Genomic DNA, 55,287 nt, shown 5'->3' with positions numbered 1-55,287 from the left:
GCCGGGGGCACGCTTTCCTCCGACGGGCTTTCGGTGACGGTGCAGCGGACCTTCCTCACGGCACGGTCCACCGAGTTCGACGCACTGCTGGTCGCCGGCGGCAAGCAGCCCGCGGCCGATGCTTCCGCAGGGCGGGACGCCAAGGCCGGGGAGCCGGTCGACGGGCTGGATCCGCGCGTGGCGCTGATGTTGTCCGAGGCTTACCGCCACGCCAAGGCTATTGCGGCCTGGGGCTCCGGTTCGGCCGTCCTGGAGGCGGCCGGCATCCCGCAGGGGGCCGCAGGGGTAGTTGGCGGTAACGATGCTGCCTCGGTAACCACCGAAATTTCCGGGCTCATCGCCGCCCACCGCGCCTGGGGCCGTTTCCCGGCAGCGGGCGCCGCTGCGGAAAAGGGAAACTGACCCGGGCCTGTTGCCTGTTGGCCTGCCGGTCTGCGGCTGGGGGTCTGCGTCCACGCGATGCGGGCCCCCAGCCGTTTGACGGGGCGGGAATCGGCCGTTTCGCAATTCCTACTTCCGGGTAGTGTGGACCCAGAATGTTCACCCTGACCATCAACCAGACGGACAGCCGTCGCGACGGCGACCAGGTGCCGCAGCTGCTTAAGGCGCTGCGGCACATTCCCGCGCGCCTGGATTTTGACAGGTCGGTCGAGGACGAAGTCCAGGGGATCGTCGACTGCCCACACCAGGCCGTGGACGCCGCGCTGATCGCACTGCGGAGCGGGCACTGGTACGTGGGAATCGGAGCAGGGCCCGTGAACGAGCCGCTGCCCAACCAGATCAAGGACGCGTCCGGGCACGGCCTGGTCTATGCCCGCCGGGCCGTGGACCGGCTCCGCAGCAGCAAGGAGCGGGTGCCGGTTGCGGTGGAGGGTCCGCTGGCCGACGTTGCCCACGACGCCGAGGCAGTCCTGCGGCTGCTGGGCCACATCGTGCGGGACCGGTCGGGCGCGGAATGGCGCGTGCTGGACCTGCTGACCCCCGGGGTCCGCGGACAGCAGAAGGCAGTGGCGCAGGAACTGGGCATCACCACCCAGGCCGTGAGCAAAGCGGTGGCACGGGCACAGTGGAATGAGGAACACGCCGCCCGGCCCGCTGCCGCGAGACTGCTGGGGCTGATCCTCGCGGTGGGCTGACTGCCGGCAGGTTGACCGCCTGAGCCGGGTCCCGCCGTCGTCAATTACTGCCGGGGCTGTTTCTGGCCCTTAGCTCCCGGTGGTGGCCAGGACCGGCTCGCCGTTGAAGTACTCCAGCTTCCAGCCATCGATCGCGTGGTGGTGCGCCAGGTTGAGGGCAGCATTGTCCACGCTGGCCAGGGTCTGGCCGATGGCGCGGCTGAGGCTGACGCGCAGCAGGGTGCCGTGGGTGACCACCAGGAGCCGCTGCCCGCGGAACTCCTCCGCCAGGCCTTCGAGCGCCGCAAGCCCGCGGTCGGCGGCCTCGTCTTCGCTTTCCGCACCCTTGAACCCGCCTGGCACGCGCAGCGCCTCCAACTCGGGGCCGGCCTGCATCCCTTCGGCCGGGCCGAAGCTGCGCTCGGTCAGCTCCGGGACGCGCCGGACCACTGTGAGCCCGAGTCCTTCGGCGATCAGGTCCGCGGTCTCAGCAGCACGGCTCAGCGGGGAGGAGACGATTGCGTCCCATTCGTACGGCGCCAGGATGCCGACGGCGTCACGCGCCTGGCCGCGCCCCACGTCGTTCAGGGGGATGTCGGTTGATCCCTGCAGCCGGCGCTCGGCATTCCAGTCGGTCTGGCCATGGCGGACGAGGGCGAACGTCGTAAGGGTCATGCCTCTATTCTGCCTTGGCTCCAGGCCCGCACCGGAATCGCGGCAGCGGACGGTGCCTTCAGCGCCCTAAAGGAGGCTGCGCAGCACGTGGGCGGCGCCGTCGTCGTGCACTGAGTGGGTGACCTCGTCCGCTGCGGCGACCACTTCCGCCGGGGCCTGCCCCATGGCGACGCCGCGGCCGGCCCAGGTGAGCATTTCGATGTCGTTCCGGCCGTCCCCCACCGCAACCGTCAGGTGTTCTTCAAAGCCGAGGCGGAGCCTGAGGTTTTCCAGGGCGCTGGCCTTGGTCACACCCGCAGCGGCTATGTCCAGCCACGCAGTCCAGCCCACGGAGTAGGTCACCCCCGCGAGGCCCACGTGGTTGATGGCCTCGTTGAACTCCTCGGGCGTGTTTTCGGTGCTGAACACCACCACGCGGACGGCTGTTGCCTCCAGCATGGTGTGGAAGTCAACGCCCACCGCCTCCACGCCGAAGCTGGCATCCTGGAACCGCTCGGTGGAGAGGAAGTTGCCGTCTGCGTCCTCCAGCGCATACTTGGCGGACGGAAGCCGTTCGCGGAGGGCACGCAGCGCCGGCGCGGGATCAAAGGTGGCTTTGTGGATGACCTCGTAGCCGTTTTCCAGTTCCGGGTGGAGCCGAAGGGTCACGCCGCCGTTGCAGCAGACGGCGTACCCGCGCTCGATGCCAATTTTCTCGATGATGGGAAGCGTGGCGTTCAGGGAGCGGCCGGTGGCGATCATCACCTCGTGCCCGGCGGCCACGACGGCCTGCGCGGCTTCCCGTACGCCAGGGGACATATGCCCGTCGTGGTTGACCAGGGTCCCGTCCACGTCCAGGGCGACCATGAACTTCCGGTCGACACCGGCAAAGCCGATGTTGTTCTGGTTGTAGTCTCGATTGTTGTCTCGCCGGTCATCGTTGCCGGCGACTGAGGTTTCAGTCAGCGTTGTCATCCACATAGTGAACCAGACCTAACTGACACGCGCTAGGACGCGGACCACAGGTTTATTGAACTGTTGGTTAACACGGCGGTTTCCACATTCGATGCGCTTGCCGGCGCGTTCGTTCACCCCGGCTCTGAGCGATCCTGTCCGTGAGGAGGGCACTTGGTTCCTCGAATCCCAACCTTGTTCGCACATCCGCGCCTTCAGCGTTCTGATTGGCGAACAAGGCTCTGATTCCGGCGGCGGGACGCTACGAGCGCGGACGCAGGCCTGCGGCGAGGAGCTTGTGACGCAGCTTGTTTGGGTCCGTCAGGTCTGCCCACCGCCACCGGACGAAACCATGGCCGAGTGCACGGATCCGGTCTTCGCGGAGCTTCTCCCGGTAAACAGCCTCCTCTGCGGTGATCCCGTCCCGCCGGGCCAACTCCACGTACTTCCCTTTGCCGTCGAACTCACCCACCACGCCTTGCCGGGGCCACCAGAAGTCACTCCTGCCGATGAAGCCGGTACCATCCCTGAAGACCTGCTGAAGGACCGGTTGCTCAAAGCCGAGGAATTCAAAGACGGCACGGCTGTAGGACTCCCCAACAGACTCCGGCTGCGGGCTGGCAAGGCTGGCCGCCCGCTCCGCGCGGCACCGGGCAGCTGCGGAAGGAAGGGCGGCTATGCCGGCGGCAATTTCCGGCACGGACAGGAGGCTGACACCCTGCTCCAGCTCGCCATCTGCGAGTAGTCTGCGGGCGGCCCCGTCTGCGAGCACCAAGGCCTGGCTAAGCTCCGCTGAGCCCAGTACGTCCACGGTGGTCTGGATGAGCCCTGAACAGAGGAACTCGCCAAAGGGCACGGCATTGAACCCGGTCATGAGGCGGTACCGAAGCGGATAGGAACGTGTGCGGCGTACGTTCCCGGCGGAATCGTCCCCGCCCAGTACCAACAGCGGCGAGTTTCGGATGCCGCTGCGGCCGGGAAGCGTGGTGGCCAGTTCCACGCAGGGCGGCGTTCCAAGCGTTGGCAACCCACTGGCCACTGCTGCCGTAAGCCCGCACAGAACTGCACCTTTGACTGATCTGGCAACTGCCGTCGTCGTCCATTCGAAGCGCCGGGAGGGCAGTGCACGAAGCCAGTCTTCGGTGGGAACGTAGAAACCCCGGCGAATCCGCACCAGTTGCCCCGCTTTAAAGGCACGGTGCACGTGGTCCGTGCCGGCGCCCGTGCGGAGAATGGCGGCAGTATCAATCAGTCCCGGCGGTACATCCATGCCATCATGATGCGCGACAGCGGAAGCAGGGATGGGGGGCCAGCGCCTGCATGTGGACAATCACGAGCCGGACCTCAGCTGGTCCGCGGATCAGAACCACGTAGGTTCGGATCCGCGAACAAGCTTATGAGTGGACCGCTAGAGGACCGGGAGGACCTCGAGGCCGCCCAGGTACTTCTGCAGGGCCTTCGGTACGTTCACGGAGCCGTCCGCGTTCTGGTGGTGCTCCAGCAGCGCCACGATCCAGCGGGTGGTGGCGAGGGTGCCGTTCAGCGTGGCCACGGCGCGGGTGCCCTTGGAGACGCCCTCCGCGTTCACCACACGCTCACGGATGTTCAGGCGGCGGGCCTGGAACGTGGTGCAGTTGGAGGTGGAGGTCAGCTCGCGGTAGGCGTTCTGCGTGGGGACCCAGGCTTCACAGTCGTACTTGCGGGCCGCGGAGGTGCCGAGGTCGCCGGCCGCGGTGTCGATGACCCGGTACGGCAGCTCGCACTTGGCCAGCATTTCCTCTTCCCAGGCCAGGAGTCGCTGGTGCTCGGCGGCGGCCTCTTCAACGGTGGTGTAGATGAACATCTCCACCTTGTTGAACTGGTGCACGCGGATGATGCCGCGGGTGTCCTTGCCGTGGGATCCGGCCTCACGGCGGTAGCAGGAGCTCTGGCCCGCGTAGCGGATGGGGCCGGCGGAGAAGTCGAGGATCTCGTCGGCGTGGTATCCGGCCAGTGCCACCTCTGAGGTGCCCACAAGGTAAAGGTCGTCTTCGGCAAGACGGTAGATCTCGGCGTCGTGCTTTACATCGAAACCGGTGCCCTGCATGGTCTCGGGGCGCACCAGGGTGGGGGTGATCATGGGGACGAAGCCGGCCTCGATGGCCTGGTCCATGGCCATCTGCAGCAGTGCCATCTCCAGCCGGGCACCCACGCCGCGCAGGAAGTAGAAGCGCGCGCCGGAAACCTTGGCGCCGCGTTCCATGTCGATGGCACCGATCAGCTCGCCGATCTCCAGGTGGTCCTTCGGCTCGAAGTCAGGGAATTCGCGCGGGGTGCCAACGGTCTTGACCACCACGTAGTCGTCCTCACCGCCTTCAGGAACGCCGTCCTCCACCAGGTTGGGGATGGTGCGCAGCAGTTCTTCCTGCTTGGTCTGGGCGGCATCGGCCTCTGCGGAGGCCGCCTTGACCGAATTGGCCAGTTCCTTGACCTCGGCCAGCAGGGCCTGCTTCTCCTCTCCCTTCGCCTTCGCCACCTTCTTGCCGAACACGTTCTGCTCCGCGCGGAGGTTCTCGAAGCGGAGCAGGGCGGCACGGCGGGCGGAATCCGCGGAGATGATCGCGTCCACCACTGATTCGTCCGCGCCGCGGGCGCGCTGGCTGGCACGGAACTTGTCCGGGTTTTCGCTGAGGTCTTTTACGTCGATCACCAGACAAGGGTATCCAATTCACTGCACGACGGCGGGCGTGCGGCTCCGTGCCGCGGCCCGCCGTGCGCCGGGCTACTGTTGAAGCACCATGAGCGACTGGATTCTCTACGTGCTGATTGCGGTGGCGCTTGCCTTCGCCACGTCCAGCTGGTGGGGGGTGCGCCGCCTCAAGGCGCTGCATGTGCGCAGTACGGTGGCCGGTGATTCCTACGACTCTGGGCTGGCGCAGCAGCGGGTGGCCGTAATCCTGAATCCCATTAAGACGCGGGCCGACGAAGCAAGGGGAATGATCCACAGGGCCTGCCTGGCCGCCGGCTGGGAGGAACCGGTCTTTTTCGAGACGACGGCCGAGGACCCGGGCTTTTCGCAGATGCAGGCTGCGTTGGCGGGAAAGCCCGACGTCGTCCTGGTGGGCGGTGGCGACGGCACCGTCCGCGTGGTGGCGGAGGCCCTCGCGCACACCGGCATTGCCATGGGCCTGATTCCGCTGGGCACGGGAAACCTGCTGGCCCGGAACGTGGATCTGGATGTGAACGACCTCCACAGCAGTGTCCAGACCGCGCTTTTCGGCCGCCAGCGGTACATCGACACCGCCCGGATGGCCATCGAGAACTCCCGCACCGGCCACTACTCGGAGCACGTCTTCCTGGTGATCGCCGGAATAGGCATGGACGCCGAAGTCCTGGCCGACACCAATGCGGGGCTGAAGAAAGCCGTGGGCTGGCTCGCCTACACCGAGGCGGGCGTGCGCCACCTTCCGGGCCGGCGGAAAAAGGTCTCCATCGCCCTGGATGGCAGTCCGGAGCAGGTCCGGAACATCCGGAGCGTGCTTTTCGCCAACTGTGGACTGGTCCCCGGCGGCATTGATTTCATACCGCAGGCCATGATCGACGACGGCATGCTCGACGTCGTGGTCATGAGTCCCCGCAGCGCGCTGGGCTGGCTGCTGATGTACGTGAAGATCATGTTCAAGCACAGCGGAAAGCTGCCCATCATGACCGTCTACCGGTCAGTCAAGGTGGTCATCAAGTGCCCCGAACCCATGCCCACGCAGCTCGACGGCGACACGTCGGGGGAAGCGACGCAGCTCACGGTCCAGGTGGAGCCCCGGTCACTCCTGGTCCGGGTCAAAGGACAGGTACAGGACAGCGGTCCCGTGCATGGAAGTGCACACGCCGCACGGTAGCGGACGGCTGAAGGGGTGCCGCGATGCGGCTCTGACTCAGTAGTCGGCGCCGTCAGGCCCCAGACTTCTTCTCTGCCTCAGCGGCAGCTTTCGCGTCCGCATGGGCTTGTTTGGCAGCAGCATGGGCTTCGGACTGCTCGCGGATCATCGCCTGCTCCTCTTCGAAGCGCAGGCGGTCAGCACGGTCGGCGTCGTCCCCGTCCCAGTCCTGGTTATCTCCCGTGGGCTTGGGATTGACGATCATCCCCTGGCCGTCGTTGTCAGTGCTGCTGGTCATGACCCGCTCCCTTCGTCAGGGGCCATACCCCGTGTGGATCAGGCAAGCATACGCATTGTCCACAGCCCGCGGAAGTACTTCTGAAGGCATTTGCCTACGCTTTGGGCGAAGCCCCGGAACCGCTTTCACCTGCGACGGATTCCGCGGCAAGTATGGATTGCACCCACGTCCGGGCCGCTGCGAAAGCTTCGTCAGAGGTGTGTGCGGGGACCAGCGTGGCCTGCCGGTCGGCCCTGGCATACGAGCCCAGGAAGCGGGTGCCCGGACTGATGCGGTGCAGCCCCGCCAGCGCGTCAGCGACCCTGGCTTCGCCGGCGTGGCCGTCGGCATCAATACTGAAGAAGTAGTGGCCCAGGTACTGGCCTGTGGGGCGGGATTCAATCCTGCTGAGGTTGACGCCGCGGCTGGCGAACTGGTCCAGGATCTCCATGAGGGCGCCGGGGCGGTCCTCCGGAAGCGGGACCACGACGGTGGTCTTGTCCGCGCCGGTGCGCCCCGGCAGCGCGCCAGGCCGACTGACCAGGATGAAGCGCGTCACCGCACCGGGGTTGTCCCCGATATTCTCCGCCAGGACCGACAACCCTGGATGTTCCCGGGCCACCAGCGGTGCGCAGATCGCCGCGTCGTAGTGGCCATCCCCATCCAGCAATCCCAGGGCCGCGGCGGCAGTTGAGGAGCCGGGAACATATTCCGCTCCCGTTATATTCTGGTCCATCCACAGCCTGCACTGGGCCCACGCGTGACCGTGGGTGGATACGCGCTGCACATCCTCCAGCCGCACCCCGGGCCGGGTCACCAGGACGAAGCTGATGGGAACCAGGACCTCGCGGATGATCCGCAGTTCCTGGCCGGTGGCGATGGCATCCAGCGTGGCGGTGACGCCGCCCTCCACCGAGTTTTCGATGGGGACCATGGCGGCGTCTGCCGAGCCGTCGCGCACCTTGTCAAGGGCAGCGTTGACGTTCGACGCCGGCAACCGGACAGCCTGGGCGGCGTCAGGCACCTGCAGCAGGGCAGCCTCGGTGAAGGTGCCTTCCGGGCCCAGGAAGGCGTAGGTGCGGGACGTGCCGGCCACTAAAGGACCAGGGGCTTGAGTCCGTTGTCCGAGACGAGGGGCTTGCCGGATTCCAACCACTGGTCCATTCCGCCGGACACATTAATGGCGGTGTACCCCTGGCCGGTAAGCCATTGGGCGACGCGGAAAGAGCGGCCCCCCGTGCGGCAAATGACGTAGACATCCTCGTCGGGATCCAGTTCGCCCAGACGGGAAGGAATCTGGTCCATGGGAATGTGGACAGCGCCTTCAGCGTGGCCGGCAACCCACTCGTAATCCTCCCGGACGTCCAGGATCACGGCGTCAGCGGGGACGTCATGGACGGGGACGGTATCGAAATCGCTCATCGGAGTCCTGTCTTGGCGGAGCTGGCGGATCAAAGTCAGGTTAAAGCCTAGCCCTTCCACCCCACTCCGCCCGGATCACAACGGAAAAGCTGCGGGTTAGGCTGGTGAAGGCCCAGGAGGTTTCCATGTCCCAGCAGCTGACAGCCCTTCCCGCGCCACCGGTATGTCCAGGCCGGAGCGCCGGGCCGCAGCCGAGGGGATGCCACTGGGGGTGCCACCGTGACTGAACTCCATGAACTCCCGGCGCTGGCCCTGCGGGACCTCCTTCGCAGTGGAGCGGTGTCATCCGCTGACGTCACTTCCCACTTCCTGGACCGGATCGGGCGGCAAAACCCCCTTTTGGGCGCCTTTGTTACGGTGACGGCGGACCAGGCCATGGAGCAGGCCCGGGCGGCGGATGCCCTGCGCTCCCGTTCGGAGGTCGACGACCTTCCCCTGATGCATGGCATACCGGTTGCGTTCAAGGACCTCACGGACGTGGCGGGGGTGGTGACCACGCACGGCAGTGCCGCCCTGGATCACAAACCAGCCCCCGTCGACGCTCCCCTCGTGGCCCTGTTCAAGGATGCCGGCGCGATTTCGCTGGGCAAGACGCAGGTGCCCGAATTCGGACTGACGGCCTACAGCGAGAACCGCATTGCGCCGCCGTCGCGCAATCCCTATGCACCCAGCAGGAGTTCGGGTGGGTCCTCCGGCGGCAGTGCAGCCGCTGTGGCAGCAGGGCTGCTGCCTTTCGCTCCCGGAACCGACGGCGGCGGATCAGTCCGCATACCCGCCGCCGCCTGTGGCCTGGTGGGACTCAAGCCCGGTCGGGGGTTGGTGGCCGCCGGGGAAAGTGCCGGGGACCCTGCACGGCTGGTGGCGCCGGGCCCCCTTGCGCGGAGCTCGGAGGACGCGGCACTGATGATGGACGTCCTGGCACCCGGGAATCAATACCTTTCGGCAGTTAAGCAGGAGCCACCGCGGCTCCGGATCGGCGTCACGCTGGACAGCCCGTGGTCCAGCACGTTTCCATTCACGCCGGACCGGGAGGCCCTGGACGCGCTCCAGGCCGGCGAAACCCTCCTGGAACAGGCCGGCCATACCCTTGGTGACGCCGGCATCCGCTACGACAACCGCTACCCGGACGCCTTCACCACCGCGTGGACCGCCGGAGTGGGCGCTGCCCGCATCAGCCCGTCCCGGGAACCGCTGCTGGCGCCCCTGACCCGGACCTTCCGCCGGCGCGCCCAGCAGCGCAGCCCGGCGAAGCTCGCGGAGGCGCTGGCATTCCTGCGGCAGTTCCAGCACGACACCCTGGCGCAGTACGGGCAGTGGGACCTGATGCTGATGCCGGCGCTGGCACAGACGCCACGGCCTGTGGGTTGGTTCACCGGCACCGCGCACGGCGGTGACCGCTGGCCGTCGGCCCAGTGGCCGGGGGATGCGGACGGCGACTACCGGAAGCAGTGCGAATACGCGCCGTGGTCCTCAATGGTGAATGTGTGCGGACTGCCGGCCATCACCATCTCTGTGCACTGGACCGGCGGTCTTCCCGGGAATGGACTTCCCATGGGAATCCAGCTGGTGGGTCCCGTGGGATCGGAAGCCCTCCTCCTCCAGGTGGCGAACCAGTTGGGGTACTAGGCCAGTTGGGCGCTTTGCTGTTGACCTTAACCTAACGGCGGCTTAACCCAGCCGTAACCTGGGCTATCCAGACTGGTATAGCGCCATTCCGTTTCCTCCACCCACCAATGCTCCACGAGGAGTTGTCCCGCATGAATGCTGAACCCAGCGCAACCGGCGCCGAAACTGACGCGGCGGCCCCCGATGGCCGGCCAGACCTGAGCAACACCAACGTCAGGGAGGACCTCGCCATGGCCGGCCGCTGCGCCCTGGTCCACCTGCCCACCGGCAGGACGTGCCTGCTCCCCCTCCGCCATCAGGGGGCCTGCGAGTTCCACCGTCCGCAGGAGGCACAGGACATAGTGGCCAGCAGCAGCTGACGGGCGCCGGCGCCCTGCTGCCTCATGCACGTGCCCCCGTTGCCCCGCTCTCGACTCCAGTGCCGGGCAGGAGGACGATTAAAGGGCAGTCACCAAAAAGGAGGTCTGTGATGTGCTACGCATCGAATAAGGACTTCGGGTGGGGCGCAAAGAAAGAAACCAAGCGCCAGCCTGAAGCGGAACCGGAAATCCCTGCGGAAACTCCCGGGAAGCCAGCCAAGGCACAGGAATTCACGTTCTGGGCCTTCCCCAACTGGCGCAGGACGCCTGCGCCGCGCACCCCCTCCGCCGAAAAGAGCAGGGAGAGGGTCTGACGCCCGGGCAAAACCAACCCGGGCCGGAGTCACTGGAGGGGTCCCCGCGCTGGGACCCCTCCAGCACCACGGCCCCCTGCAACCCTCCGCCGAAATGCAGCCGCTGCGGCGCCTCGTCGTTCAGGCCGTTGTGCTGCGGTGACCCTGGCGTCTATGGTTGAACCATAAGCATGCTTAGCATTCTGGGAAGAGGACACTATGAGCGCAGGACAGGGCACGCCTACACCTGACAGGCAGCCGGAGTCAGAACACGCCACGGCACAGCCCCTCCCCCCGGAAACTCCGGCGGAACGTCCTGTGGGCCACGGCAACGCACCCTCTTACCGGGCGGATGTACCGGAAACGACGGGCGCCAGGGGTCCAGCCACCACGGCAGGGGCCGGCCCCGAACGAAAAGTCACCCGCGCCGGCGTCATCTGGGCCGCAGTGGTGGCCGTCCTGGTGCTCCTGATCCTGCTGATCGTCTTCATCCTGCAGAACCAGGAGCTGGTCCTGGTGAAGTTCCTGGGCTTTGAGGGGTCCGTCCCGCTGGGCATGGCGCTGTTCATTGCCGCCGTGACCGGCGGCGTGCTGGTAGCCGTGGCGGGCGGCGCGCGCATCCTGCAGCTACGTTCCAACGCCCACCGGGACAGGGTCCGGCAACGCAGGTAGCCGCCGTCGACCTCAGAAGGCGCCCAGGCTAGCGAACTTCCGCGCGCGGGCGGCGACGAGGTCAGGTACCGGAATATTGGCCACCGAACCCAGTTCGTACTCGATGGCCCGCGCCATCCGGGTGCAGAACTCGCGCGGCTCCAGTGAAGCGTCCCCCCGTTCATCCACGATGTGGTCCACCAGGCCGCTGGCATAGAGTGCGGCGACGTCAACACCCTGCGCCTGGGCCATGGCGGGCGCGAACGCGGTGGTGCGGTGCACGATGGCGCTGGCGCCCTCCGGAGGCAGGGGCGAGAGCCAGCTGTGCTGGGCGGCGATGGTCCGGTCTGCGGGCAGCAAAGCCAGCGCCCCTCCCCCGGCGCCCTGGCCAAGCAGCACGGAGACCGACGGGGATTCGAGCCCGATCAGTTCGTACAGCGAGCGCGCAATTTCCCCGGCAAGGCCGCCCTCCTCCGCTTCCTGCGAGAGGGCAGCACCGGCAGTATCAATGACCGTGAGCAGTGGCAGCCGCAGCTCCTCCGCCAGCTTCATGCCGCGGCGGGCCTCCCGCAGCGATCCCGGACCCATGCCGGCGGCGTCCTTCCGCAGCGGGCGCGCATGCCCCAGCACGATGCACGGCTGGGCGCCAAAGCGGGCCAGTGCCAGCAGCAGTCCCGGGTCCTTTTCCCCCTGCCCGGTTCCGTTGAGGGGCAACGCGTCCGTGGCGCCGATCCTCAGCAGCTGGCGCAGGTCCGGCCGCCGCTGCCGCCGCGAAATCCCAATCGAGGTCCAGGCGTCAGCAGTTGACGGCCTGATGTCCAGGGTCTCCGGCGGGGCGGGCACAGACGCCGGCGCGCTTCCGCCCCCGGCACTCCCGTTCGCGGCCAGGATGTCCAGCGCACGGCCCACCAGATCGGCCAGGTCGCCGGGTTCCACCACGCCGTCGATCAGGCCCTTGCTGAACAGGTTCTCCGCCACCTGCACGTTCTCCGGGAACGCTTCGCCGTACAGCGCCTCGTACACGCGCGGGCCCAGGAAGCCCAGGAGCGCGCCCGGCTCGGCGACGTTGATGTGGCCCAAAGACCCCCAGGATGCCATCACGCCGCCTGTGGTGGGGTGCCGCAGGTAGACAAGGTAGGGAAGGCCGGCTTGCCGGTGTGCGCGGACTGCGCCGGTGATTTTCACCATGGACAGGAACGCGAGCGTCCCCTCCTGCATCCGGGTGCCGCCGGACGCAGGACCCGCCAGCAGCGGGAGCCCTTCAGCAGTGGCGCGTTCGACGGCGGCAACAATCCTTTGCGCCGCCGCGTGGCCTATCGAGCCGGCAAGGAAGGAGAATTCACTGACGATCAACGCCACCCTGTGGCCCCGGATCAGTCCGGCGCCGGTAATGACGGACTCGTCGGCGCCGCTGCGTTCGCGCGCCCTGGCCAAATCGCCGGCGTACTCCCCGGACAGCGCCGGCTGTTGGGGCTCGGTGTCCCAGGAGACAAAGGAACCCGGGTCCACCACGGTTTCCAGGAGCTCGGTGGCGTTCATGTGCCGCACCTTTTCTGCCGTCGCCAAGCTATTTCACCCCGGAAGCCGCAGCGGCGCCGGCCGTCGTGAGCCCCAGCCACTCCCGGATCGACTGCCCGTCCTCATTGAGCAGCGGCGGCGCGTCGTGTTCGGTCAGGGTGGTTTCCGCGGCATCACCCGGCGTGAAGAACCGCAGCGGCGGCCCGGGCAGGCTGACCTTTCCAAGCAGCGGATGCTGCACATCCACCACGAGCCCCTGGGACGCCACCTGCTCCCAGGCGTACACCTCGTCCAGCGAGCGCACCTTGCCTGCGGGGATCCCGGCGTCGTTCAGCTTTTGCAGCAGTTCCACCGCGCCGTACTCCGAGAAGGCGCGTTCGACGGCGGCAATCACCTCCACGCGGTTCCGCACCCTTTCGGCGTTGCTGGCGAAGCCCGGGGCATCCGGATCCAGGCCAAAGGCCGCGGCAAAGGACTGCCACAGCTTCTCGCTGCCGACGCTGATCTGCACGCTGCCGTCCTTGCAGTTGAACAGGCCGTAGGGGGCAATGGAGGGGTGGTGGTTGCCCTGGGCCTGCGGAACTTCACCGGCAACGGTGGTCCTGGTGCCCTGGAAGGCGTGGACTCCGATCAGGGACGCCAGCAGCGAGGTGCGCACCACCTTGCCCTGCCCGGTCCGGTTCCGCTCAACGAGGGCCGCCAGGACGCCAAACGCCCCGTTCATGCCGGAGAGCAGGTCGGCGATGGGAACGCCCACGCGCTGTGGATCATCCGGTCCGGATCCGGTCAGGGACATCAGCCCGGCCTCACCCTGGAGGATCTGGTCGTAGCCGCTGCGCTGGGATTCGGGACCGTCGTGGCCAAAGCCGGTAATGGACAGGATCACCAGGCGCGGGTTAATGCCGTGCATCGCCGCGGTGGAGAAGCCCAGCCGGTCCATGACCCCGGGCCGGAAGTTTTCGATCACCACATCCGCCCGCTCCAGGAGCCCGCGGAGCACCGCCTGGCCGTCTTCGCTCTTCAGGTCCAGGCTGATGGATTCCTTGTTGCGGTTGCAGGACATGAAGTAGGTGGACTGCAGGTCGTCTTCGGGCCCCACGAAGGGCGGGCCCCACCCCCGGGTGTCATCGCCCGTACCGGGGTTCTCCACCTTGATGACGCGGGCCCCGAGGTCCGCCAGCATCATGCCGGCGTGCGGTCCGGCCAGCGCCCGACTGAGGTCGACGACGATGTGCCCGGCCAGCGGGCCTTGGGAAGTTTCGGCGGTGCTCATGTGCTGGGTTTCCTTTCGTAAGTACGGCGGCGGATGCAGTGCCGGCTAGAGCCAGCCGGGGACCACCAGCGTCAGCCAGGCCAGGATGGGACCTGCCACGATGACCACCCCGCTGTACCCGAGGATCCGCTTGTAGAACTTGTCCTTGTCCACACCCTCCGGCGCGTTGGCCAGCACCAGGGCGCCGTTGGTGGAGAAGGGCGAGACGTCAACGATCGTGGCTGACACTGCCAGGGCACAGATGACGCCGACGGCGCCGATCTCGCCGGTGGAGAGGAACGGGACGGCGAGCGGGATGAGGGCCGCCAGGATGGCGGTGGAGGAGGCAAAGGCGGACACCACGGCGCCGATGAAGCAGATGATCAGGGCTGCCAGCAGCGGCATCCCCATGCCGGCCACCCCGCTGGAGACGAATTTGATGGTGCCGGCTTCCTCGAGCACGCCGACGAAGGTCAGCATTCCGCAGATGAGCAGCACGGTGGACCAGCTGATCTTGTTGATGGCGCCCTTCTGCGCGGCGGGTGAGACAAGGGCCAGCACGATGGCGATGGTGATGGACACGAAGCCGACGTCCATCTTGAAGCCGAGGGCCACGACGGCCAGCACGATCAGGCCGGCGATGGTGACCAGCTGCGGGATCCGGTCCTTGCGTTCCTTGGTGGCGGCGATGCCGTCACCCGCAGGGTCACGGGGTCCGTACATGCCCGAGCCGAAGCCCTTGAAGGGGACGTCACCGCCGGCTGCCTTGGCGCCGACGCTGACGGACATGCGGGCTTCTGCCGCCTGCTCCACGAAATGCCCCACCTTGGAGGACAGGAGGTTCCTGCCGCCCAGGACCACGAAGAGCACCACGGCGATGACCAGGTTGAAGATGAAGCTGGACAGGAACAGCGCGGTGGGGCTGAAGGCAAGGTCCGTCTTGGCCAGGATGCCGTTCACGGTGACGCCGTACACCGCGATCGGTGAGAAGCCGCCGGCCTGTGCGCCATGGATCACCATCATGCCCATCAGGAGCGGGCTGATCTTGTACTTGCCGGCAAAGCTCAGGGCGATGGGGGCAATGATGGCGACGGCGGCGGGAGACAGTGCGCCCACGGCCGTGATCACGGCGGTGATGGCGAACATAACCCAGGGGATGAGGGCAACGCGGCTGCCCACGAGCTTGACGGCTCCCCGGACCAGGAGGTCGATGGTGCCGTTGTTCTGGGCGATGGCGAACAGGTAGGTGACGCCGACGATGGTGAGGAAGAGGCCGCCGGGGAAGTTGGCCAGGATTTCGTTGGTGGACATGCCCAGCACGACGGCACCCAGCAGGAAGGCGCCCACGAAGGCGAGGGCGCCCATGTTGAGGGGCAGGACGGTGGCGAGCAGGAACATCGCCGCGAGGATGATGATGGACAGGACAGGAGCGGACATCGTTGGTCCTCCATTTGGGGGAGCTTAAGGGAGCGAAAGTGTGACATGAGTTACTGGCTCACTGGACTAGCCTCTTAGACAGTGAGTCAATCTGTCAATAGACGAAGGCGGTATTCTGTACGGGTAGACCCAAGGGAGGGCTTTGTGGAGAAGACGGCACGGCTGGGCCTGGAACGCGTCACGCGGCCACGACTGTACGAGCAGCTGGTGGAACAGATCCTTGCCTATATCGAGTCAGCCCAGCTGAAGCCCGGCGACCTGCTGCCGGCCGAGCGCGACCTTGCCGAGCGGTTGGGCGTCTCCCGCGCCACTCTCGCCCAGGCACTTGTGGCCCTTGAGGTCCTTGGCGTCATTGACGTGCAGCACGGCACCGGAGCCGTCCTGGCCCGGAGGCCCAGCGTCGCCTCGGTGGTCAAGGGCCTGCGTGAACACCAGAGCCGGCTGCCGGAAATCGTGGAAGCCCGCAGCACCCTGGAGGTGAAGCTTGCCGCCCTTGCCGCGGAACGCCGGACGGAGCAGGATCTCGCCGCGATCGACAACGCCCTGGACGTCATGGCGCAGGAAATCAGTGACGGCGACCGCGGCACCCACGGTGATGAGCTGTTCCACCAGGCGATCACCGGCGCAGCGCATTCCTCTGTCCTTGCACAACTGATGGCCTTCATCGCGGAGATGATCCTGGAAACAAGGATGGAATCCCTGGGCCAGCCGGGAAGGCCGGAACAGTCGCTGGCTTCGCACCGGAAGATCGCGGATGCCGTGCGTGCGCAGGACGCGGCGGCAGCGGCAGACGCCATGCTGGCGCACATCGAGCTTGTCTCCGACGTGGAATTGCTCCGCTAGCAGCCGCACGCACCGGGCATCCCGCGGCGACACGCCCGACTGTCTGGCTTCCCGGACAGGTGCGCCTTATTGGCGGTGTTTCCGCGGCGTGAAAACCGAGGTGATGGACCTTACGTTTTCATCACTGAGGAGTTTGGCCATGGCCGGAGGCAGTACCGCCGTAGAGGCACGATCGATCGACATGATTCCGCCGGGCGAGCGCCACGGCCACCCGGGGGGCCAGTTCACCCTGTGGTTCGGCGCCAACGCGCAGATCACCGCCATCGTGGATGGCGCCCTTGCCGTGGTATTCGGGGCGGATGCCTTCTGGGCCATCGTGGGCCTGCTGGTGGGCAACGTGCTGGGCGGCGCCGTCATGGCCCTCCACTCTGCCCAGGGCCCCAAACTGGGGCTGCCCCAAATGATTTCCAGCCGCGCCCAGTTCGGCGTCTACGGAGCTGTGATCCCGCTGGCGCTGGTCATCCTGATGTACGTGGGGTTCGCCTCCACAGGCACCGTCCTCTCGGGGCAGGCCATCAACCTCATGCTGGGAGTGGACGCTCCCGCCGTCGGAATCCTCATCTTCGGTGCCGCCACTGCGCTGCTGGCCATCCTGGGCTACAAGTACATCCATGCGCTGGGCCGCATTGCCACAGTGCTGGGACTGGCCGGGTTCCTGTACCTGACAGTCGCCGTCGTCACCAAGTTCGATGTCACCCAGGTGATGATGGTCAGGGGCTTCGAATGGCCCACCTTCCTGACCGCCATCGCCCTTGGTGCAGGCTGGCAGCTGACTTTCGGCCCATACGTGGCCGACTACTCCCGGTACCTCCCGGCCCACACCTCGGAGCGCAAAACGTTCTGGTACACCTTCGCCGGCTCGGTGGGCGGCGCGCAGTGGGCCATGACCCTGGGTGCCCTGGCCGGCGGGCTGTCCGCAGCCAAGCTCGGCGGGGACTTCCTGAAGAACCAGGTGGGGTACATGGGAGACCTTGCCGGCGGGGGCGTGATCGCCATCTTCATCTACCTGATGATCGTCACGGGCAAGCTGACCGTGACCTGCCTCAACGCCTACGGCGCCTTCATGTGCGGCGTCACCATCAGCACCGCGGTCAACCGCCGGGACACCGTCTCGAAAGCCGTGCGGATCGCGTTCATCGTGGCCGTCATCGGCGCCAGCGTCCTCATCGCACTGTTCGCCAGCAAGGACTTCCTGAACCTGTTCAAGAACTTCGTGCTCCTGCTGCTCATGGTGTTCACGCCCTGGTCCGTGATCAACCTCGTGGACTACTACAAGATCTCGCGCGACCGGCTGGACATTCCGGCCCTCTACAACCCGGACGGACGTTACGGCCGCTGGAACGCCGCCGCACTGGTCTCCTATGGAGCCGGCGTCGTCATTCAGATCCCGTTCCTGGCGCAGTCGCTGTACACCGGCCCGGTCACCAAGCTGCTGGGCGGCGCGGACATCTCCTGGCTCGTGGGGATCGTTGCCACCCTGGCCATCTACTACCCTTGGGCCAAGGCAACCAACCGCGCCCCGGCGGAGTCCATCTACCCCGACCGGCCGCTCGGGGTGCCGGCTGCCGCGGCCGTGGAGGCATAAGCACGCTGTGCCGGAAGGCACGACGGCGGGTCCTGGCGCGGGTACCGCGTTCCAGCAAGTGCACGGCCGCCGCCGCGGTCCGGACCAGGCCGGCAGGGCTAGAAGGTGCCGGTGTTTGACCCGGCGGTGGCGGCGACCGCCACGCCGATGATGAACAGCAGCCAGAGCGCCCCGTACCCCAGCAGGCAGAGGTAGCCCAGCACCAGGCCGGTAATCGACATCCCCTTGCCCGAGGGTTCGCGGCGCAGTGCCAGGTGGCCGGTGATGATGGCGGCGAACTGGGGAAGCAACAGCCAGCCCATGATGACTGAGGCGATGCCGCAGACCATGCTGGCGATGCTCAGGGTCTTCGGTTCCACAGTTCCGCCGTAGTAGGACGGCTGCCCGAAATACTGGGTGTTGCCGTACTGGGGCTGGCCGTACTGATTTTGGCCGTACTGGGGCTGGCCGTGCTGCTGGGGCGGCTGGTACCCGGGCCACGGCGAACCGTTGGGATGGTTTCCGGGACGCTGGTAATCGGGCCCCTGGTAATCAGGCCCTTGGGATGGCTGGCTGGTCATGATTTCTCCCCTGCGAATCTGGCTACAGCCTACTTCAGTGCAGGATCAGGCGGACGGCCAGGATCACCATCAGGACGCCGATGGACGCGTCGATCCACCGCCAGGTGCGGGCGCTTGCCAGCACTCCGGCCAGCGCCCGCGCCCCGTACCCCAGGACGGAAAACCACAGGACGCTTCCGGCCACGGCGCCGGCGGAAAAAGTCCAGCGCAGGTCAGGACCCTGCTGGTTGGCAAGGCTGCCCAGCAGCACCACGGTGTCCAGGTAGACGTGCGGGTTGAGGAATGTCAGGGCCGCCGTGGTTGCGATGACCGAATTCCTGGACCTGGGCGCCTGCTCCGCCAGCGCGGCAGGCCTGGCCGCAGCCATAAAGGACCGCACTGCGAACCACAGCAGGTAGGCGGCTCCCGCCCAGCGCAGGACTTCCAGCACTCCCGGGAACCGGGTGACCAGCGCCCCGATACCCGCCGTACCGGCCACGATCAGCAGGGCGTCACCGGCCATGCAGACAGCCACCACTGCCCCGATGTGCTCCCGGCGGATGCCCTGGCGCAGCACAAAGGCGTTCTGGGCGCCGATCGCAACTATCAGCGCCAGCCCGGTCAGCATTCCCGTAATTCCTGCGGCCCACATACCAATGACCGTAGGATCCCCTCTCGGTGAAGGCAAATAACGGATCCTTCGTTCTCATTAGAATGTCTTCATGAACCTTGAGCATCTGAGAGCCCTCGTCGCGGTCATGGACGAAGGAACCTTTGAAGCCGCAGCAGACCTGCTCCGGATCACGCCGTCCGCGGTGAGCCAGCGGATCAAGGCGCTGGAAGCGTCCGTGGGCCAGGTCCTGGTACGCCGCCGGGTGCCCTGTACCGCCACGGACGCCGGTGCGCTGCTGCTGCGGATGGCGCGGCAGGTGCAGGTACTGGAGGCGGAAACGTCAGCAGCACTGGGAGCAGGGTCGCCGGCGCGGGCCCATCTGCCGGTGGCCGTGAACGCTGATTCGCTGGCCACGTGGTTCATTCCGGTCCTGCACCAGGCCGCAGGCTGGGAGGACTCTGCCCTGGACCTCCATGTGGAGGACCAGGGCTACAGCAGCCAGCTGCTCCGCGACGGAGCGGTCATGGGCGCAGTGACGTCCGACCCCGTCCCGGTGAGCGGGTGCCGCGTGGAGCTGCTGGGATCCATGCGCTACATCCCGGTGGCCACCCCGGCGCTGCGCCGTCGCTATTCCGCCTCCGGCATGGTGGACTGGGCGGCCATGCCGGTGCTGAAATTCAACACGAAGGACACGCTCCAGCAGCAGCTGCTGACCGCGAAGAGCGTGCCTGGACTTCCACCCACGCATACGGTGCCTTCTTCCCAGGGGTTCCTGGCAGCCGTCAAGGCCGGCCTGGGCTGGGGAATGATCCCGGAGCTTCAGCTCACCGGCGAGCTGGCCGACGGTGTCCTGGTCCGGCTGGAGGAGGACGCCCACCAGGATGTGGCCCTCTACTGGCAAGCCTGGGCCCTGGATTCAGACCGGCTCGCACGGCTGGGCGCAGCTGTCCGGACGGCTGCCGGAACCCTGCTGCAGCCCGGAGGCGGCCGGGAAGCTAACGGGCCAAGTAGGGCAGGATATAGACGGCGAAAATGACGAAGGCAGCCAGCAGCGCCAGCTTTCCTCCGCTGGTACTGCCGTGCTGCTGCGCTTTGGTGTTCCGGCCGTGGCGCCCCGCACCGGGCGGTCGCGCTGACCGCTTTTTTGCTGGCAGCCCAGCCGCCCCACTGGCCCGCTGGCCTGCTGGTGTTTCCCGTGGCGGCAGCGCCCGGCCGGCGGGGTGCCGCGCTGCACTGCGGGCCCTGGCGGACTCGTCGCCGGAGCCGGCAGTGCTTCCCGGGAGTACCGCGGGCCCCGTTGGGGGCAGCGCACCCGCCGGGCGCACCACCGTTCCCGGGCGCACGTTGCGCAGGGCCGTGATGCCCGGCTCCTGCTCATGCGTAAGCTGCCGGCCCAGCTCCTCATACAGGCCCACGACTGCCTGCTGGTCGAGGACGGCAGGCAACGCCTCGATGGCCCCGACAACCCGTTGGGAACCCGCCACGGCGACGTCCGAGGCCGTCACTCCGAAAAGGTCCGGCTGCGCAGCCATGCAAATGAGCGGACGCACCAGCCTGCGGTGCGGCGGAGCCAGCACCGAGGCGACAGCAGCACACTGGGCCAGGGCACCCTCCACCGCTTGGGTCCGCGCGTAACGGCCCTGCCACAGCACCCCGGAAGCCACCCGCACTTCACCGGTCCAGTTCTTCGAATCCACCACCACCACGCCGCCCGGGCCCACCAGGACATGGTCCAGGTTTGCCTTGGGCCTGCCCGGCCAATGGACATCGTGGAGGACGTACCAGCCGCGGGGAACCAGCTCGCTGAGCTTGTCGGCCACCATCCGCTCCCCCACCGCGCCGGCGTCCCATGCCTTGGTGGAATGTTCGGCCTGGTCCAGCCGCCGCTTCAGCCGTGCAACGCGCTCGGCAGCAAGCCTGGACTGTTCCGCTGCCCCGTCTCCTGCCCCCATTGGACGTCCCCGTTTCCTTGCCGGACAGGACGACGCCGGCAGCCCGCCGTCGTCCGTTCCTTTCGCGTGTTTTCGTGGAATTTTCTTGAAATTAGCAGGGCACGGAAGGGCCGGTATATAGGTACTTTTGCGGGCGTGTACTCAGGTTGACTACTTGGTTTGCGTCCGTCACGTCAGGTCACAGCGTCCGGATTCTGGGCGGGTCGTTTTGACTCCTGCCAGCTTCTGGCATGCTGGTGCCATGGCTAGCCGCGCGGGTACAGTTGCCCAACCCCAGGACCTCGTTGACATCACTGCGCTCCTTGACGCGTATTACGACATCGCGCCGGACCTCAGTGATCCCGGCCAACGCGTGGTGTTCGGGACATCCGGGCACCGGGGATCCAGCCTCAAAGCGTCGTTCAATGAACCACACATCGTGGCCATCACCCAGGCCATCGTGGAGTACCGGGCGGCGCAGGGCGTCACCGGTCCGCTGTTCCTGGCCAAGGACACCCACGCACTGAGCGAGCCGGCACAGAACTCGGCCCTCGAGGTCCTCGCCGCCAACGGCGTCCAGGTGCTGGTCGACGCCCGGCACGGCTACACCCCCACGCCGGCGCTGAGCCACGCCATCCTTACGTACAACCGGAAGGCGGCGCCCGGGGCACCGCAGGCTGACGGCATCGTGGTGACGCCCAGCCACAACCCGCCGGCCGACGGCGGCTTCAAGTACAACCCCCCGCACGGCGGCCCCGCTGACTCGGACGCCACGGGCTGGATCGCCAACCGGGCCAACGAGCTGCTGGAAAACGGCCTGCGCGGTGTGAAGCGGATTCCGCTGGCCGACGCCCAGGCCGCGGACACCACCGGCAAGTTCGACTTCCTCAGCAGCTACTTGGACGACCTTCCGTCCGTCCTGAACCTGGACGCCATCCGCGAGGCCGGCGTCCGGATCGGGGCCGACCCCATGGGCGGGGCTTCCGTGGACTACTGGGGCGAGATCGCCGAGCGCCACCACCTGGACCTCACTGTAGTGAACCCCACGGTGGATCCGCAGTGGGCGTTCATGACCCTGGACTGGGACGAGAAGATCCGGATGGACTGCTCGTCGCCGTCGGCCATGGCATCGTTGATCCAGCGGATGTCTGCCGGCGGATCCACCTTCGATATCGCCACCGGCAATGACGCCGACGCCGACCGCCACGGCATCGTCACCCCTGACGGCGGGCTGATGAACCCCAACCACTACCTCGCCGTCGCCATCGACTACCTTTACCGCAACCGCAGCGGCTGGAACCCGGCCTCCGTGGTGGGCAAGACCCTGGTGTCCTCCTCCATCATCGACCGCGTGGCGCAGAGCCTGGGCCGCAAGCTCGTGGAGGTCCCGGTGGGCTTCAAGTGGTTCGTCCCCGGCCTGCTGTCCGGCGAAGGCGCGTTCGGCGGCGAGGAATCCGCCGGCGCCTCCTTCAACAAGCTGGACGGCAGCGTGTGGACCACGGACAAGGACGGCATCCTGCTGGCCCTGCTGGCGTCCGAGATCACCGCGGTCACGGGCAAGTCCCCGTCCCAGCTGTACAAGGGCCTGACCGACCAGTTCGGTGCCCCGGTCTACGCCCGGATCGACGCCGCCGCAACACGCGAGCAGAAGGCAAAGCTGGGCAAGCTGTCCGCTGCGGACGTCACCGCCACCTCGCTGGCAGGCGAGGAGATCACCGCCAAGCTCACCGAGGCGCCCGGCAACGGCGCACCCATCGGCGGCCTGAAGGTGGTCACCGAGAACGCCTGGTTCGCGGCCCGTCCGTCCGGCACCGAGGACGTGTACAAGATCTACGCCGAGTCCTTCAAGGGCGAGGAGCACCTGAAGCAGGTGCAGGCGGAGGCCAAGGCGCTGGTGGACAGCGTCATCGCCTAGCTTTCACCTTCGCGGCACCACAGCCGGAGGACGCGCCTGATGGTGTGGTCGCCGTGGGGAGCCATGTCCACCAGGGCGACGCGGTCAAGCACGACGGCGTCGCCCGGGTGGAGGCGCTTGTCACCGTGGTGCGAGACGTGGGGCCGGTATCCGGCGAGGGTGTGGGCGGGCGTCAGGATCCTGCCGCCGATGCCGTCGACGGCGGCAACCAACTGCCCGTGCAGGGCCTGCAGGTCCGGCTGCAGGTTGATGAGGTTGACCGGTACCGAGCCGTTGCGGCCGAACGCCGCATCCTCCCCCACCGTGAGCCCGGCACCCAGCGCAGCGGCGACCGGCGCATCAGCGAGCCCGGCGATGCGTTCCGCGACGTCCGCGGGGTCCTGGGTGTTTGTGGTGGCGGCAGCGCCGGCGTCGAACCTCATGTCAAACCGCACCAGCGTGATGTGCAGCGGCCAGTCCGTCCGCGGGAAAACCTGGCCCTCGGCCACCGGCTCGACGAACGCCACGAAGATCAGGTTCCGCATCGGCATGCCCCCAGTCTCCCACTCCCCGTCAGACGCCCCATCACCTCCCGCCCTTAAAAACCCAACGCCCCATCAGTAGGTGATGGGGCGTTGGGAAAAAGGGGGCAGGAAGTGATGGCGCGTCGGGGAGTGTTAGACGGTGCGGACGGCCTCGCTGTAGGAGTACTTGGGCTTTGCCTCGCCCCAGGCTTCCTCACCGGGCTGGCCGATGTTGACCACCAGGAAGCTCTTCTGGTCGCCGGCCGGGAAGAAGGCAGCGTCGATCGCGGCGAAGTCCGCGCCCGTCATGGGACCGGCGGCGAAGCCGAGCGAGCGGACAGCCAGGATGAAGTAGCCGGCCTGCAGGTGGGCGTTGTTGTTGCCCGTGGCTGCGGCAAGGGCCGGGTCGGCGTCGTACATGGCCTTGGGGGCGTTGTAGCCGGGGAGGAAGTTGTCCCACTTGCCGGCCCAGTCGGTGTCGTAGCTGAGGATGGCCACGAGCGGCGCGGAAGCCGTCTTGGCCTGGTTGCCGCGGGACAGGGCATCCACCAAGGTGGCGCGGGCCTCGGCCGAGCGGACGTAGGTGACGCGCAGCGGCTGCGAGTTGAACGCGGTGGGGCCGAACTTGGTGAGTTCGTAGATGGCCTGGGCCTGCTCCTCGGTCACCTCACCCGTGAAGGAGTTGGCGGTGCGGGCCTGGGCAAAGATGGCGTCGACGGCTGCCGAATCGATAACCGCTTCTTCATGGGCAATGGTCATTGGCTTACCTTTCGCTGCGCCGCCCGCCTGCCGGGGTGGCCTCTGTTGCTTTCCTATAGTTGCAACTTCAAGTGCTCTGCTCCTCTTCCCGCCACCGGGCGTGACCTTGACCACAGAAGACCGCGGGAAATACTTGGCGGTATTCTGGACCGAGTTGATCTTCGCCCCTTCGCGGCACCCCCTTGAAAGGCATTCCTTCCCATGAGCATGCTCGGAATCAAATGGAAGCTGCACGGCACCGGTAAACCCATCAAGCCCGGCCAGGTGGTGGCCCCTGATGAGCGGCTGGCGTGGCCGTTGACCATCGGCGTGGGAATGCAGCACGTGGTGGCCATGTTCGGCGCCACCTTCCTGGTTCCCATCATTACCGGGATGCCGCCTGCCACCACCCTGTTCTTCTCGGGCATCGGGACGCTGCTGTTCCTGGTGATCACCAAGGGCCGGGTGCCCAGCTACCTGGGCTCAAGCTTTGCGTTCATCGCCCCCATCACCGCCTCGCAGGCGCAGTTCGGGATCCCCGGAGCCCTGGGCGGCGTGGTCCTCGCCGGCGCCACGCTGGCCCTGGTGGGTGCGGTGGTGCAGAAGTTCGGCGCCGGCTGGATCAACCGGCTGATGCCACCCATCGTCACCGGTGCCATTGTGGCGCTGATCGGGCTGAACCTGGCCCCCGCCGCGAAGCAGAACTTCGATGCCGCCCCCATCACCGCCCTGGTCACGCTGGTCACCATCATCCTGGTCAGCGTCCTGTTCCGCGGAATCCTTGGCCGGCTCAGCATCCTGGTGGGCGTGGTGGTGGGCTACCTGGTGGCCATGCTCCGCGGCGAGGTGAAGTACGACAAGATGGACGCCGCAGCCTGGATCGGCCTGCCGCACTTCCAGACCCCCGAGTTCCATATCGGCGTCCTGGGGCTGTTCGTCCCCGTGGTTTTGGTGCTGGTGGCGGAGAACATCGGCCACGTGAAATCGGTCGCCGCCATGACGGGCCAGAACCTCGACGGCGTCTCCGGACGCGCGCTGATGGCGGACGGCGCCGCCACCGTCCTGGCCGGCTTCGGCGGCGGCTCGGGCACCACCACGTACGCGGAGAACATCGGCGTCATGGCTGCCACCAAGGTGTATTCGACGGCGGCCTACTGGGTTGCAGGCATGTTCGCCATCCTGCTCAGCTTCTCACCGAAGTTCGGCGAACTGATTGCCACCGTCCCGGCCGGCGTGCTGGGCGGCGCGGCCACCCTGCTGTACGGCATGATCGGCATCCTGGGCGTGAAGATCTGGGTGCAGGCCAAGGTGAACTTCTCGAACCCCGTTAACCTGACCACGGCCGCCGTCGCCCTGATCATCGGCATCGCCGACTACACCTGGACCATCGGGGACCTGAAGTTCACCGGTATTGCCCTCGGTTCCGCTGCCGCGCTGGTGATCTACCACGGCATGAAGGCCATCGCGAAGGCGCGCGGAACTGTGGCCGAGCCCGAAACGGAACAGGGCGTACTGCCTCCCGCCGTCAAGTCGGCGATGAACGCGGCAGCGAAGCGGGGCCCGAGGAAGCGCTAAGCCCCGCAAGGGACCGGCCAAGGGCTCGCGGCGGGCGTTTTCACACGGCGCCGAACAGAGGGCTAAGCGGCCTGTCCCTCCGGTGCGGGGCCACCCGCCATTCCAGGGTTCGGGCCTGCCACGGGGTGCCCGGGCGGGAATGGTCCCGGGCGGCCCAGGCCAAACACGGGCGCCGGGGAGGGCCGTTTCGCCGCAAGGTCGTCGCCGGCGTGGTGGGGAAGCAGCCGCTTGAGCACCCACGGCACAAAGTACTGCCGCGCCCACACCAGGTCCTCAGCCCGGGCCTGCGTCCACCCATGGGCCGGAAGCGGCCGCGGCTGGAGCGGCTTGAGGGTGTGCGCTACCCCCAGGGCGTTGAGGGTTGCCACGGCCACGGAGTGATGGCCCAGCGGGGACAGGTGCAGCCGGTCCGGGTCCCACATCAGTGCGTGCTGAAGCTCAGGCAGGCACCACAGGTCCACCATGATGGCGTGGTGCCGCGCGCCGATCCTGTGCAGGTGCTCGTTATAGATCGCCACGCGTCCGCGGATCTTGCCAAAGACAGGAGTATCGCCCCAGTCCGGACCTGCGTAGAGCAGCACCGTGGCACCGGTGGCGGACAGGATACCGACGGCCTCGTCGATCTTTTCCGCCAGCTTGTCCGGGTCGCCGTGGCGGAACACGATGTCATTACCGCCGCCGGACATGGCGATCAGGTCGGGTTTCAGTGCCAGGGCCGGCTCCAGCTGCACGTCGAGGATTTGCTTCAGAAGGAAACCCCGGATCGCCAGGTTGGCGTAGGCGAAGTCCGGCTGGCTGTCGGCGAGTTCCTCGGCCACCCGGTCAGCCCAGCCGCGGAGGCCGCCCAGGCTGTTCGGTTCGGGGTCGCCAATTCCTTCGGTGTAGGAGTCCCCCAGGGCAACGAACCGGTGCCAGGGGTGCCTGTCCGGTCCTTCGACGACGGAGCTCAGCTCCTGCTTCTCGATGGTCATGCCGTCCTTCCTTCCGCCGCCGGCGGGGGTTCCTTCCCCGCCGCAGCTTCCTTCCGGGGCGACTTTCCGGTTGGAAAGTCCCGCCCCGCCGCCGACGGGCGCGGAAGCTCCGCCACGCCGTCGAACGTTTCCTGCCGCCGCCCTGGAACCTGCCCGCCCCCGCGGTCCACGCCGCCGGGGGCCACAACGTTCAGTGCCGCGTCCCGCAGGTCCACTTCGTGGTGCAGCGCCTGCGTCTGCAGGAACCGCAGTGCACCCTCGCGGGTGAGTCCGTATTCGTTCATGAGGCTGCGCACCGCCAGGTCCACCAGGACCAGCGAGCTTTGGACGACGGCGAGACCGGCTGTTGCTTCCGCGCGCTCCGCAGTGCGCACTACGACGCGCAGGGCCCGCGACACCTGGCGTACGTAGCTTTGGCTCTGCATCAGGTCGTCGCTGGTGAAGGCATGCGGGGACGCTGCGTAGAGGGTGATGGCAGCGCTCGTGGCGCCTTCGGTAAGGATGGGGACGGAAAGCAGGGACTGCACGCCATGGCCGGCGGCGGCGCTGGAATAGCCGGGCCAGCGCCGGTCCCGGCCCAGGTCGGACAGCAGGACGAATTCCCCGGTGCGCACGGCGTCCATGACCGGCCCGTCGGCAAACGAGCACTGTTCGCGGTCGGCCTCGCGCGCCTGCTCCGTACTGGCCGCGAGGGTGCGTGCCTTGCCCAGGCGAAAGAGGGTGGCCGCCCAGCCGATGCCGCGGCGCTCACCTTTGATACCCGTCATGAAGTCGCGGGTGACCTCCCAGAGGTAGTCTTCGACGTCCTTGCTGTCGAATACCGGCTCCGGGGTAACTGGAAGCGGTCCCCAGCCAACCTGCCCCGTGGGATCAGCGGCCATGCTCCAGCCCTGCTATCAGCGCTTCGGCCCACTGCAAAACCTTTGCTCTAAGAATACGACCCGTGGACGCGTTGGTGGGGGAAACGGGCAAAACAGGGGGATTCGCGGGCTTAGGGAGGAGCGGCGCGCCGGTGTCCCTTCCGCAGGCACCGCTGCGCAGTAGCATCGGGAGGGGGAACACCGAATACTCCCTGCTCGCTTGGGTACCTGACCTTGGGCAAGGGGTCTTGGAGCATCCATGCCAGCACGGAAACGAGCAACGGAAAGAGGAGCTTATGCGGGAGCCGGGCACCAGCGAGCGTACTTCAGAAGCGGATGCAGCCGCCGCGGGCAATGCGGAAGTGGAAGAGGGCGCTGCGGAGCCGTCACCGGACCTGGAGGTTACTTTCGACGAGCAGTTCTTCGCTGCCCGGCCCAAGGCACTTCGGCCCATCGCGCGCCGGCGGCAGTTCGTGGGCAGCAGGCCGTCCTTCGAATTCGACGGGCGGAACGCCGCGTATGTGGAGTGGCTGCGCAACCAGGCCATGCTCGGGGATGCGAATACGCTGGCGCGGCAGCTGTCCGGCCAGGCCAGCATGTGGCAGAACTCGTATGCCCATCCCAACCCGCGGGCCGCCGTCGAACGCGCCTCCGTATGGTTTACCGCCTACCCGCTGTCCTTCATCACCCGGACCGGCCAGTCCTTCCTCTCCGCCCTGGGCGACCCCGAGATGTGGAAGGCTTTCCGCGAAATCGGTATCCGCGGGATCCACACCGGACCGGTGAAGCTCGCCGGCGGCATCAGCGGCTGGTCCCACACGCCCAGCGTTGACGGCCACTTTGACCGCATCAGTATGGCGATCGATCCGGTCTTCGGCACCGAAGAAGAGTTCCGCAGCATGTGCGAGGTCGCGGCTGAGCACGAGGGCACGGTGATCGATGACATCGTCCCCGGCCACACCGGCAAGGGCGCAGACTTCCGCCTGGCCGAGATGAACTTCCGGGACTACCCCGGGATCTACCACATGGTGGACATCCCGGAAGAGGACTGGAACCTGCTCCCGGACGTCCCGGAGGGTGCGGACTCGGTCAACCTCAGCCCCGACTCCGAACAGGCCCTGCAGAAGGCCGGCTACATCATCGGCCGCCTGCAGCGGGTCATCTTCTACGAGCCGGGGGTCAAGGAGACGAACTGGAGCGCCACGCGGCCCATCGTGGATACCACGGGCAAAACCCGCCGCTGGGTCTACCTGCACTACTTCAAGGCCGGCCAGCCCTCCATCAACTGGCTTGACCCCACGTTCGCCGGCATGCGCCTGGTGGTGGGCGATGCCCTGCACTCGCTGGTGGACCTGGGCACAGGGGCGCTCCGCCTCGACGCCAACGGCTTCCTGGGCGTCGAGAAGAGCGCCGAGGAGCAGCCCGGCTGGTCCGAGGGGCACCCGCTGTCCGAGGCCGCCAACCAGCTCATCGGCTCCATGATCCGCAAAGTGGGCGGGTTCTCCTTCCAGGAGCTGAACCTGACCATCGATGACATCAAGGCAACCTCGGAGGCCGGGCCGGACCTTTCCTACGACTTCATCACCCGGCCGGCCTACCACTACTCCCTCGTGACGGCCGATACCGAGTTCCTGCGGCTGACCCTCCGCCTGTCCATGGAAATCGGGGTGGACCAGGCCTCGCTGGTGCACGCGCTGCAGAACCATGACGAACTCACCTACGAGCTGCTGCACTTCGCTGCCGGACACCGGGACGAGATGTTCGAGCTCAACGGCGAGGAACTCACCGGCGCCCAGCTGGCCGAGAATGTGCAGCAGACCCTGCGGGACCGGCTCACCGGGGAGAATGCGCCGTACAACGCCGTGTTCACCACCAACGGCATTGCCTGCACTACGGTCAGCTTCATCATGGCGGCCCTGGGAATCAAGGACCCGGCCACTGTAACTCCGGAACAGGAGGCGCAGATCCGGGACGTCCACCTGCTCCTGGCCATGTACAACGCACTCCAGCCCGGCGTCTTTGCCCTGTCCGGCTGGGACCTGACCGGCATCATGGCCCTGGACCGCAGCAGCGTCCGCGAACTCACGTCCCAGGGCGATACGCGCTGGATCAACCGGGGCGCGCACGACCTCATGGGGACCAGCCCGGACGCCACCAACTCGTCGGCCGGGATGCCGCGGGCCCGCAGCCTGTACGGCTCGCTGCCGGACCAGCTGCAGGACCAGGACTCCTTTGCCCGCCGCCTCCAGCGGATCCTCGCTGTCCGGGAAGAAAACGGGATCGCCACGGGCACCCTGCTGGACGTGCCCGAGGTCTCCAACCGCGCCGCGCTGGTGCTGGTCAACCGGTTGAAGGACGGGGCCCTGCAGGTGACCGCGCTGAACTTCTCGGGGCAGGACATCGCCGGCAGCATCCAGTCCAACGAGCTGCCGTCCGGGGCCAACGTCCAGGACCTGTTCAGCGGCGAAACCGTGGGACAGGTGGATGACCTGCACAGCTTCTTCCTGGAGCTGCCCGCCTATGGCGGAACCGCGCTGCTTTTGACTGAGGCGCCGGAGCCCGAAGCGGAGGCGTAAAGCTGATCGCCGGGTGGCGCCGCGGATCCTCCGGCGTCACCCGGCGATGGCGCCCGCCAGGGTGGCTTCGATGACGGCGGGCGAGAGCACGTACTGGGTGACCAGCTGGCTTGCCCCGAGCACGGCGGCCTGGCTTCCGGCGCGGGAGACATTGATGCGCAGGTGCGAGGTGGCCAGGGGCGGCGAGCGCCGGTACACCACCTCGCGGATGCCGGCCACCAGGTGCTCCCCCGTCTCGCCCATGCTGCCGCCCACCACGATAACGGACGGGTTGAGCAGGTTAACTACGGTGGCCAGCACCTCGCCGATGTCCCGTCCGGCCTGGCGCAGCGCCTGGATGGCCTGCAGGTTGCCGTCGGCGGCGAGCCGGAGCACGTCGGCGCCCCTCCCGACGTCCAGTCCGTGCTCCCGCAAGGAACGCGCGACGGCGGGACCTGACGCGAGTGCCTCCAGGCACCCGTAGTTTCCACAGGCGCAGAGGACATCCGCGCCCCGGGCCACCTGCACGTGCCCCAGGTCGCCCGCCGTGCCGTTGGCACCGCGTTGCAGCTCGCCGTTGCTGATGATGCCGGAGCCGATGCCGGTGGCCACCTTGACGAAGAAAAAGTTGTTGTGCTCCGGCCAGTGTGCGGTCTGCTCCCCCAGGGCCATGATGTTCACGTCGTTGTCCACCAGCACGTGCACGGGCAGGGAACGCTGGACGTAGCTGACCACGTCGAACCCGTCCCAGCCGGGCATGATGGGCGGCTTGACCGGTTTGCCGGTGTCGTGTTCCACGGGCCCGGGCAGGCCGATGCCGATGCCGGCAAGTTCCGCAACGCTCCGGCCAGCGGAGGCCAGCAGCTCCTTGCCCTGCGCCACCACATGGTCCAGCACGGCTTCCGGTCCCTCTGCCACCTGCTGCGCCAGCCGGTTCTCGGCCAGGATTTTCCCGCCGAGGTCGGTGACCGCAACGATGACGTGCGTGGCCCCCACGTCCACGGCCAGGACCAGGCGGGCGGACGGGTTGAAGGCAAAGCGCGACGGCGGCCTGCCGCCGCTGGAGAGCGCCTCCCCTGCCGGGCCCACCAGGCCGGACAGCATGAGGGCGTCGATCCGCGAGGCGACCGTGGAACGGGCGAGTCCCGTACTGAGGGCAAGTTCGGCGCGGGTGCGGGCCCTGCCGTCACGCAGTAACTGGAAAAGATCCCCTGCCCGCGACAGGCTGCCGACGTCGGAGTCTTTTCCGGCCTGCCTGCCCGTCGCTGAAGTCATGTCTAAGTCATAACACTGTTACTTAGTGCTGTCATCACAGCAGAAGAATGACGCGCAACAAACAACTTTTGCTTGACGTGCGTCAAAAGTCGTTCTACGTTGTGACTCAGGGCACATCTGCGGTTCCGATGGCAACCATTCGCCGCACTGATCCCTCCGCTACTCCAGAGTCCGCTTACAAAGAGGTAGTTGAACGTGTCCCACATCGCAGCGCCAGCAGACCGGCCCCTCGGCGTCGGCATCCTCGGCGCCGGGCCCGTCACCCAGGCCATTCACCTTCCGGCCCTGGCGCGGCTCCGGGACATCCTGGAAGTACGGCACATCATGGACGTGGACCCCGACGTGGCCTCTTCGGTGGCGGCCCGGGTCCGGGCCGCATCCAGCACCAGCCTGGAGGCCCTGCTGGCTGACCCCGGCGTGGACATCGTGGCGATCTGCAGCCCCCATCAGTTCCACGCGGACCAGGTCATTGCCGCCTGCCGGGCCGGCAAAAAAGCCGTCCTCTGCGAGAAGCCCTTCGCGATGAACAGCGACGAGGCAGCCAGGATCGCCGAGGTCAGCGCCGGGACGGGGGTGCCGATCGTGGTGGGGGCCATGCATACGTTCGACCCCGGCTGGCTCGCGGCGGAACAGAACTGGGGCGACCTTCCCGCGCAGGCACACACCATCCGCTCCTCCATCGTCCTCCCGCCGAACGCCCGCTTCGAAGACTTCGCCACCGAGATCATTACCCGCCCTGCCACCGGCACGCCCGATTACTCGGATGTCGAAGTCATCAAGGCCATGATGCAGGGCGGCATCATGGGCCTGGCCATCCACGACCTGCCCCTGGTGCGGCGCTTCACGCCGGACTTCGGCGAGATCGAGGTACTCCAGGCGCTGCACGTCCGGCCGTCCGGCTACGCCGTCTCACTCCGCACCCCCACCCGCGTCATCGAACTGCGTGCCGTCATGAACAGCACCTGGAAGCCCGAGTGGACCTTCGAGGCCATCGGCGACGACTCCGCACTCCGCATCGACTTCACGCCCTCCTACGTCCAGGCCGGCTCCGCCGTCGCCACCTTCTCCCGGGGCAGCGAAACCAGCACCTTCGGCCCGTACGGCCACAACGGCTACGAAGGCGAGTGGCGTGAACTGGCTGAACTGGCCCGCGGAACGCGTCCGGTCCCCTCGGCCCAGGCCCTGATCGACGACCTCACGTTCGCCCTGGCCATCTCCTCGGCCACCGTGCAGGACGTTGCCGCAGGACACGCGGCCGCCACGGAAACGGCAGGAGCCACCGCATGAGCGCGTACACAGTGGCAGCAACGCCGCAGGCCGAAGAAGCGGGCGCGGTGGCCCTCGCGGTGGCCTCCCTGCCGGCGACCTTCGGCCCCGCGACGGAGGACCGGACGGCTGACGTTGCGGTGCTCGCCGGCGAGGCAGGCTGGACCACGGAAGCCGCCCGCGCCGTCGACTCCGGGTCGCGCGGCATCCTGGTGGTGGATCCCGTCCCCGAGGAAACCACGCAGTTGGCGGACGCTGCCCGGGCGGCCGGTGCCGCCGTCGTCCTCGATCTCCACTGGGCCTCCAACCCCGCGCTGATCGGCGAAAGCAGCGACCCCGACGCCCGTGACGCTGTACGCAGCGCCCTGGGCACGGCGTCGCTGCTGGACACGGTTGCCACGGCAGCCCCGGGCACGGACGTGCAGCGGCTCCTGGCCCGGCACCTCGCCGCCGTGCTCGCCGTCAGCGGACAGCTCCACGGCGTCAGCGTCCTCCGCAGCGGCACCACCGGGTACACCGTCACCGGCCGGCTGGCCAACGGCGCACCGTTTACCGCCCAGGGCGTACTCACCGCAGCCCGCCCGGCCGGCGTCGGCATCCACCTCTACACGGCCGACGGCGGCGTGGACGTCCAGGTCCCGGATCCGGACGCCGCGTGGCCCGCCGAAGTCAGGGTCACCGGGGCCCACGGCCAACTTTTGCTTCCCACCCTCTACGAATCCGCCCACCGGACGGCGTGGCGGCGCCTGAAGAACCATCTCAGCGCCGGCACCCTCCCGGACGACCTGGCCGGGTTTGCCCGGCTGACCGACCTCTACGCAACCCTCGCTGCCACGTAATTAGCCCACCTATACGCAACCGAACAAGCAGTCCAGTCCCACCTCCACTCTCAACGATGAGCAGGACCGCACCAACGGCGCACAGCGCAAGACGGTCCCGAAAGGACACATCATGAACGCAACTCCCGAACAGCGCCGCTCCTTTTCCCGGCGCGGCTTCCTGGGCCTGACGGCTGCCGCAGCCTCCGTACCCCTGCTCGCCGCCTGCGGCGGCGGCTCGGCGTCGCAGGGAGGCGGCGGGGGCGGGGCCGGCGGCACGGTGAAGTTCTGGGACATGCCCTGGGCCACACCGGCCTACAACGATGCCGCCAAGGGCATCGCGGAAGGTTTCTCCGGTGCCAACGGCGCCAAGGCGAGCTACCAGATTATCCAGTGGAACAACTTCTACCAGACCTTCTCCTCCGCGATCGCCTCCAAGACGGGCCCGGCTGTGTCCACGGGCGGCGGCTTCCAGGCTTTCCAGTTCGAGCAGCAGGGCCAGATCGCCTATGCGGACAAGGTGATCGAAAAGCTGAAGGCCAACGGCCAGTTCGATGACTTCCTGCCCGGCGTACTGGACCCCTTCAAGTCGGACAAGGGCTACGTGGCGGTCCCGTGGCAGCTGGACATGCGCGTCTTCTGGTACCGCAAGTCCCTGTTCGAGAAGGCCAACGTTGCCCTGCCCACGGACTGGCCGTCCCTGCTGGAAGCAGGCAAGGCACTGAAGAAAGTGGGCGCGTTCGGCTTCACCACCGGCGCAGGCGCAGGCAACAACTATGCCAACCACTCCATGATCATGATGATGGTCAACAACGGCGGCGGCGTCTGGAACAAGGACGGCGAGCTGGACCTGATGAATGACCGCAACGTCGAGGCCATGGAATTCGTCCTGGAGCTGGTGTCCAACGGCATCGTCGATCCGGCCGCGGTCAGCTACACCACGGACAACATGTCCGCCCAGTGGAAGGACGGCAAGGCCGGCTACGGCCTCTTCCAGGTGAACGTCCCGCAGCGCGTGGGCGACACCTCGGGCGACCTGCTGGTGGCCGACCCCATCAAGGGCCCGCACGGGGACAAGGCCACCATCGTCTTCCCAAACAACATCATGATGTACACCAACACCCCGTCGCAGGAAGCCTCGGAGGAGTTCCTGGTGTACTACCTGGGCCAGCTGAAGCAGCTGTGGCAGAAGAAGCTGATGTCCGCGCTGCCGGTCTTCAAATCGATCACGGAGATCCCCGAGTTCGCCAACGACCCCAACAACGTCAAGATCGTCAAGGACTGGCAGCCCATTGCCAAGACCTTCGCCGCCCAGGGCAGCAGGCTCAATGCCAACCTCGCGGCCCTTGACGGCGGGCAGGCACTGAACCAGTTCAGCCAAACCATCATCACCGGCAAGGCCGACGCCAAGACTGCCCTGCAGACCTTCCAGTCCGGCCTCGAATCGGTCCTGAAGAAGTAGGACCGAGCGCCCATGTCCAGCACCACCACCCAGTCCGGCCTAAGCCGGGCCCGCCGCGGGCTTGCCCCCGGCGGGCCCGGGGCCGTCCCCGGAAAACGCAAGAGCAAGCTCTCCGCGCAGGCCACCAGGACGTTCTTCTGGCTCCTGCTCCCCTCCGTGGTCCTCCTTGTCCTGATCCACGGCTACCCGCTGATCTACGCCGCCGTCCAGGCGACGCACGACGGAGACCTGCTCCAGACCGGCAACTTCGTGGGCGGCCAGAACTTCGCCACCGTCCTGACCTCGCCGGCATTCTGGAAAGCTGCCCAGTTCACGCTGTGGTTCACCATCGTGGGCGTCTTCGGGTCCTGGCTGGTGGGGCTGGGCCTGGCCCTGCTCCTGCGCACCAAGATCCCGGCCGGCGGCACGTTCAAGGTCCTGCTGCTCCTGCCCTGGGTGGTGCCCATCGTGGTGTCTTCCACTGCCTGGAACTGGCTGGTGGCCACGCCGGACAGCCTGATCCCGTCGCTGTTCCGGAACCTGGGCATGGGCACGCCGCTCTTCCTGGCCGATCCCACCCTGGCCTCCATCACCGTGATGGTGTTCAAGGTCTGGGTCAGCTTCCCGTTCATGATGATGATGATCTCGGCCGCCCTGGCTTCGGTGGACACCACCGTTTATGAGGCCGCCAGCATGGATGGCGCCAGCCGCTGGCAGCAGTTCACCCAGATCACCCTGCCGTTGATCGCGCGCTCCACGTACATCAGCTGGATCCTGATGACCATCTTCTGCGTCAACGACTTTCCCACCATCTACTTGCTCACCGGCGGCGGCCCGGTCAATGCCACCACCTCCCTGGTGGTCCTGGCCTACCGGACCGTGTTCCAGGACTTCGCCACCGGCCCCGGCGTGGCCATCGCCTTCCTCATGACCATGACCCTGGTGGTCATCTCGGTCATCCTGTACCGCCAGATCCGAAAGTCGAGCGTCGAATAATGAGCGCAGTCCTCCACGCCCATCCCGAATCCGGCCCCGCGCTCGGCATCGACGCCGACAAGCGGCGCAGGGTCCTCTCCGAAGCGGGCCAGCGCGGCCGCTGGTGGCGCTTCGCCGCAATCCTCATCATCACGGGGATCGTGCTGGTGCCCATCATGGTCACCGTGCTGCTGGCCTTCACGCCCGGACCCAACAGCACTGCCACCGGCCTGACGTTCGAGAACCTCGGCAACGTCTTCTCCAAGACCCTGGCCGCCACCTGGCTGAAGAACAGCCTGATCACCACCCTGTCCACCGTGGTGGTCTCCGTGGCTGTTGCCGCCCCTGCCGGCTACGTCCTCTCCCGCGGCCGCAGCAAGGCAGTCTCCGGGTACTCGCTGCTGCTGTTCGTCATGCAGTCGCTGCCCATCATCACCTCCGTGGTGCCGCTGTTCATCCTGTTCGCCGGCATGGGCCTGGTGGACAACCTCCTGGGCCTGACCATCATCTACGTGGGCTCCACCATGACCGTGGCCACCTGGATGATGGCCGCCTACTTCGACTCCATCCCCATCAGCCTCGAGGAAGCATCCTGGATCGACGGGTGCTCCGTGTTCGGCTCGTTCACCAAGGTGGTCCTGCGGAACTCCCTGCCCGGCGTACTCTCCACCGCGATCTTCGCCTTCCTCCTGGCCTGGAACGACTACCTCGTGGCCATCGTGTTCCTGCGTTCCAACGAAATCTTCACCCTTCCCATGGGCGTGCAGTCCTTCTTCCAGCAGAACGCCACGGACTGGACATCCGTCATGGCCCTGGCCGTGGTCATGATGCTCCCGCCCGTCATCGTCTTCGCCACGCTGAACAAATACTTCAGCGTCGGCGGCATCGGCGGCTCGCTCGCCGGCCGCTGACCCCAGTCCCCTTCGATTCACTACAGACGCTAAGGAAACCCATGTCCTACTCACTTCAGCTGTACACCCTGCGCAACGCGATCGCGGAGGACCTCCCTGGCACTATCCGGAAGGTTGCCGAAATCGGCTACACCCAGGTTGAGCCCTACAACTTCGTGGCCACTGCCAAGGAACTCGGCGCCGCCCTGAAGGAAAACGGCCTCACCGCACCGTCGGGCCACGCGCCCCTGATGAGCCAGGACCAGGACGAAATCTTCGCCGCGGCGAAGGAACTGGGCATCACCACGGTCATCGATCCATTCCTGCCCGCCGAGCACTGGCAGACGGCCGAGGACATCCAGGCCACCGCAGCCAAGCTCAACGCTGCGGCGAAGAAAGGCGCCGGGTACGGCATCCGGGTTGGCTACCACAACCACGCCTGGGAACTGGAGTCCACCACCGAGGGCCGCACCGCCCTGGAGTACTTCGAGTCCCTGCTGGACCCCGAACTGGTCCTCGAAGTGGACACCTATTGGGTGGCCGTCGGCGGCCAGGACCCGATCGACATCCTCACGAAGCTCGGTGACCGCGTGAAGTTCATCCACATCAAGGACGGCCCGCTCAACAAGGACAACAAGGCCCAGCGGCCGGCGGGCCAGGGCAAGGTCCCGGTCATGGACGTCATCGCCGCCGCGCGGTCCCTCGAGGTAGGCGTGGTGGAGTTTGACGACTACGACGGCGACATCTTCGAGGGCATCGCCCAGAGCCTTGCCTTCCTGGAGAACAACACCGCAGCCGAAGGAGCCAACGCATGAGCACCCCCGCCAGCAAGCCTGCCCGCAGCGGCCCCGTGGGCGTCGGCGTCATCGGCGCCGGCGTGATCAGCAAGCAGTACCTGGACAACCTCACCGCGTTCCCTGACCTCAAGGTCCACGTCATCGCCGACCTCTTCGAGGACGCCGCCGAGGCCCGTGCCAAGGAGTACGGCATTCCTGAGTGGGGAGGCGTGGACAAGGCCCTGAACCACCCCGACGTCGAAATCATCGTCAACCTCACCATCCCCGCAGCGCACGTGGAGGTGGCCACCGCAGCCGTCAACGCGGGCAAGCACGTCTGGACCGAAAAGCCGTTCTCCCTGGACCGCGAATCCGGCCTGGGCTTGCTCAAGACCGCCGACGCCGCCGGCATCCGCCTGGGCTGCGCCCCGGACACCTTCCTCGGCGCCGGTATCCAAACGGCGCTGCGCCTGATCCAGCGCGGCGACATCGGCACGCCGCTGACTGCAATGACTACGTTCCAGACCCCCGGCCCGGAGTCATGGCATCCGAACCCGGCCTTCCTCTTCCAGCACGGCGCCGGCCCGCTGTTCGACATGGGCCCCTACTACCTGACCACCCTGGTCCAGGCCTTCGGCTCCATCCGCAAGGTGGCCGCCGTCGGTTCCAAGGCCAAGGACGTGCGCGTGATCGGTTCGGGGCCCAAGGCAGGCGAGGAGTTCACCGTCGAGGTGCCCACCCACGTCTCCGCCATGGCGCAGTTCGAATCCGGCGCCTCCTCGCACAGCGTCTTCTCCTTCGAATCCCCCCGGACCCGGATGGGCTTCGTGGAGATTACCGGAACCGACGCGACCATTTCGTTGCCGGACCCCAACTACTTCACCGGCGACATCAAGCTCTGGCGTGCCGGCGACGAGGACTGGACCACGGTTCCCGCCACCGGGCCGGCCAACGGCCGCGGCATGGGTGTCCTGGACATGGCCCGCTCCATCCGCTCGGGCGTCCCGCACCGCGCCACGGGTGAACTGGCGTACCACGTCCTGGACACCATGGTCTCCATCTCGGAGTCCGTCGATTCCGGCACGTTCGTGAACGTCGAAAGTTCGGCCCCGGTAGCCCCCGCCCTCCCCGAGGACTGGGCGCCGGAAACCGCCACGCTCTGATCCAGCAAGTAATCCAGCACGTAGTCCAGCCAGCAGGAAGCACGCAGGAACGCATCATGACCGCAGCCGCACACCCGTCCGAACCCCCGGCCTCCCGACCGGCTTCGCGCCCGCTGGGCGTGGCCGCGATTGGTTATGCCTTCATGGGCAAGGCCCACTCGAATGCGTGGCGGAATGTGGCCAGCTTCTTCGACGTCCCGGCCTTCGAGCAGGAAGTCCTCGTGGGCCGGGACGCCACCGCGGTCGCGGAGGCCGCGGAAAGGTATGGCTGGGCCGAATCGGCAACGGACTGGCGCACGGTGATCACCCGGGATGACATCGACATCGTGGATATCTGTGCCCCGGGCTGGATGCACGCGGAGATCGCCATCGCCGCCCTGGAGGCAGGCAAGCATGTCCTGGTGGAAAAACCCCTGGCCAACACCCTGGCCGAGGCAGAACTGATGACCGCCGCCGCGGCCAAAGCCAGGGCCCGGGGCGTGCAGTCGATGATCGGGTTCAACTACCGGCGCGTCCCGGCCCTGGCCCTCGCGAAGGAACTGATCGCCGAAGGCCGGCTGGGCACCGTCCGGCACGTCCGGGCCGCGTACCTGCAGGACTGGCTCGCGGATGCCCAGGCACCCATGACCTGGCGGCTGCGGAAGGAAACGGCCGGGTCCGGTGCCCTTGGCGACATCGCCTCCCACGCCATCGACCAGGTCCTGTTCCTCCTCGGTGACCAGGTCACCGAGGTGTCCGGCCGGCTCAACACTTTCGTGGACCGGCGCCCCGGCGAGAACGGCACCGAGGACGTCACGGTCGACGACGCCGCCTGGGCCACGCTGTCCCTCACCTCAGGGGCCATCGCCTCAGTGGAAGTCTCCCGGGTGGCCACCGGACGGAAAAACAGCCTCCAGATCGAGATCTACGGCGACAAGGGCAGCCTCCTGTTCGACCTGGAAAACCTCAACGAACTCGGCTTCCTGGACGCCACCGCCCCGGTCCGCGAACAGGGCTTCCGGCGCATCCTGGTCAACGAACCCGGCCACCCCTACCTGGAAGCCTGGTGGCCGCAGGGCCACATCATCGGCTGGGAACACACCTTCACCCACCAAATCCGCGACTTCCTCACCGCCATCAAGGACGGAACCCAGCCCTCGCCGTCATTCGAAGAAGGACTGAACGTCCAGCACATCCTGGCCGCCGTGGAGGAATCCGCCGCCAACAAAAGCACCCTCACCGTCGTCCGCCACTAACGCCTGCCCCGGCAGCGCCCGCCAGCCCAGCCTTAAACCAAGGAGCCCCGAATGCCCCGCCCGTTCACCCTGTTCACCGGCCAGTGGGCCGACCTGCCCTTCGAAGAAGTCGCGAAGCTTGCTTCCGGCTGGGGCTACGACGGCCTCGAAATCGCCGTCTCCGGCGACCACCTGGACGCCTGGCGCTGGGATGAACCGGGCTACGTCGAGTCCAAACTCGCAATCCTGGACAAGTACAACCTCAAGGTCTGGGCCATCTCCAACCACCTCAAAGGCCAGGCCGTCTGTGATGACCCCATCGACTTCCGGCACCAGGCCATCGTCGGGTCCAAAGTCTGGGGCGATGGCGACCCCGAAGGCGTCCGCCAGCGCGCCGCCGAGGAAATGAAACACACCGCCCGGCTCGCCAAAGCCCTCGGCGTGGACACCGTCGTCGGCTTCACCGGCTCCTCCATCTGGCAGTACGTCGCCATGTTCCCGCCCGTCCCGGAAAAAGTCATCGACGCCGGCTACCAGGACTTCGCCGACCGATGGAACCCCATCCTGGACGTCTTTGACGAATGCGGCGTCCGCTTCGCCCACGAAGTCCACCCCTCCGAAATCGCCTACGACTACTGGACCACCGTCCGCACCCTCGAAGCCATCGGCCACCGCGAAGCGTTCGGCCTGAACTGGGACCCCTCCCACATGATGTGGCAGGGCATTGACCCCGTCTCCTTCATCTGGGATTTCAAGGACCGGATCTACCACGTGGACTGCAAGGACACCAAGATCCGCCAAACCGGCCGCAACACCGTCCTGGGTTCCCACCTGCCCTGGGGCGACCCACGCCGCGGCTGGGACTTCGTCTCCGCAGGCCGCGGCGACGTCCCCTGGGAAGCCTCCTTCCGCGCCCTCGCCGCCATCGGCTACAACGGCCCCATCAGCATCGAATGGGAAGACGCCGGCATGGACCGCCTCCACGGCGCCCCCGAAGCACTCAACGCACTCAAAAAGTACGACTTCCCCCCATCCCAAACCAGCTTCGACGCCGCCTTCACCAGCAAAGACTGACGCCGTGCGTGCCCTGCAGCCGGGCCAGCAGTGCGAGGTTTGGATCGCATCGGCCGGCGGCGGACTCGAACTGGCATACGCCACCGGGAATATGCTCGTGGAGGCACCCAACTGGACGCTCGATGGCCGGGCATTGATCCTGAACGGGGGCGGCCTCCTGTGGAGGCTGGACCTGGCTGACGGGTCCCTTGCCGGGATCGTGCTGACGGACCTCCCGGCCCTTAACAACGACCATGTCTTGGCCCCGGACGGCGAGACCATCTTCCTGTCCGGGGAGGACGGACACATCTACCGGGCCCCCTTGGCGGGTGGACGGGCAACCAGGATCACGGCCGACGACGGGTCCTTCCATTTCCTGCACGGCGTCAGTCCTGACGGCACGGAGCTCGCATATGTCGGGATTGAGGGCGGCGACTTCACGCGGCCGGGCCGCCTGATGACCATAAAGTCCGACGGCGGTGCTGCCGCAAGGATCGACGTCGGGCCCGGGCACTGCGACGGGCCAGAGTACTCGCCCGACGGCGACTGGCTGTACCTCATACGGAGTCCTTCACCACGGTCCCCGGCCATGCCCAACTGGCCCGCGTCCGGCCCGACGGAAGCCAGTTCGAGCAGCTGGTGCACAGCGCTTCCGCGGACTGGTTCCCGCACCTCTCCCCCGACAGCCGTCTGGCCGGCTACATCCGCTTCCCCGCCGGAACGCAAGGCCACCCCGCAGACCTGCCTGTCGACGTCGTCCTCGTCTCCACCACTGACTGGACCACACCGCTCCACACCTGGCCGGTGTTCGGCGGCCAAGGCACGCTGAACGTCAACAGCTGGTCGCCGGATTCAGACCGCTTCGCGTATGTGGCGTACCCGCTGTCCGGGGCAGCCGCCGGCAGCGGAGCCTGAGGCCATGCCCCCACTAGGGCGCCTCGGCGGAGTCCTGCCTGAGGACGACGTCGTGCGCCTCCACCCGCCGGTCCGTCACCGTGGTGGGCGCTTCAAGGTGGACCGCGCCGGAGGGCAGGATGCCTGCCCCGCCGTACCGTTCCATCACTTGCCACTGGGCCACAACGTCCTCGCCCGCATGGTCTGCCGGGAGGCTGGTCCAGAAACGGAACCCGCCGGCGTCGTTCAACGCCTCCCTGCGGTACAGGACGCAGCCGCCCAGCCACGCCACTCGGTAGGGCACCCAGTCGCCGGGCTTCAGGGCCAGCTCGGCACTGAGATGGCTGAGGTTCGCGGCGTTGTGCAGCGGCCACCGCTCGAATTCCGGGCTGCCCGGGCGGATGCGCTCCGGCGCCACCGGGCCCTCCCAGGCTGAGAAGGCCGCCGTTTGTTCAGGCCGGCGATCGTCCAGGAAGGACAGCCCCTGCGGGGCCATGCCCACAAACCCGCATTGCAGCTCGGCGAGGGCCTGGCTCAGCCGTTCCAGGGCGCCGGGCTCCAGCCAAACGTCGTCGTCCAGGAAAAGGCACTGCTCCGCGGTGGACTGGTCCAGCAGGAACTGCCGGTGTTCAGCTAGTCCCCGCCGTGGGAGGTGGCGCAGCAGCGTGACGGGCCGGCCCTGCGCCTCGAGCACCCGCACCATCGCAGCGGCCGCCGGATGGTCCCACGCGGGCTGCCCCGCTGACTGGTCGCTGACTACGACGGCGAACGCGGGTTCCTGCTGCGCTGCCAGTCCCGCGAGGGTGACGGCCAGCTCAGCCGGCCGGTTGCAGGTGGGCACCAGGACGTCCACCGCCGCTTTGTCCGGCCGGTCCGGTTGCCGCGCCCACTGCTCCGAAGTCTTCCCCACGGGTCCACCTCCTGGCGTCGAAATTGACGCCGGCGGGCAGGATGGGGTGCCTTCTGCTGCCTGCCGGCTGATGTGGTTTCGCGTGTTCCGTACCCAGCCGGACGGGATGTATGCCAGTGCGCGGACCGCGGGACGCGCCGGCAGGAGGAGCCGCGGGAACGGCAAAGGCCCCCGTTTCCCCTGCCGCAGCGGGCAGTGGAACGGGGGCCAGAGGTCAGGGGCCAGGGTGACTTATCCGGCGTCGAAGCTTTCGTCGTCGTCGTTCGGCGATTTCTCCTGCGGAAGGTCATTTCCGCTGCCGTCCGGAATGCCCGTTGCTTCCTGCCCGGACTCCGAGGAGACAGGCGCCGACCCCTGGGAATCGTCATTCGACTCGTCGATCTCCGCGGCGCTGGAGGGGAGGTCCATGTCGTGCGGGACCGGGTTCTGGCCCGTCCCGGACTGCGGTTCGTTGGTGTCCGCGCCGGCCGATGAAGCGCCGCCGGACTGCTGGGCGCCGCCGCTGGACTGCTGGCCGCCCTGGGTGCCGGCAGCCTCCTGCTCGGCGGTGGGGGTGCCGTAGCCGCCCGGGGCCGACTCGGGTTCAGCCTGCTGGTTTTCCTGCGTCATGCTTCCTCCTGTTGTGCGTTGCCGATGTTGCTGGTCTGTTGATACTGCCCGGGCGATGGAACCCGGTACTGCCTGGGGCGCGGTCCTGCCTAGAGCCCCTTGCCGCCGGTGACGGGCAGGACTGCGCCGGAGATGTAGGAGCCGTCCTCGGATGCAAGAAGTACGTAGGCTGCGGCGAGCTCGGCGGGTTGGCCAGCGCGCTCCAGCGGCGTGTCCTGGCCGAAGGAAGGGAGCTTGTCCGGCCACTCGGTGGCGGGAATCAAGGGTGTCCAGATGGGGCCGGGGGCCACCGCGTTGACGCGGATCCCCTTCGGGCCGAGCTCCTGGGCCAAGGCCTTGGTGAAGGCCACCTGCGCTGCTTTGGTCATGGCGTAGTCGATGAGCTCCGGCGAAGGGTTGAAGGCCTGGATGGAGGCCGTGGTGATGATCGAGGCCCCGGCCTTCAAGTGCGGCACGGCTGCCCGCGCCGACCACAGCAGTGAATAAAGGTTGGTGCGGAAGACCCTGTCGAACTCTTCGGTGGGAAGTGTCTCCAGGCTCTCCCGGTTCTTCTGGTAGGCCGCGTTCAGCACCAGGACGTCGAGCCGTCCGAATTCGGAAACGGCTTCCTCCACGATCCGGGTGCTGAACTCCTCTTCACGTCCGTCACCCGGAAGAAGGAGGACCCGGCGCCCGGTTTTGCGGATCCACTCCGCGGTATCCTGCGCATCGTCTTCCTCCTCCGGCAGATAGGAGATGGCGACGTCGGCCCCTTCCCGGGCGAACGCGATGGCAGCAGCCTTTCCAATGCCGGAGTCCCCGCCGGTGATGAGGGCGGCCTTGCCTTCGAGCTTGCCGTGTCCTTCGTAGCTGAGCTCCCCGTGGTCCGGCTTGGGGTTCATGGGTGCTGTGAGCCCGGGCTGCTTTTGTTCCTGCTCGGGAAAGGGGCCCGAGTGGTAGCCGCCGCGCGGATCCTGCGGCTGGTCTGTCTGCTTGTCCGTGTCGCTCATAGTCCGCCTGCCTGGTATCGGTTGACCTGTGTCGATATAGAAGGGCTCCGCCGTGCTCCGGCCCTTTGAAGCTATCCCGGGCAGGGGACCAAGTCCACCACCGCGGGTAATAATCAGTAAACTTATCAAATGTTGTAGCCGGCGCAACGGCCAGCCTTGTTTCTGGGTACGGGAGGAGTAGAAAGAGGACTTGGACCGCCGCCGGAGAGGAAGGAGCGCCGATGTCCGAAGTTGAGGACTACACGGGCCGCACGGGCCGGAACGAGACCCGCGAGGAGCAGCTGGACCGCAACTGGGCCGAACTCCTGCAGGAGTTGCGGGTGCTCCAGACCGGGGTGCAGATCCTGGCCGGCTTCCTGCTGACCCTGCCGTTCCAGCAGCGCTTTGAAAAGCTGGACGACTGGGAGGTTGGCCTCTACCTCACCAATGTGGTGATTGCCGCCCTGACCACCGCCTTCATCCTCCTACCGGTCAGCGTGCACCGGCGGCTTTTCCGGAAACGGTTGAAGGAAATGCTGGTGTCCAGCGCGGACACCATCACCAAGATCGCCCTTGGCGGCATCGCCCTGTTGAGTGCGGGAACAGCGGCCCTGGTCTTCGATGTTGCAGCCGGCCGGTCCGCCGGGGTCATGGCCGGCGGCGCGCTGCTGGGCGTCATGGTGGTGATGCTGGTGTTCGTTCCGCTTCGCCTGAACAAACGGGCCACCGGGAGGATCCTCCCGGCCGAGGATAAGGAGTAAGGATGCGTAAGTGGGCCAAAGAGCACGGGCTGCTGGTAGCCAACCTGGGCCTGTTCCTGGCGTTCTTCGTGGGAATGGTCCTCTCGGGTGCAGCGTCGTACAGCGAAGACCAGCAGGCCCACGGCGAGCCGGCGGTGTCCGTACTTCAGTTCCTGGGAACCGGCGCGTTCGTTGAGGCCACGTTCGAGAACTGGGAATCGGAGTTCCTGCAGATGGCCATGTACGTGGTCCTCACGGTGTTCCTGTTCCAGAAGGGCTCATCCGAGTCCAAGCCGATGGGCAGGAAGGCCCCTCAGGACCAAGACCCCCGGGAAGCGCGTATCAGCAGCGCCACCCCGTGGCCGATCCGGCGCGGCGGCGTGGCACTGAAGGTGTACGAGCACTCCTTGTCGATCCTGTTTTTCGTGCTGTTCCTTGCCTCGTTCCTCCTCCACGCCGCCGGCGGGGTGGACGAGTACAACCAGGACCAGCAAAGCCACGGCCAGCCCGCCATCACGTTCCTGCAGTACCTGGGCACCAGCCGTTTCTGGTTCGAGTCCTTCCAGAACTGGCAAAGCGAGTTCCTGGCCGTCGGCGTCCTGGTGGGAGCGTCGGTGTACCTGCGGGAGAAGGGATCCCCGGAATCGAAGCCTGTTGCCGAACCCCACTACGAAACCGGCGCCTAACGGCCCAACCAGCCCATCCATGAGGAGAGACTGTATGCGAACGTTCGTGCCTACCACCCTGCTGGCCCTGCTGCTCCTCGCAGCCCCGGCGCTTTCCGCCGGGGCAGCAACCGCTGCGGCAGGCACAGTACAGGCAGGCCAGGTGGCCCCGGGATCGGCCGGTGCGGCATGGCCGGCAGCCACGTCTCCCACGCCTTCCCCCGGGGATACCGCGTCCACCGGTCCGGCCAACCCCGGCACCGGCGAGTCCGCACAAAATGAGTCCACGCGACTGAATTACGCCCCGTGGGTGATCGCCGGCGTGGCTGCCCTGGTGGTGATTGCCATCCTGGTGTTCCGGCGGCGCCGCAACACCACCATCGTGGGCTAGGCGCCTTCGAGTACCTGGCTCGTTGCCCAGGCCAGGTACTTTCCGGCGTTTGCTACGGCATCTTCCGGGCTCGACGCCACATCCAGCAGCTGGGCCGCGGCCACCACGCCGTGTCCGGCGAGGTCCTCGAAGGTCACCAGGATCCTGCCGGCCACCACAATGACGGGTATGCCGCGGTCCCGGGCCGCGTTCGCGAGCGCGATCGGCGCCTTGCCGGTGAGCGACTGGGAGTCCATGGATCCCTCACCGGTGATCACCAGGTCAGCCTGGTCCAGCTGGGCGGCCAGGCCGGTCAGCCCCGCCACCAGTGCAAAGCCGCCTTCCAGCGTGGCGTTGGTGAACGCAAGGAACGACGCCGGGAAGCCACCGGCGGCGCCGGCGCCGGGGACGTTCACGTCCCGGCCCGTTGCTTCCCGCAGCACCGACGCCCAGTTGCGGAGCCCGGCGTCGAGCATTTCCGCTGCGTCCTGGTCCGCGCCTTTCTGCGGGGCGAAGACGTGGGCGGCGCCGGACGTCCCGTACAGCGGGTTGCGGACGTCGACGGCGATGCGGAATGTGGTGGCGGAGAGCCTCGGGTCCAGCCCGCTCGTGTCCAGCGTTGTGACGTCGGCCAGCGAACCTCCGCCCAGGGGCACAACGTTTCCTGCTGAGTCCAGGGGTTTCAGTCCGAGGGCGCGTAGTGCGCCGCTGCCGCCGTCCGTCATGGCGGACCCGCCCAGGCCCAGGACGATCTCGGTGGCGCCGGCGTCGAGGGCTGCGGCGATGAGCTGGCCGCACCCATAGCTGTGGGCGCGCAAGGCGTTGGCCGGGGTTGGTTCCATGTCCGCCAGGCCGGACGCCTGGGCGGTTTCGATCACCGCCGTGACCTTGCCGTCGCCTGCCTTGTGGATGGCCCAGGCGGCGCCAAGCGGGGCGAGGATGGGCCCCACGACGGCGTTCAACCGCTCCTCATATCCTGCCGCCACGGCCGCTTCCAGGGTGCCCTCGCCGCCGTCGGCGATGGGAAACTGGGTGGCGACGGCGTCCGGGTAGACCCGGAGTGCCCCTTCGGCGATGGAGGCGGCGGCTTCAGCTGCCGTCAGGGACCCCTTGAACTTGTCCGGAGCGATAAGAATGCGCATGCGCTCCATCATGCCAGCACTGCATTGGAAAGCGCTTGCCAGATCCGCGATGCGGACTGAGTGACTCCTCAACCGGACGGAACGGCCTAGCCCTCACGCCACTCATTGCCGGTGAGGTGCGAGCCGGCCTGCGGGCCCATCTGGAGCATGCCGCCGTCCACCACCCAGGCCGCACCCGTCACGTAGCTGGACGCCGGCGAGGCAAGGAAGGCGATGACGTCAGCGATCTCCCGCGCGTGGCCAGGCCGTCCGAGCGGCACCCCGGGCCGTGCCGTCGTCGTCGGATCCTGGTCCTCCTGCCCCGTCATGGGCGTGGCGATCTCGCCGGGGGCCACCGTGTTGGCCGTGATGCCGTACTGGCCCAGCTCCAGGGCGAGCGTTTTCATGAGGCCGCCCAGGCCGTGCTTGGAGGCATCGTAGGCGGATGAACCCACGCGCGGCTGGAACTCATGCACGCTGGACACCGCCACCAGCCGGCCGCCCTTGCCTGCCTTGACCATGCGCCGCGCCGCGGCCTGCAGGCAGACGAATGCGCCGTTGAGGTTCGTGTCGAGGATCTTCATCCAGTCGTCGATGCCCATATCGAGGAACTTGGTGTTGGCCCCCGTCCCCGCGTTGTTGACGAAGACGTGCAGGCCGCCCAGTTCCCCGGCGAGGTCGTCGATCACGCCCGCAGCAGCCCGGAGTTCTGTGGTGTCAAGCTGCCGGACCACAGCCTTGCGCCCCAGGCTGCGGATCTCTTCGGCCGTCCCCTCCGCACCCGCCTTGTCCGAATGCCAGGTGACGCCCACGTCCATCCCGGCGCGGGCCAGCGCAACAGCCGTGGCCTTGCCGATTCCCGAGTCGGAGGCGGTGACGATGGCGGCAGTGGGCGTGAAGTTGCTGGTATCGGGCATGGCGGGCCTTTCTGTAGGTCAGGCAGGGCGGCGGAGGTCGGACTCGTAGGACTCGTCAATAGCGGCGGCGGAGGCCCCGCGGCCTGCCGCCTCCAGGTTTGGCCGGCTTTCGGGCACGGCCATGAGGGGCACGGCGAAGGTCACCACGGGCCTGTTGCCGGCGTCGTCAGCCGATCTGATGGTCAGGCTCCTGGTGCCCGGCGGCACGGACGGGGTGAAGACCTGCAGGTTGCGGGCCCCGACGGTGGCGGATTCCTGCAGTGTGTATTCGGTCCCGAAGTGGTCCTGGAGCAAGAGCCGGGGCTCGGGGGCGTCATCGGAGGGAAGGTGGATGTTTACCACCAACCCGGAGGCCCATACCTCCACGGACAGAATGGTGAATTCGGTGGCTGACGTGACGTGCCGCCCGTAGGTGGGGGGCAGCAGCATCCGGCGGAGGTCGCCGGACGGAATGAGGTTGCTCATGGTGGTTCCTGTAGGTCTTGCGCCGGCGGCCGGTGCGGGGTACCGGAGGGTAATCCGGAACCCGACGGCGCTGGGGCGCGGGTGCGGCTTGGGCGTCTTCCCGGCTGGGGTTTTCCAACCGGAAGAAATTCGACGGATGCCGTCGCTGCGCGGTTGCTGGTGGATGAAATTCAGTGTGTCCGGGAATCGAAGGTGCAGAACCGTCCCCCCGGCTGGCGTGGCCTTCCTTTCACCTCGGGGCTAACTAGTAAGTCTACTTACCATGGAGCCTCTGGATCCGGCCGGTGTCAAGGGGAAGGACGGCGGCCTGCGGACTGGCTGCGGGAATCCGGACAAGTCTGCGGGGAGGGTTGAATGCCCTGCCCTGGGGCCTACCGGCGTGGGCGGACGATTGCGTAATACCCGGGCACCCGGTCCTGGCCGGGCACGCCGGTCACCGGGTTGGTTTCGATGGCCGTATGGCCATCTTCAAGGAGTTCCCAGGCCGACGCCGGGAACGTCCGTTCGCGCTCTTCGGGCCCGAAGTGCCCCGGCATGGGGAGCCCGCGGATGGCCAGTTCCAACGGCGCCGGAATGCCCCGCGTGGTTGCGCCGAGGTGGGACACATACTCCACCGGGTTGCCCTGGAAGTTGGTTTCCGCCATGAAGACGGTGCCGCGGCGCCCGGCCAGGAGCCGGAGGTTTTCGACCAGCGCCATCTGGTGCGCCGGGGCAAGGACGTGCAGGACGCCGCGGATGAAGACGTTGGCCCCGTCCTTGCCTGCGTTGAGGGACCCGGCCAGGGCCGCTCCGGCACCCTCCGCCGTCATGTCCCGCGCTTCAAAGGTCGTGTTGCCGCTTCCCGCGGACTCCGCCCGGGCCCGGTCAACGGCGTGCGGCGAGACATCAACGCCAACCACCCGGGGGAAGACGCCTGCGAGCGCCCGGGTGAAACTGCCATGGCCGCACCCGGTATCCACCACGGGAAGCGCGGGGTCCAGGTAGCGCAGGAGGCTGTCCTTGTAGCCCAGGAACTCATGGTCGCTGCCCGAATCCCACAGGACCTCCCCGCCGGGGCCCGTGGCCGTGATTCGTGCCCAGTAGGTGTCCCACGCCTGGTGCCGGTCTTTCGGCGCGCCCCGCGACAACCTGACGAGCTTGGGAATCATCAGGTACTTCTGCAGGACGGACCGCGGCGACTTCGTTGGGGAGGACACGGCTCAAATATATGTTCCGTCCCTGCCAACCGGCGCAGCTTCGGCCACATTACGGCGTGCCCTGCCCACGGGGCGCGAATAAGGGGTGGGCGCGGGCGCTCTGGACCCCTGTGGCCGCCGTCCCCCTAGAATGTACTCAACTGGGAGGAAGGGAACACTGTGACGGCTGTGCCGAGTGGCGTGCGCCTGACCCGCACCGCCGTCGTCGCTGATCCCGACGCCGGCCGGCTGGCCCGTAACGCCCAGGCACTGCGGGACGCGGGGTACGGCGTCCGGGAAGCGGCGGACGCCGCCAGCCTCGCCGCGTTGCTGAACGCAGGCCAGCCTTCCATCGTCGTCGCCGACGCGCTTCTGTCCCCTGCCCAGTCCGCGGCCCCCGTCCTGGTGATGGTGGACCTGGACAATCCGCAGGAGGTGGCCGCGGCCAACCCCGCCGGCGTCCACGACTGCATCACCAAGCCGCCGGAGCCCAAAGAACTGGTCCACCGCGCATCCGTCCTCATCGAGCAGGTGTCCCGGCGCCGCGCCGCCCGGCAGGAGGCCGAGGGACTCCGTGAGCAGCTGCGCGAGGTCTCAGCCGCGGTACGCGCCACCAACGATCCCCAGGAGATCGCCAACCACGTGGTCTCCGGTTTCGGCCGGACCTTCAAGGCCGACCACGTGGTGCTGGCCACCTTCGAGGACCACCGCGTCCCGGTGATCATGGCGACCTGGCACCGGCAGGGGCTGGCGGAACTGCCCAAGGACGCCCTTCCCGGCGAGGACGAGGCCCGCGCCACGGCCGATGCGCTTTGGGCCGGGACAGAGACGCTCTCGTCGGACGGAAATGAAACCGAGCCCAGGGCCGACGAAAAGCCGGCCAGGGCCGTGGCGGGGGCGGCTTCCACGCTGGCGGTGCCCATCGGCGAAGGCAACTCCTCCCTGGGCATCATCTGGATCGCCATGATGGACCGGCCACGGACGTGGTCCAGCGCCGAACTGGGCCTGATCCAGCACGTGGCCGGCAACGCGGCCTACGGACTCATCCAGAGCCACCTGATCAGCAGCCAGCAGCAGGTGGTCAAGCAGCTGCGCGAACTCGACAAGGCAAAGACGGACTTCCTGGCCACGGTGAACCACGAGCTTCGCACGCCGCTGACCTCGATCATGGCGTACCTGGACATGATCCAGGAGAGCACCGAGCACCCGGTGTCCAAGGAGGTCCACCAGATGCTGGACATCGTGGTCCGCAACACCGAACGGCTCCGGACCCTCATCGAGGACATGCTCAGCGTCTCCCGGGGCGGGCTGGACAACGCGGACATGCAGCTCGCACCGGTGCGCCTGGGACGCACCCTGGATTTGGTTGCCGCGGCGCTGCGCCCGCTGGCCACCCTGCAGAACGTCACCATCGATGTGGACCCGGTTCCGGAGGATCCGGAGATCCTGGCCGATGAGGTGCAGCTGCAGCAGGTCTTCACCAACCTCGTGTCCAACGCCATCAAGTTCACCCCCAGCGGCGGCCGGATCGAGGTGGGCAGCGAATCCCACGCCGCGGCGGACGGGTCCAAGTGGGCCACCGTGCGCATCGCCGATACCGGCATCGGCATCTCGGACGACGAAATCAACCATGTGTTCACCAGGTTCTACCGGGCCTCGAACGCGATGAACGGCGCCATCCCGGGCACAGGGCTGGGCCTTGCCATCTCCAAGGACATTGTGGACCGCCACGGCGGCCGGATCGATGTCGCTTCCACCCTGGGCACCGGGACCACCGTCACCGTCAGCCTTCCCCTCGGCACTGACCGCGTCCAGGCCAACTAGGCGCCGAAGGAGGACTGGCCATGTTTGCCAACGACGATCCCCGGCTCTCCCAGCTCCTGGAAGGCATTGTCCGGCTTGCCTCCGGCGACCTCACCTCCCGGATAGAAGTCTCACCGGCCCGGGACGAGCTCGATGCGATCATCATGGGCACCAATCTGCTGGCCGAAGACCTGCAGGTCATCTACGAGGAACTCGAGCAGCGGGTGCAGGTCCGGACCCAGCTCCTTCACGAGGCCCACCTTGAGATGCAGAAGATGGCCATGCAGGACCCGCTGACCGGGCTGGCCAACCGGTCGGCGCTGCTCGAAGCCCTTCGCGCCGCACTGGAGGCCCGTGCCGCGGCGGACGGCGGGGGGTCCGAAGAGGGGCCGGCCATCCTGTTGATGGACCTTGACGCATTCAAATCCATCAACGACAGCCTGGGGCACACGGCCGGGGACCAGGTCCTGGTGACCGTGGGTGAAAGGCTCCGTACCGCGGTGCGCGCCTCCGACGTCGTAGCCCGCCTGGGCGGGGATGAATTCGCCATCGTCATGCCCTCCGCATCGGCGGACCAGGCGGCGATCGTGGCACACCGCATCCTGGCCTCCCTCAACGAACCCATTGAACTTCCCGGCCGCAGCGTGCGCTGTGGTGCCAGCATCGGACTCAGCGTGGGCAGCGCGGGCCAGAGCCCTGAGGACATGCTGATGGAGGCCGACGTCGCCATGTATGCCTCCAAGGCCGAGGGGCAGAACAAGCTGCACCGGTTCGAGCCCGCTCTGCTGCTGGTGCGCCGGCTCCGCAGCCAGCTGGTGGATGACCTGCGGGCCGCCATCAAGGGTGATGCGCTGACGCTGTACTACCAGCCGGTGGTGGAACTTGGAACGGGGCGGATCGAAGGCGTGGAGGCACTGGTCCGGTGGAACCACCCGACCCGCGGATTCATCATGCCTGACGAGTTCATTCCCCTTGCCGAAGAGGCGGGCCTGATCTCCGAACTTGGACTCTGGGTCCTCAGGACCGCGGTGAAGCAGCTGCGGGCCTGGATTGATGCCGCCCTGGTGGACAGCAGGTTCTCCGTGCGCATCAACATCTCCGCCACAGACCTGCAGAGCCTGCAGTTCATCGAGGACGTGCGCAACACCCTGCAGGAGACCGGCGTCAGGCCTGAACAGGTTGTCCTGGAGTTGACGGAAGTGGCAATCGTCAAAGGCAACGAGCTGGACCGGTACTCGCTGGGCGGGCTCCGCGGCCTGGGTGTGGGCATCGAGATCGATGACTTCGGCACCGGCTACTCGTCCATCAGCTACCTCCGCCGGCTGCCGGTGGACCGGGTCAAGGTGGACCGGTCACTGATCACCGGGCTGGAGAGCGATCCCAGCCAGCCCGCGCTGGTGGCGGCAGTCCTGCAACTGGTGCGGGCATGCGGGCTGGAAGCGGTGTGGGAGGGCGTCGAAACGGCGGAACAGGCAGAAATCCTCCGCGGCCTGGGTTGCCGCAGCGCCCAGGGCTACTACTTCAGCCGGCCCATTCCCCCGGACCAGATTCCGGAACTGCTGGCTGACCAGCAGGAAAGCGCTAACCAGTAACGCAAAAACTACTGCACTTTCGTGGCCGCCGTTATACGATCAGCGTGCGGTGTCTGGTTTTTCGCCGCCTCGGAAATCAGGTTGGCAGCACCGTTCTTTTATAAGGCGTTTGGAAATTTGAACATTATGGGGCCATCGGGTCATTACTTCGTCAACTGGGGGCGTTGCTAATGTCGGTTCGGGTACAGGCATGGGGAATTATCGCCGCCGTGCTGGCGGATACGGATCCTGCGGGAACCGCCGTCCGGCAGCGGCTGAGCAACAGCCTCGATGAGAATCCAGGCGTGCCGGAACGGGCCCTGCTGGAGTATCTCCTCGAGACCCGGCGCAGCGACGCCAACGTGACGGAGACACTGGAAGCCGCCAGGGACATGCGGCTCACGCCGCCCGCGCTTCCGCCGCAGTTTGCGGAGCAGTTGGATGCCATCCGCAGCGCTTCACGGATCAGCACCCTGCTTGAGAACCAAATGCTGATGACCGCATTCCAGCCCATCTACGGACTGGAAGGAAGAACCGTGGTGGGCGCCGAAGCGCTCTCCCGGTTCGTCAGCGACGACGGCGCGGCCGCGGAGCTGTGGTTTGCGGAGGCCGCCGCGGTGGGCCTGGGCGCCAACCTCGAGTTTTCCGCTCTGGGTTCGGCGGCAGCAGCCGCGAAGGACCTGCCCGAAGACCTTTACGTTTCCCTCAACATTTCCCCCACGTCCTGCCTGGACCCGCGGCTGCCGGAGCTCTTCGACCACATTGAATTGCCCACCCACCGGGTGGTGCTCGAATTGACCCAGGACATTCCCGAAGAGGAATACCTGCAGTTCCTTTCCTCGATCAATCCGCTGCGGGAAAAGGGCCTGCGCATCGCCGTCGACGACACCCACACCGGCGCCGGCGCGCTGAGCCGCATGATCCACCTGCGGCCCGACTTCCTCAAGGTGGGCCGCAACGTGATCGGCGACGTCGACAAGGACGGCCTCCAGCGTGCGCTGGCTGCGTGCCTGGTGGACTTCACCGACCAAATCGGCATCACCCTGGTGGCCGAGGGCATCGAAACTGTGGGAGAGCTCAAGGTCCTCACCGAACTGGGCATCAGCGCCGGCCAAGGCTACCTGCTGGGGCGGCCGTCGGTGCGGCCCAAGGACTGGGCCAGCTGGAACACGCGCCTCGATATGGACGGCCTGGAACGCCACCTGGCCGGCCCGGGGGAACTCCGCGCCACTGCCCGGGGAACAGAGTCTTCCTGAGGACCTGACGCAGGCAGCGGGGCGGCGGGCAGCATGCGCGCCGCCCCGCTGCACGTCCAGGCCCTATTCGGAGTGACCCTGGTCCCTGCTCATCTGGTCCTCCGCGGGCGGCGTCGCTCCCGGCGGGACTCCCCCGCCCGGTTCCAGGCCGGTGACGTTGCCTTCCAGCGGATCCGGGTTCGGCGACCCGGCCGACTCCCGGCTGCGCTGCTCCGCCGGATGGGGCTGGGCGGCGCCCACCTCTTCCTTGCCCGGGCGGTCGGGGTTCGCGGGGTCATTTTCCGGATGGTAAGTGCTCATTGCCTTTCCTTCCTCTCCGGCTGCGGTTCGGTTCCCCAGCACTGGACTAATTGTAAGCATGCTGATAATTCTGGAGGAGTAGGGCCGGTACGCCGCTGGGGCGGCCGGGACGCAACGCCGGAAGGAGCAGTCAGTGGGTATCGGCGACAGCATTGGCAAGGCAGCAGAAAACGCCATGGAGGACCTGGCCGGGACATCCAAGCCAACGGAGAAAACGGACGTGCCGGACCCGGCAGATCCCAACGACGACGTGGAGGTCCACTCGTCCCTGAGCGAAGGCTCAAACGCGATGGAGGCGGAGAAGCAGAAGGCGCCCGGCCTCAAGACCGGGGCTGCCCCGGCCCCGGTCTCCAACAGCCCGCTGGGCGGGGACGCCGACGGCGACAAGGTGCACAACGGCAGAGCGCCCGGAGACCGGGAACAGAACGGCACAGCGGACGACGCCGGCCTGGCCGGGGACGCCACGGCGCCCACCGAAACAGACCGGGGCTAGCGGTCTAGCGTCGCTGGCGCGCCGTGTTCGGAGAAAGTTTGCGGCTGCCTCGCCCCGGGCTCTGGCCGGGGATGAGGTTTTGGGCAGATCATGGAGGTGTCTGCCGCGGTGGACGCCGG

55 protein-coding genes (1 of these 55 only partly in view) are annotated in these 55,287 nt (G+C 67.2%); 29 read left to right on the top strand and 26 right to left on the bottom strand.

The annotated features are described in order from the left end of the window. Positions 1-402: the 3' end of a catalase gene (locus tag ACWRN3_RS08545; protein ID WP_476740368.1), read on the top strand. Its footprint begins 1,830 nt before the window's first position; the window shows 402 of its 2,232 coding nt (coding positions 1,831-2,232); the start codon falls outside the window, past its left edge; its stop codon occupies positions 400-402. Between the two features lie 134 nt (positions 403-536). Further along, a complete protein-coding gene (locus tag ACWRN3_RS08540) occupies positions 537-1,136 on the top strand; it encodes a hypothetical protein (protein WP_476740367.1) in 600 nt (199 codons plus the stop codon). Positions 1,137-1,205: 69 nt separating this feature from the next. On the opposite strand, the gene ACWRN3_RS08535 is transcribed toward ACWRN3_RS08540, so the two are convergent. The 4 genes from ACWRN3_RS08535 to serS all read right to left on the bottom strand — a co-directional run bounded on the left by ACWRN3_RS08535 (position 1,206) and on the right by serS (position 5,412). After that, positions 1,206-1,790 carry a histidine phosphatase family protein gene (locus ACWRN3_RS08535; protein ID WP_255174029.1) on the bottom strand — a complete coding sequence of 195 codons (585 nt, stop codon included), beginning with the start codon at positions 1,788-1,790 and terminating at the stop codon, positions 1,206-1,208. 66 nt (positions 1,791-1,856) lie between these two features. Next, positions 1,857-2,744, bottom strand: a complete 888-nt coding sequence (locus tag ACWRN3_RS08530; RefSeq protein WP_324643785.1) for an HAD family hydrolase — start codon at positions 2,742-2,744, stop codon at positions 1,857-1,859. 241 nt (positions 2,745-2,985) lie between these two features. Continuing rightward, positions 2,986-3,993: a hypothetical protein gene (locus tag ACWRN3_RS08525; protein WP_476740366.1), complete on the bottom strand. Its 1,008-nt coding sequence runs from the start codon at positions 3,991-3,993 to the stop codon at positions 2,986-2,988. A gap of 138 nt (positions 3,994-4,131) precedes the next feature. Continuing rightward, entirely contained in the window at positions 4,132-5,412 is a 1,281-nt protein-coding gene (gene serS / locus ACWRN3_RS08520) for a serine--tRNA ligase (protein ID WP_255174026.1), read from the bottom strand. A gap of 88 nt (positions 5,413-5,500) precedes the next feature. On the opposite strand from serS, the gene ACWRN3_RS08515 reads away from it, so the two are divergent. Next, positions 5,501-6,598 (top strand): diacylglycerol/lipid kinase family protein, encoded by a 1,098-nt coding sequence (locus ACWRN3_RS08515; RefSeq protein ID WP_476740365.1) that lies wholly within the window; start codon positions 5,501-5,503, stop codon positions 6,596-6,598. A 52-nt stretch (positions 6,599-6,650) separates the two neighbouring features. On the opposite strand, the gene ACWRN3_RS08510 is transcribed toward ACWRN3_RS08515, so the two are convergent. The 3 genes from ACWRN3_RS08510 to ACWRN3_RS08500 form a co-directional block, all read right to left on the bottom strand. Beyond that, positions 6,651-6,875, bottom strand: coding sequence for a hypothetical protein (locus ACWRN3_RS08510; RefSeq protein WP_159634453.1), 225 nt, complete (start codon positions 6,873-6,875; stop codon positions 6,651-6,653). 94 nt (positions 6,876-6,969) lie between these two features. Further along, on the bottom strand, positions 6,970-7,950 hold the full coding sequence (gene pheA, locus ACWRN3_RS08505; protein ID WP_476740364.1) for a prephenate dehydratase: 981 nt from the start codon (positions 7,948-7,950) through the stop codon (positions 6,970-6,972). Beyond that, positions 7,950-8,276, bottom strand: coding sequence for a rhodanese-like domain-containing protein (locus tag ACWRN3_RS08500; protein ID WP_255174023.1), 327 nt, complete (start codon positions 8,274-8,276; stop codon positions 7,950-7,952). The genes pheA and ACWRN3_RS08500 overlap by 1 nt, the downstream gene beginning before the upstream one ends. Positions 8,277-8,495: 219 nt before the next feature. Here ACWRN3_RS08500 and ACWRN3_RS08495 point away from each other — a divergent pair, with 219 nt between their 5' ends. The 3 genes from ACWRN3_RS08495 to ACWRN3_RS08485 all read left to right on the top strand — a co-directional run bounded on the left by ACWRN3_RS08495 (position 8,496) and on the right by ACWRN3_RS08485 (position 11,226). Next, complete coding sequence (locus tag ACWRN3_RS08495; RefSeq protein WP_476740363.1) at positions 8,496-9,902, top strand: amidase; 1,407 nt, start codon at positions 8,496-8,498, stop codon at positions 9,900-9,902. Between the two features lie 131 nt (positions 9,903-10,033). Then, complete coding sequence (locus ACWRN3_RS08490) at positions 10,034-10,261, top strand: hypothetical protein (RefSeq protein WP_324643781.1); 228 nt, start codon at positions 10,034-10,036, stop codon at positions 10,259-10,261. 512 nt (positions 10,262-10,773) lie between these two features. Beyond that, positions 10,774-11,226: a LapA family protein gene (locus ACWRN3_RS08485; protein WP_476740362.1), complete on the top strand. Its 453-nt coding sequence runs from the start codon at positions 10,774-10,776 to the stop codon at positions 11,224-11,226. Between the two features lie 12 nt (positions 11,227-11,238). On the opposite strand, the gene ACWRN3_RS08480 is transcribed toward ACWRN3_RS08485, so the two are convergent. The 3 genes from ACWRN3_RS08480 to ACWRN3_RS08470 are packed head-to-tail and all read right to left on the bottom strand — an operon-like array spanning position 11,239 to position 15,412. Then, positions 11,239-12,771: an acetyl-CoA carboxylase carboxyltransferase subunit alpha/beta gene (locus ACWRN3_RS08480; RefSeq protein ID WP_255174020.1), complete on the bottom strand. Its 1,533-nt coding sequence runs from the start codon at positions 12,769-12,771 to the stop codon at positions 11,239-11,241. A 1-nt stretch (position 12,772) separates the two neighbouring features. After that, complete coding sequence (locus tag ACWRN3_RS08475) at positions 12,773-13,996, bottom strand: CaiB/BaiF CoA transferase family protein (protein ID WP_324643779.1); 1,224 nt, start codon at positions 13,994-13,996, stop codon at positions 12,773-12,775. A gap of 45 nt (positions 13,997-14,041) precedes the next feature. Beyond that, positions 14,042-15,412 carry an SLC13 family permease gene (locus ACWRN3_RS08470; RefSeq protein WP_159634477.1) on the bottom strand — a complete coding sequence of 457 codons (1,371 nt, stop codon included), beginning with the start codon at positions 15,410-15,412 and terminating at the stop codon, positions 14,042-14,044. Between the two features lie 144 nt (positions 15,413-15,556). Between ACWRN3_RS08470 and ACWRN3_RS08465 the strand changes: the two genes are divergently transcribed. Together ACWRN3_RS08465 and ACWRN3_RS08460 are read left to right on the top strand one after the other, a co-directional pair. After that, entirely contained in the window at positions 15,557-16,255 is a 699-nt protein-coding gene (locus ACWRN3_RS08465; RefSeq protein ID WP_324643778.1) for a FadR/GntR family transcriptional regulator, read from the top strand. 139 nt (positions 16,256-16,394) lie between these two features. Beyond that, the gene (locus ACWRN3_RS08460) at positions 16,395-17,840 is read left to right on the top strand and encodes a purine-cytosine permease family protein (protein ID WP_476740361.1); all 1,446 of its coding nucleotides are present in this window, start codon (positions 16,395-16,397) and stop codon (positions 17,838-17,840) included. A gap of 98 nt (positions 17,841-17,938) precedes the next feature. On the opposite strand, the gene ACWRN3_RS08455 is transcribed toward ACWRN3_RS08460, so the two are convergent. After that, complete coding sequence (locus ACWRN3_RS08455; RefSeq protein ID WP_476740360.1) at positions 17,939-18,400, bottom strand: DUF4190 domain-containing protein; 462 nt, start codon at positions 18,398-18,400, stop codon at positions 17,939-17,941. Between the two features lie 34 nt (positions 18,401-18,434). Then, positions 18,435-19,031 carry a LysE/ArgO family amino acid transporter gene (locus ACWRN3_RS08450; RefSeq protein ID WP_476740359.1) on the bottom strand — a complete coding sequence of 199 codons (597 nt, stop codon included), beginning with the start codon at positions 19,029-19,031 and terminating at the stop codon, positions 18,435-18,437. A 70-nt stretch (positions 19,032-19,101) separates the two neighbouring features. Here ACWRN3_RS08450 and ACWRN3_RS08445 point away from each other — a divergent pair, with 70 nt between their 5' ends. Beyond that, positions 19,102-20,028, top strand: coding sequence for a LysR family transcriptional regulator ArgP (locus tag ACWRN3_RS08445; protein ID WP_476740358.1), 927 nt, complete (start codon positions 19,102-19,104; stop codon positions 20,026-20,028). On the opposite strand, the gene ACWRN3_RS08440 is transcribed toward ACWRN3_RS08445, so the two are convergent. Further along, a complete protein-coding gene (locus ACWRN3_RS08440) occupies positions 19,988-20,944 on the bottom strand; it encodes a nuclease-related domain-containing protein (protein ID WP_324643774.1) in 957 nt (318 codons plus the stop codon). The genes ACWRN3_RS08445 and ACWRN3_RS08440 overlap by 41 nt on opposite strands. Before the next feature lie 241 nt (positions 20,945-21,185). Here ACWRN3_RS08440 and pgm point away from each other — a divergent pair, with 241 nt between their 5' ends. Continuing rightward, complete coding sequence (gene pgm / locus ACWRN3_RS08435; protein ID WP_476740357.1) at positions 21,186-22,838, top strand: phosphoglucomutase (alpha-D-glucose-1,6-bisphosphate-dependent); 1,653 nt, start codon at positions 21,186-21,188, stop codon at positions 22,836-22,838. Here pgm and ACWRN3_RS08430 read toward each other — a convergent pair. After that, positions 22,835-23,362 carry a hypothetical protein gene (locus tag ACWRN3_RS08430; RefSeq protein ID WP_255175708.1) on the bottom strand — a complete coding sequence of 176 codons (528 nt, stop codon included), beginning with the start codon at positions 23,360-23,362 and terminating at the stop codon, positions 22,835-22,837. The two genes, pgm and ACWRN3_RS08430, sit on opposite strands and share 4 nt — an antisense overlap. A 132-nt stretch (positions 23,363-23,494) precedes the next feature. Then, positions 23,495-24,100 (bottom strand): malonic semialdehyde reductase, encoded by a 606-nt coding sequence (locus ACWRN3_RS08425; protein WP_255174012.1) that lies wholly within the window; start codon positions 24,098-24,100, stop codon positions 23,495-23,497. Between the two features lie 201 nt (positions 24,101-24,301). On the opposite strand from ACWRN3_RS08425, the gene ACWRN3_RS08420 reads away from it, so the two are divergent. Next, positions 24,302-25,654, top strand: a complete 1,353-nt coding sequence (locus ACWRN3_RS08420; protein WP_476740356.1) for a uracil-xanthine permease family protein — start codon at positions 24,302-24,304, stop codon at positions 25,652-25,654. Positions 25,655-25,716: 62 nt separating this feature from the next. On the opposite strand, the gene ACWRN3_RS08415 is transcribed toward ACWRN3_RS08420, so the two are convergent. Next, entirely contained in the window at positions 25,717-26,625 is a 909-nt protein-coding gene (locus ACWRN3_RS08415) for an SGNH/GDSL hydrolase family protein (protein WP_324643772.1), read from the bottom strand. Then, positions 26,622-27,506 (bottom strand): GAF domain-containing protein, encoded by an 885-nt coding sequence (locus ACWRN3_RS08410; RefSeq protein ID WP_255174011.1) that lies wholly within the window; start codon positions 27,504-27,506, stop codon positions 26,622-26,624. Before ACWRN3_RS08410 ends, ACWRN3_RS08415 begins: the two co-directional genes overlap by 4 nt. Before the next feature lie 275 nt (positions 27,507-27,781). Here ACWRN3_RS08410 and treS point away from each other — a divergent pair, with 275 nt between their 5' ends. Beyond that, the gene (gene treS / locus ACWRN3_RS08405) at positions 27,782-30,061 is read left to right on the top strand and encodes a maltose alpha-D-glucosyltransferase (protein WP_255174010.1); all 2,280 of its coding nucleotides are present in this window, start codon (positions 27,782-27,784) and stop codon (positions 30,059-30,061) included. Between the two features lie 36 nt (positions 30,062-30,097). Here the strand turns inward: treS and ACWRN3_RS08400 are convergent, their stop codons facing one another. Next, complete coding sequence (locus tag ACWRN3_RS08400) at positions 30,098-31,315, bottom strand: ROK family transcriptional regulator (protein ID WP_476740355.1); 1,218 nt, start codon at positions 31,313-31,315, stop codon at positions 30,098-30,100. A 195-nt stretch (positions 31,316-31,510) separates the two neighbouring features. Here ACWRN3_RS08400 and ACWRN3_RS08395 point away from each other — a divergent pair, with 195 nt between their 5' ends. From ACWRN3_RS08395 to ACWRN3_RS08350, 10 genes are all read left to right on the top strand, one after another. Continuing rightward, positions 31,511-32,602 (top strand): Gfo/Idh/MocA family protein, encoded by a 1,092-nt coding sequence (locus ACWRN3_RS08395; RefSeq protein WP_476740354.1) that lies wholly within the window; start codon positions 31,511-31,513, stop codon positions 32,600-32,602. Then, positions 32,599-33,420: a hypothetical protein gene (locus ACWRN3_RS08390; protein ID WP_476740353.1), complete on the top strand. Its 822-nt coding sequence runs from the start codon at positions 32,599-32,601 to the stop codon at positions 33,418-33,420. Before ACWRN3_RS08395 ends, ACWRN3_RS08390 begins: the two co-directional genes overlap by 4 nt. Positions 33,421-33,532: 112 nt before the next feature. Further along, positions 33,533-34,861, top strand: a complete 1,329-nt coding sequence (locus ACWRN3_RS08385) for an ABC transporter substrate-binding protein (RefSeq protein ID WP_159634565.1) — start codon at positions 33,533-33,535, stop codon at positions 34,859-34,861. A 12-nt stretch (positions 34,862-34,873) separates the two neighbouring features. Beyond that, positions 34,874-35,836 carry a carbohydrate ABC transporter permease gene (locus tag ACWRN3_RS08380; protein WP_476740352.1) on the top strand — a complete coding sequence of 321 codons (963 nt, stop codon included), beginning with the start codon at positions 34,874-34,876 and terminating at the stop codon, positions 35,834-35,836. Continuing rightward, entirely contained in the window at positions 35,836-36,726 is an 891-nt protein-coding gene (locus tag ACWRN3_RS08375; protein WP_476740351.1) for a carbohydrate ABC transporter permease, read from the top strand. Before ACWRN3_RS08380 ends, ACWRN3_RS08375 begins: the two co-directional genes overlap by 1 nt. A gap of 41 nt (positions 36,727-36,767) precedes the next feature. Then, positions 36,768-37,520: a sugar phosphate isomerase/epimerase family protein gene (locus ACWRN3_RS08370; RefSeq protein ID WP_476740350.1), complete on the top strand. Its 753-nt coding sequence runs from the start codon at positions 36,768-36,770 to the stop codon at positions 37,518-37,520. Further along, positions 37,517-38,644, top strand: coding sequence for a Gfo/Idh/MocA family protein (locus tag ACWRN3_RS08365; protein ID WP_324643767.1), 1,128 nt, complete (start codon positions 37,517-37,519; stop codon positions 38,642-38,644). The genes ACWRN3_RS08370 and ACWRN3_RS08365 overlap by 4 nt, the downstream gene beginning before the upstream one ends. Positions 38,645-38,700: 56 nt before the next feature. After that, positions 38,701-39,879, top strand: a complete 1,179-nt coding sequence (locus ACWRN3_RS08360) for a Gfo/Idh/MocA family protein (protein ID WP_476740349.1) — start codon at positions 38,701-38,703, stop codon at positions 39,877-39,879. A gap of 51 nt (positions 39,880-39,930) precedes the next feature. Continuing rightward, positions 39,931-40,932 carry a sugar phosphate isomerase/epimerase family protein gene (locus ACWRN3_RS08355; RefSeq protein WP_476740348.1) on the top strand — a complete coding sequence of 334 codons (1,002 nt, stop codon included), beginning with the start codon at positions 39,931-39,933 and terminating at the stop codon, positions 40,930-40,932. 4 nt (positions 40,933-40,936) lie between these two features. Further along, the gene (locus ACWRN3_RS08350) at positions 40,937-41,740 is read left to right on the top strand and encodes a TolB family protein (protein WP_476740347.1); all 804 of its coding nucleotides are present in this window, start codon (positions 40,937-40,939) and stop codon (positions 41,738-41,740) included. A gap of 99 nt (positions 41,741-41,839) precedes the next feature. Here the strand turns inward: ACWRN3_RS08350 and ACWRN3_RS08345 are convergent, their stop codons facing one another. From ACWRN3_RS08345 to ACWRN3_RS08335, 3 genes are all read right to left on the bottom strand, one after another. Continuing rightward, on the bottom strand, positions 41,840-42,715 hold the full coding sequence (locus ACWRN3_RS08345) for a glycosyltransferase family 2 protein (protein ID WP_476740346.1): 876 nt from the start codon (positions 42,713-42,715) through the stop codon (positions 41,840-41,842). A 231-nt stretch (positions 42,716-42,946) separates the two neighbouring features. Beyond that, positions 42,947-43,324, bottom strand: coding sequence for a hypothetical protein (locus ACWRN3_RS08340; protein ID WP_255173999.1), 378 nt, complete (start codon positions 43,322-43,324; stop codon positions 42,947-42,949). A gap of 89 nt (positions 43,325-43,413) precedes the next feature. Beyond that, positions 43,414-44,313 carry an SDR family oxidoreductase gene (locus tag ACWRN3_RS08335; protein WP_255173998.1) on the bottom strand — a complete coding sequence of 300 codons (900 nt, stop codon included), beginning with the start codon at positions 44,311-44,313 and terminating at the stop codon, positions 43,414-43,416. Positions 44,314-44,534: 221 nt separating this feature from the next. Here ACWRN3_RS08335 and ACWRN3_RS08330 point away from each other — a divergent pair, with 221 nt between their 5' ends. The 3 genes from ACWRN3_RS08330 to ACWRN3_RS08320 are packed head-to-tail and all read left to right on the top strand — an operon-like array spanning position 44,535 to position 46,088. Next, positions 44,535-45,053, top strand: a complete 519-nt coding sequence (locus tag ACWRN3_RS08330; protein ID WP_324643764.1) for a DUF6328 family protein — start codon at positions 44,535-44,537, stop codon at positions 45,051-45,053. A 2-nt stretch (positions 45,054-45,055) separates the two neighbouring features. After that, on the top strand, positions 45,056-45,718 hold the full coding sequence (locus ACWRN3_RS08325) for a DUF6766 family protein (RefSeq protein WP_255173996.1): 663 nt from the start codon (positions 45,056-45,058) through the stop codon (positions 45,716-45,718). A gap of 34 nt (positions 45,719-45,752) precedes the next feature. Further along, positions 45,753-46,088, top strand: coding sequence for a LuxR family transcriptional regulator (locus tag ACWRN3_RS08320; protein ID WP_255173995.1), 336 nt, complete (start codon positions 45,753-45,755; stop codon positions 46,086-46,088). Here ACWRN3_RS08320 and ACWRN3_RS08315 read toward each other — a convergent pair. The 4 genes from ACWRN3_RS08315 to ACWRN3_RS08300 all read right to left on the bottom strand — a co-directional run bounded on the left by ACWRN3_RS08315 (position 46,085) and on the right by ACWRN3_RS08300 (position 49,718). Continuing rightward, entirely contained in the window at positions 46,085-47,209 is a 1,125-nt protein-coding gene (locus tag ACWRN3_RS08315) for a glycerate kinase (protein ID WP_255173994.1), read from the bottom strand. The genes ACWRN3_RS08320 and ACWRN3_RS08315 overlap by 4 nt on opposite strands. Positions 47,210-47,295: 86 nt before the next feature. Beyond that, a complete protein-coding gene (locus ACWRN3_RS08310) occupies positions 47,296-48,105 on the bottom strand; it encodes an SDR family oxidoreductase (RefSeq protein ID WP_255173993.1) in 810 nt (269 codons plus the stop codon). Between the two features lie 18 nt (positions 48,106-48,123). Beyond that, positions 48,124-48,570: a hypothetical protein gene (locus tag ACWRN3_RS08305; RefSeq protein ID WP_255173992.1), complete on the bottom strand. Its 447-nt coding sequence runs from the start codon at positions 48,568-48,570 to the stop codon at positions 48,124-48,126. 371 nt (positions 48,571-48,941) lie between these two features. Further along, the gene (locus ACWRN3_RS08300) at positions 48,942-49,718 is read right to left on the bottom strand and encodes a class I SAM-dependent methyltransferase (protein WP_255175706.1); all 777 of its coding nucleotides are present in this window, start codon (positions 49,716-49,718) and stop codon (positions 48,942-48,944) included. A 207-nt stretch (positions 49,719-49,925) separates the two neighbouring features. Between ACWRN3_RS08300 and ACWRN3_RS08295 the strand changes: the two genes are divergently transcribed. The 3 genes from ACWRN3_RS08295 (at position 49,926) to ACWRN3_RS08285 (ending at position 54,375) form a co-directional block, all read left to right on the top strand. Then, positions 49,926-51,569 carry an ATP-binding protein gene (locus ACWRN3_RS08295; RefSeq protein ID WP_255173991.1) on the top strand — a complete coding sequence of 548 codons (1,644 nt, stop codon included), beginning with the start codon at positions 49,926-49,928 and terminating at the stop codon, positions 51,567-51,569. 20 nt (positions 51,570-51,589) lie between these two features. Further along, entirely contained in the window at positions 51,590-53,140 is a 1,551-nt protein-coding gene (locus ACWRN3_RS08290) for a putative bifunctional diguanylate cyclase/phosphodiesterase (protein WP_324643758.1), read from the top strand. A gap of 170 nt (positions 53,141-53,310) precedes the next feature. Then, positions 53,311-54,375, top strand: a complete 1,065-nt coding sequence (locus ACWRN3_RS08285; protein ID WP_324643757.1) for an EAL domain-containing protein — start codon at positions 53,311-53,313, stop codon at positions 54,373-54,375. A gap of 63 nt (positions 54,376-54,438) precedes the next feature. Here the strand turns inward: ACWRN3_RS08285 and ACWRN3_RS08280 are convergent, their stop codons facing one another. Then, on the bottom strand, positions 54,439-54,675 hold the full coding sequence (locus ACWRN3_RS08280) for a DUF6480 family protein (RefSeq protein WP_255173988.1): 237 nt from the start codon (positions 54,673-54,675) through the stop codon (positions 54,439-54,441). A gap of 133 nt (positions 54,676-54,808) precedes the next feature. Between ACWRN3_RS08280 and ACWRN3_RS08275 the strand changes: the two genes are divergently transcribed. Continuing rightward, positions 54,809-55,168, top strand: a complete 360-nt coding sequence (locus ACWRN3_RS08275; RefSeq protein ID WP_255173987.1) for a hypothetical protein — start codon at positions 54,809-54,811, stop codon at positions 55,166-55,168. Positions 55,169-55,287: the final 119 nt, after the last annotated feature.

The organism is Pseudarthrobacter sp. rb, assembly GCF_056389225.1.
This window is presented reverse-complemented; position numbering and strand designations above follow the sequence as displayed.

Excerpts from the sequence above, each read along its gene's own strand:
- ACWRN3_RS08540 (WP_476740367.1), top strand. The coding sequence starts at position 537 with ATGTTCACCCTGACCATCAACCAGACGGACAGCCGTCGCGACGGCGAC.
- ACWRN3_RS08535 (WP_255174029.1), bottom strand. The coding sequence starts at position 1,790 with ATGACCCTTACGACGTTCGCCCTCGTCCGCCATGGCCAGACCGACTGG.
- ACWRN3_RS08530 (WP_324643785.1), bottom strand. The coding sequence starts at position 2,744 with ATGACAACGCTGACTGAAACCTCAGTCGCCGGCAACGATGACCGGCGA.
- ACWRN3_RS08525 (WP_476740366.1), bottom strand. The coding sequence starts at position 3,993 with ATGGATGTACCGCCGGGACTGATTGATACTGCCGCCATTCTCCGCACG.
- ACWRN3_RS08515 (WP_476740365.1), top strand. The coding sequence starts at position 5,501 with ATGAGCGACTGGATTCTCTACGTGCTGATTGCGGTGGCGCTTGCCTTC.
- ACWRN3_RS08510 (WP_159634453.1), bottom strand. The coding sequence starts at position 6,875 with ATGACCAGCAGCACTGACAACGACGGCCAGGGGATGATCGTCAATCCC.
- ACWRN3_RS08500 (WP_255174023.1), bottom strand. The coding sequence starts at position 8,276 with ATGAGCGATTTCGATACCGTCCCCGTCCATGACGTCCCCGCTGACGCC.
- ACWRN3_RS08490 (WP_324643781.1), top strand. The coding sequence starts at position 10,034 with ATGAATGCTGAACCCAGCGCAACCGGCGCCGAAACTGACGCGGCGGCC.
- ACWRN3_RS08485 (WP_476740362.1), top strand. The coding sequence starts at position 10,774 with ATGAGCGCAGGACAGGGCACGCCTACACCTGACAGGCAGCCGGAGTCA.
- ACWRN3_RS08475 (WP_324643779.1), bottom strand. The coding sequence starts at position 13,996 with ATGAGCACCGCCGAAACTTCCCAAGGCCCGCTGGCCGGGCACATCGTC.
- ACWRN3_RS08470 (WP_159634477.1), bottom strand. The coding sequence starts at position 15,412 with ATGTCCGCTCCTGTCCTGTCCATCATCATCCTCGCGGCGATGTTCCTG.
- ACWRN3_RS08460 (WP_476740361.1), top strand. The coding sequence starts at position 16,395 with ATGGCCGGAGGCAGTACCGCCGTAGAGGCACGATCGATCGACATGATT.
- ACWRN3_RS08455 (WP_476740360.1), bottom strand. The coding sequence starts at position 18,400 with ATGACCAGCCAGCCATCCCAAGGGCCTGATTACCAGGGGCCCGATTAC.
- ACWRN3_RS08450 (WP_476740359.1), bottom strand. The coding sequence starts at position 19,031 with ATGTGGGCCGCAGGAATTACGGGAATGCTGACCGGGCTGGCGCTGATA.
- ACWRN3_RS08445 (WP_476740358.1), top strand. The coding sequence starts at position 19,102 with ATGAACCTTGAGCATCTGAGAGCCCTCGTCGCGGTCATGGACGAAGGA.
- ACWRN3_RS08440 (WP_324643774.1), bottom strand. The coding sequence starts at position 20,944 with ATGGGGGCAGGAGACGGGGCAGCGGAACAGTCCAGGCTTGCTGCCGAG.
- pgm (WP_476740357.1), top strand. The coding sequence starts at position 21,186 with ATGGCTAGCCGCGCGGGTACAGTTGCCCAACCCCAGGACCTCGTTGAC.
- ACWRN3_RS08430 (WP_255175708.1), bottom strand. The coding sequence starts at position 23,362 with ATGCGGAACCTGATCTTCGTGGCGTTCGTCGAGCCGGTGGCCGAGGGC.
- ACWRN3_RS08425 (WP_255174012.1), bottom strand. The coding sequence starts at position 24,100 with ATGACCATTGCCCATGAAGAAGCGGTTATCGATTCGGCAGCCGTCGAC.
- ACWRN3_RS08420 (WP_476740356.1), top strand. The coding sequence starts at position 24,302 with ATGAGCATGCTCGGAATCAAATGGAAGCTGCACGGCACCGGTAAACCC.
- ACWRN3_RS08415 (WP_324643772.1), bottom strand. The coding sequence starts at position 26,625 with ATGACCATCGAGAAGCAGGAGCTGAGCTCCGTCGTCGAAGGACCGGAC.
- ACWRN3_RS08410 (WP_255174011.1), bottom strand. The coding sequence starts at position 27,506 with ATGGCCGCTGATCCCACGGGGCAGGTTGGCTGGGGACCGCTTCCAGTT.
- treS (WP_255174010.1), top strand. The coding sequence starts at position 27,782 with ATGCGGGAGCCGGGCACCAGCGAGCGTACTTCAGAAGCGGATGCAGCC.
- ACWRN3_RS08400 (WP_476740355.1), bottom strand. The coding sequence starts at position 31,315 with ATGACTTCAGCGACGGGCAGGCAGGCCGGAAAAGACTCCGACGTCGGC.
- ACWRN3_RS08390 (WP_476740353.1), top strand. The coding sequence starts at position 32,599 with ATGAGCGCGTACACAGTGGCAGCAACGCCGCAGGCCGAAGAAGCGGGC.
- ACWRN3_RS08385 (WP_159634565.1), top strand. The coding sequence starts at position 33,533 with ATGAACGCAACTCCCGAACAGCGCCGCTCCTTTTCCCGGCGCGGCTTC.
- ACWRN3_RS08380 (WP_476740352.1), top strand. The coding sequence starts at position 34,874 with ATGTCCAGCACCACCACCCAGTCCGGCCTAAGCCGGGCCCGCCGCGGG.
- ACWRN3_RS08375 (WP_476740351.1), top strand. The coding sequence starts at position 35,836 with ATGAGCGCAGTCCTCCACGCCCATCCCGAATCCGGCCCCGCGCTCGGC.
- ACWRN3_RS08370 (WP_476740350.1), top strand. The coding sequence starts at position 36,768 with ATGTCCTACTCACTTCAGCTGTACACCCTGCGCAACGCGATCGCGGAG.
- ACWRN3_RS08365 (WP_324643767.1), top strand. The coding sequence starts at position 37,517 with ATGAGCACCCCCGCCAGCAAGCCTGCCCGCAGCGGCCCCGTGGGCGTC.
- ACWRN3_RS08360 (WP_476740349.1), top strand. The coding sequence starts at position 38,701 with ATGACCGCAGCCGCACACCCGTCCGAACCCCCGGCCTCCCGACCGGCT.
- ACWRN3_RS08355 (WP_476740348.1), top strand. The coding sequence starts at position 39,931 with ATGCCCCGCCCGTTCACCCTGTTCACCGGCCAGTGGGCCGACCTGCCC.
- ACWRN3_RS08340 (WP_255173999.1), bottom strand. The coding sequence starts at position 43,324 with ATGACGCAGGAAAACCAGCAGGCTGAACCCGAGTCGGCCCCGGGCGGC.
- ACWRN3_RS08335 (WP_255173998.1), bottom strand. The coding sequence starts at position 44,313 with ATGAGCGACACGGACAAGCAGACAGACCAGCCGCAGGATCCGCGCGGC.
- ACWRN3_RS08330 (WP_324643764.1), top strand. The coding sequence starts at position 44,535 with ATGTCCGAAGTTGAGGACTACACGGGCCGCACGGGCCGGAACGAGACC.
- ACWRN3_RS08325 (WP_255173996.1), top strand. The coding sequence starts at position 45,056 with ATGCGTAAGTGGGCCAAAGAGCACGGGCTGCTGGTAGCCAACCTGGGC.
- ACWRN3_RS08320 (WP_255173995.1), top strand. The coding sequence starts at position 45,753 with ATGCGAACGTTCGTGCCTACCACCCTGCTGGCCCTGCTGCTCCTCGCA.
- ACWRN3_RS08315 (WP_255173994.1), bottom strand. The coding sequence starts at position 47,209 with ATGCGCATTCTTATCGCTCCGGACAAGTTCAAGGGGTCCCTGACGGCA.
- ACWRN3_RS08310 (WP_255173993.1), bottom strand. The coding sequence starts at position 48,105 with ATGCCCGATACCAGCAACTTCACGCCCACTGCCGCCATCGTCACCGCC.
- ACWRN3_RS08305 (WP_255173992.1), bottom strand. The coding sequence starts at position 48,570 with ATGAGCAACCTCATTCCGTCCGGCGACCTCCGCCGGATGCTGCTGCCC.
- ACWRN3_RS08300 (WP_255175706.1), bottom strand. The coding sequence starts at position 49,718 with ATGATTCCCAAGCTCGTCAGGTTGTCGCGGGGCGCGCCGAAAGACCGG.
- ACWRN3_RS08290 (WP_324643758.1), top strand. The coding sequence starts at position 51,590 with ATGTTTGCCAACGACGATCCCCGGCTCTCCCAGCTCCTGGAAGGCATT.
- ACWRN3_RS08285 (WP_324643757.1), top strand. The coding sequence starts at position 53,311 with ATGTCGGTTCGGGTACAGGCATGGGGAATTATCGCCGCCGTGCTGGCG.
- ACWRN3_RS08280 (WP_255173988.1), bottom strand. The coding sequence starts at position 54,675 with ATGAGCACTTACCATCCGGAAAATGACCCCGCGAACCCCGACCGCCCG.